At 45.7% G+C, this 57,671-nt stretch carries 50 protein-coding genes and 1 riboswitch (2 of these 51 running past the window's edge); of the genes, 32 read left to right on the forward strand and 18 right to left on the reverse strand.

The window, feature by feature from the left end; genetic code table 11:
- The 13 genes from iolC to NSS82_RS02160 all read left to right on the forward strand — a co-directional run.
- Positions 1-973, forward strand: partial view of a 5-dehydro-2-deoxygluconokinase gene (iolC, locus tag NSS82_RS02100; RefSeq protein ID WP_038568343.1) — the 3' portion only. 38 nt of this gene lie to the left of the window's left edge; only the last 973 of its 1,011 coding nucleotides appear in the window; its start codon lies off the left edge, out of view; its stop codon occupies positions 971-973.
- Positions 974-1,083: 110 nt separating this feature from the next.
- Complete coding sequence (locus tag NSS82_RS02105) at positions 1,084-2,544, forward strand: CoA-acylating methylmalonate-semialdehyde dehydrogenase (RefSeq protein ID WP_076274104.1); 1,461 nt, start codon at positions 1,084-1,086, stop codon at positions 2,542-2,544.
- A 26-nt stretch (positions 2,545-2,570) separates the two neighbouring features.
- Positions 2,571-4,544, forward strand: a complete 1,974-nt coding sequence (iolD, locus tag NSS82_RS02110; RefSeq protein WP_076274103.1) for a 3D-(3,5/4)-trihydroxycyclohexane-1,2-dione acylhydrolase (decyclizing) — start codon at positions 2,571-2,573, stop codon at positions 4,542-4,544.
- 39 nt (positions 4,545-4,583) lie between these two features.
- Complete coding sequence (gene iolE / locus NSS82_RS02115; protein WP_076101267.1) at positions 4,584-5,480, forward strand: myo-inosose-2 dehydratase; 897 nt, start codon at positions 4,584-4,586, stop codon at positions 5,478-5,480.
- Between the two features lie 281 nt (positions 5,481-5,761).
- Entirely contained in the window at positions 5,762-8,011 is a 2,250-nt protein-coding gene (locus NSS82_RS02120; protein ID WP_076274102.1) for a helix-turn-helix domain-containing protein, read from the forward strand.
- A gap of 379 nt (positions 8,012-8,390) precedes the next feature.
- Positions 8,391-10,001 carry an extracellular solute-binding protein gene (locus NSS82_RS02125; RefSeq protein ID WP_076274142.1) on the forward strand — a complete coding sequence of 537 codons (1,611 nt, stop codon included), beginning with the start codon at positions 8,391-8,393 and terminating at the stop codon, positions 9,999-10,001.
- 74 nt (positions 10,002-10,075) lie between these two features.
- Positions 10,076-10,978, forward strand: a complete 903-nt coding sequence (locus NSS82_RS02130) for an ABC transporter permease (protein ID WP_038568353.1) — start codon at positions 10,076-10,078, stop codon at positions 10,976-10,978.
- Between the two features lie 25 nt (positions 10,979-11,003).
- Positions 11,004-11,876 (forward strand): carbohydrate ABC transporter permease, encoded by an 873-nt coding sequence (locus tag NSS82_RS02135; protein ID WP_038568356.1) that lies wholly within the window; start codon positions 11,004-11,006, stop codon positions 11,874-11,876.
- A 34-nt stretch (positions 11,877-11,910) separates the two neighbouring features.
- Positions 11,911-12,861, forward strand: a complete 951-nt coding sequence (locus NSS82_RS02140; protein ID WP_076274101.1) for a sugar phosphate isomerase/epimerase family protein — start codon at positions 11,911-11,913, stop codon at positions 12,859-12,861.
- Positions 12,861-13,547: a hypothetical protein gene (locus NSS82_RS02145; RefSeq protein ID WP_038568362.1), complete on the forward strand. Its 687-nt coding sequence runs from the start codon at positions 12,861-12,863 to the stop codon at positions 13,545-13,547. The genes NSS82_RS02140 and NSS82_RS02145 overlap by 1 nt, the downstream gene beginning before the upstream one ends.
- Before the next feature lie 28 nt (positions 13,548-13,575).
- Complete coding sequence (locus tag NSS82_RS02150; RefSeq protein ID WP_076274100.1) at positions 13,576-15,324, forward strand: hypothetical protein; 1,749 nt, start codon at positions 13,576-13,578, stop codon at positions 15,322-15,324.
- A gap of 326 nt (positions 15,325-15,650) precedes the next feature.
- On the forward strand, positions 15,651-16,259 hold the full coding sequence (locus NSS82_RS02155; protein ID WP_076274099.1) for an RNA polymerase sigma factor: 609 nt from the start codon (positions 15,651-15,653) through the stop codon (positions 16,257-16,259).
- Positions 16,220-17,182: a hypothetical protein gene (locus tag NSS82_RS02160; RefSeq protein WP_076274098.1), complete on the forward strand. Its 963-nt coding sequence runs from the start codon at positions 16,220-16,222 to the stop codon at positions 17,180-17,182. The genes NSS82_RS02155 and NSS82_RS02160 overlap by 40 nt, the downstream gene beginning before the upstream one ends.
- 464 nt (positions 17,183-17,646) lie before the next feature.
- Here NSS82_RS02160 and odhB read toward each other — a convergent pair whose 3' ends face one another.
- Both odhB and NSS82_RS02170 read right to left on the reverse strand, forming a co-directional pair.
- Positions 17,647-18,933 (reverse strand): 2-oxoglutarate dehydrogenase complex dihydrolipoyllysine-residue succinyltransferase, encoded by a 1,287-nt coding sequence (gene odhB, locus NSS82_RS02165; RefSeq protein ID WP_076274097.1) that lies wholly within the window; start codon positions 18,931-18,933, stop codon positions 17,647-17,649.
- Positions 18,934-18,985: 52 nt separating this feature from the next.
- The gene (locus NSS82_RS02170; protein ID WP_036682783.1) at positions 18,986-21,853 is read right to left on the reverse strand and encodes a 2-oxoglutarate dehydrogenase E1 component; all 2,868 of its coding nucleotides are present in this window, start codon (positions 21,851-21,853) and stop codon (positions 18,986-18,988) included.
- Positions 21,854-22,323: 470 nt separating this feature from the next.
- Positions 22,324-22,408, forward strand: a riboswitch (cyclic di-GMP riboswitch).
- 27 nt (positions 22,409-22,435) lie between these two features.
- Between NSS82_RS02170 and NSS82_RS02175 the strand changes: the two genes are divergently transcribed.
- On the forward strand, positions 22,436-22,591 hold the full coding sequence (locus tag NSS82_RS02175) for an anti-repressor SinI family protein (RefSeq protein WP_232061118.1): 156 nt from the start codon (positions 22,436-22,438) through the stop codon (positions 22,589-22,591).
- 107 nt (positions 22,592-22,698) lie between these two features.
- On the opposite strand, the gene NSS82_RS02180 is transcribed toward NSS82_RS02175, so the two are convergent.
- The 8 genes from NSS82_RS02180 to NSS82_RS02215 form a co-directional block, all read right to left on the reverse strand.
- Positions 22,699-23,028: a helix-turn-helix domain-containing protein gene (locus tag NSS82_RS02180; RefSeq protein WP_036682795.1), complete on the reverse strand. Its 330-nt coding sequence runs from the start codon at positions 23,026-23,028 to the stop codon at positions 22,699-22,701.
- A 169-nt stretch (positions 23,029-23,197) separates the two neighbouring features.
- Positions 23,198-23,806 (reverse strand): TasA family protein, encoded by a 609-nt coding sequence (locus tag NSS82_RS02185; RefSeq protein ID WP_036682781.1) that lies wholly within the window; start codon positions 23,804-23,806, stop codon positions 23,198-23,200.
- A 90-nt stretch (positions 23,807-23,896) separates the two neighbouring features.
- Entirely contained in the window at positions 23,897-24,487 is a 591-nt protein-coding gene (gene sipW / locus NSS82_RS02190) for a signal peptidase I SipW (protein ID WP_036682779.1), read from the reverse strand.
- Between the two features lies 1 nt (position 24,488).
- Positions 24,489-25,664, reverse strand: a complete 1,176-nt coding sequence (locus NSS82_RS02195; protein ID WP_036682777.1) for a hypothetical protein — start codon at positions 25,662-25,664, stop codon at positions 24,489-24,491.
- A 379-nt stretch (positions 25,665-26,043) separates the two neighbouring features.
- The gene (locus NSS82_RS02200; protein ID WP_036682775.1) at positions 26,044-27,021 is read right to left on the reverse strand and encodes an aldo/keto reductase; all 978 of its coding nucleotides are present in this window, start codon (positions 27,019-27,021) and stop codon (positions 26,044-26,046) included.
- 52 nt (positions 27,022-27,073) lie between these two features.
- Entirely contained in the window at positions 27,074-27,289 is a 216-nt protein-coding gene (locus tag NSS82_RS02205) for a hypothetical protein (protein ID WP_052096730.1), read from the reverse strand.
- 89 nt (positions 27,290-27,378) lie between these two features.
- Complete coding sequence (locus tag NSS82_RS02210; RefSeq protein WP_076219725.1) at positions 27,379-27,945, reverse strand: PadR family transcriptional regulator; 567 nt, start codon at positions 27,943-27,945, stop codon at positions 27,379-27,381.
- Positions 27,946-27,950: 5 nt separating this feature from the next.
- A complete protein-coding gene (locus NSS82_RS02215; protein WP_036682771.1) occupies positions 27,951-29,471 on the reverse strand; it encodes an MDR family MFS transporter in 1,521 nt (506 codons plus the stop codon).
- Between the two features lie 266 nt (positions 29,472-29,737).
- Between NSS82_RS02215 and NSS82_RS02220 the strand changes: the two genes are divergently transcribed.
- From NSS82_RS02220 to NSS82_RS02260, 9 genes are all read left to right on the forward strand, one after another.
- Positions 29,738-30,085: a metal-sensitive transcriptional regulator gene (locus tag NSS82_RS02220; protein WP_051491259.1), complete on the forward strand. Its 348-nt coding sequence runs from the start codon at positions 29,738-29,740 to the stop codon at positions 30,083-30,085.
- Positions 30,086-30,138: 53 nt separating this feature from the next.
- A complete protein-coding gene (copZ, locus tag NSS82_RS02225) occupies positions 30,139-30,339 on the forward strand; it encodes a copper chaperone CopZ (protein WP_036682768.1) in 201 nt (66 codons plus the stop codon).
- 113 nt (positions 30,340-30,452) lie between these two features.
- On the forward strand, positions 30,453-32,915 hold the full coding sequence (locus NSS82_RS02230; protein WP_036682766.1) for a heavy metal translocating P-type ATPase: 2,463 nt from the start codon (positions 30,453-30,455) through the stop codon (positions 32,913-32,915).
- Between the two features lie 31 nt (positions 32,916-32,946).
- The gene (gene nfsA, locus NSS82_RS02235; protein ID WP_076101226.1) at positions 32,947-33,699 is read left to right on the forward strand and encodes an oxygen-insensitive NADPH nitroreductase; all 753 of its coding nucleotides are present in this window, start codon (positions 32,947-32,949) and stop codon (positions 33,697-33,699) included.
- A 195-nt stretch (positions 33,700-33,894) separates the two neighbouring features.
- Entirely contained in the window at positions 33,895-34,803 is a 909-nt protein-coding gene (locus NSS82_RS02240; protein WP_036682763.1) for an ABC transporter ATP-binding protein, read from the forward strand.
- Positions 34,804-34,805: 2 nt separating this feature from the next.
- Positions 34,806-35,540: an ABC transporter permease gene (locus NSS82_RS02245; RefSeq protein ID WP_036682760.1), complete on the forward strand. Its 735-nt coding sequence runs from the start codon at positions 34,806-34,808 to the stop codon at positions 35,538-35,540.
- A gap of 4 nt (positions 35,541-35,544) precedes the next feature.
- The gene (locus NSS82_RS02250) at positions 35,545-36,699 is read left to right on the forward strand and encodes a sensor histidine kinase (protein ID WP_038568385.1); all 1,155 of its coding nucleotides are present in this window, start codon (positions 35,545-35,547) and stop codon (positions 36,697-36,699) included.
- Positions 36,696-37,298, forward strand: a complete 603-nt coding sequence (locus NSS82_RS02255) for a response regulator transcription factor (RefSeq protein ID WP_036682756.1) — start codon at positions 36,696-36,698, stop codon at positions 37,296-37,298. Before NSS82_RS02250 ends, NSS82_RS02255 begins: the two co-directional genes overlap by 4 nt.
- 18 nt (positions 37,299-37,316) lie before the next feature.
- Complete coding sequence (locus NSS82_RS02260) at positions 37,317-37,493, forward strand: histidine phosphatase family protein (protein ID WP_143758693.1); 177 nt, start codon at positions 37,317-37,319, stop codon at positions 37,491-37,493.
- A 532-nt stretch (positions 37,494-38,025) separates the two neighbouring features.
- On the opposite strand, the gene infC is transcribed toward NSS82_RS02260, so the two are convergent.
- Positions 38,026-38,544: a translation initiation factor IF-3 gene (infC, locus tag NSS82_RS02265; RefSeq protein ID WP_076124627.1), complete on the reverse strand. Its 519-nt coding sequence runs from the start codon at positions 38,542-38,544 to the stop codon at positions 38,026-38,028.
- 61 nt (positions 38,545-38,605) lie between these two features.
- Positions 38,606-39,511: a LysR family transcriptional regulator gene (locus NSS82_RS02270; protein WP_036682751.1), complete on the reverse strand. Its 906-nt coding sequence runs from the start codon at positions 39,509-39,511 to the stop codon at positions 38,606-38,608.
- Positions 39,512-39,621: 110 nt separating this feature from the next.
- Here NSS82_RS02270 and NSS82_RS02275 point away from each other — a divergent pair, with 110 nt between their 5' ends.
- The 5 genes from NSS82_RS02275 (at position 39,622) to NSS82_RS02295 (ending at position 45,754) form a co-directional block, all read left to right on the forward strand.
- Positions 39,622-40,026: a tautomerase family protein gene (locus tag NSS82_RS02275; protein ID WP_038568393.1), complete on the forward strand. Its 405-nt coding sequence runs from the start codon at positions 39,622-39,624 to the stop codon at positions 40,024-40,026.
- 1 nt (position 40,027) lies between these two features.
- Complete coding sequence (locus NSS82_RS02280; protein ID WP_036682746.1) at positions 40,028-40,357, forward strand: carboxymuconolactone decarboxylase family protein; 330 nt, start codon at positions 40,028-40,030, stop codon at positions 40,355-40,357.
- Between the two features lie 85 nt (positions 40,358-40,442).
- Entirely contained in the window at positions 40,443-42,017 is a 1,575-nt protein-coding gene (locus NSS82_RS02285; protein ID WP_076274096.1) for a sigma-70 family RNA polymerase sigma factor, read from the forward strand.
- A 266-nt stretch (positions 42,018-42,283) separates the two neighbouring features.
- Positions 42,284-44,674, forward strand: coding sequence for an ABC transporter permease (locus NSS82_RS02290; RefSeq protein WP_341109696.1), 2,391 nt, complete (start codon positions 42,284-42,286; stop codon positions 44,672-44,674).
- Between the two features lie 102 nt (positions 44,675-44,776).
- Positions 44,777-45,754: a phosphotransferase gene (locus NSS82_RS02295; protein WP_076274094.1), complete on the forward strand. Its 978-nt coding sequence runs from the start codon at positions 44,777-44,779 to the stop codon at positions 45,752-45,754.
- A 47-nt stretch (positions 45,755-45,801) separates the two neighbouring features.
- Here the strand turns inward: NSS82_RS02295 and NSS82_RS02300 are convergent, their stop codons facing one another.
- The gene (locus NSS82_RS02300) at positions 45,802-46,695 is read right to left on the reverse strand and encodes a helix-turn-helix transcriptional regulator (RefSeq protein WP_076274093.1); all 894 of its coding nucleotides are present in this window, start codon (positions 46,693-46,695) and stop codon (positions 45,802-45,804) included.
- A gap of 145 nt (positions 46,696-46,840) precedes the next feature.
- Here NSS82_RS02300 and NSS82_RS02305 point away from each other — a divergent pair, with 145 nt between their 5' ends.
- From NSS82_RS02305 to NSS82_RS02315, 3 genes are all read left to right on the forward strand, one after another.
- Positions 46,841-49,093, forward strand: coding sequence for a glycoside hydrolase family 127 protein (locus NSS82_RS02305; RefSeq protein WP_076274092.1), 2,253 nt, complete (start codon positions 46,841-46,843; stop codon positions 49,091-49,093).
- Between the two features lie 306 nt (positions 49,094-49,399).
- Positions 49,400-51,115, forward strand: coding sequence for an ABC transporter ATP-binding protein (locus NSS82_RS02310; RefSeq protein WP_076107423.1), 1,716 nt, complete (start codon positions 49,400-49,402; stop codon positions 51,113-51,115).
- Between the two features lie 36 nt (positions 51,116-51,151).
- Positions 51,152-51,634 carry an NUDIX hydrolase gene (locus NSS82_RS02315; protein ID WP_076101239.1) on the forward strand — a complete coding sequence of 161 codons (483 nt, stop codon included), beginning with the start codon at positions 51,152-51,154 and terminating at the stop codon, positions 51,632-51,634.
- A gap of 65 nt (positions 51,635-51,699) precedes the next feature.
- On the opposite strand, the gene NSS82_RS02320 is transcribed toward NSS82_RS02315, so the two are convergent.
- On the reverse strand, positions 51,700-52,596 hold the full coding sequence (locus NSS82_RS02320) for a LysR family transcriptional regulator (protein ID WP_076107425.1): 897 nt from the start codon (positions 52,594-52,596) through the stop codon (positions 51,700-51,702).
- Positions 52,597-52,824: 228 nt separating this feature from the next.
- Between NSS82_RS02320 and NSS82_RS02325 the strand changes: the two genes are divergently transcribed.
- On the forward strand, positions 52,825-53,496 hold the full coding sequence (locus NSS82_RS02325) for an O-methyltransferase (RefSeq protein ID WP_076107427.1): 672 nt from the start codon (positions 52,825-52,827) through the stop codon (positions 53,494-53,496).
- Between the two features lie 164 nt (positions 53,497-53,660).
- On the opposite strand, the gene NSS82_RS02330 is transcribed toward NSS82_RS02325, so the two are convergent.
- From NSS82_RS02330 to NSS82_RS02345, 4 genes are all read right to left on the reverse strand, one after another.
- Positions 53,661-55,607 carry an FtsX-like permease family protein gene (locus tag NSS82_RS02330; RefSeq protein ID WP_038568418.1) on the reverse strand — a complete coding sequence of 649 codons (1,947 nt, stop codon included), beginning with the start codon at positions 55,605-55,607 and terminating at the stop codon, positions 53,661-53,663.
- Complete coding sequence (locus tag NSS82_RS02335) at positions 55,597-56,358, reverse strand: ABC transporter ATP-binding protein (RefSeq protein WP_038568421.1); 762 nt, start codon at positions 56,356-56,358, stop codon at positions 55,597-55,599. Before NSS82_RS02335 ends, NSS82_RS02330 begins: the two co-directional genes overlap by 11 nt.
- 106 nt (positions 56,359-56,464) lie before the next feature.
- The gene (locus tag NSS82_RS02340) at positions 56,465-57,469 is read right to left on the reverse strand and encodes a sensor histidine kinase (protein WP_038568424.1); all 1,005 of its coding nucleotides are present in this window, start codon (positions 57,467-57,469) and stop codon (positions 56,465-56,467) included.
- Positions 57,466-57,671, reverse strand: partial view of a response regulator transcription factor gene (locus NSS82_RS02345; RefSeq protein WP_076101243.1) — the 3' end only. Its footprint extends 484 nt past the window's final position; 206 of the gene's 690 nt are visible here — the last part of the coding sequence; its start codon lies off the right edge, out of view; the stop codon is at positions 57,466-57,468. Before NSS82_RS02345 ends, NSS82_RS02340 begins: the two co-directional genes overlap by 4 nt.

The following is a 57,671-nucleotide window of genomic DNA, read 5'->3' on the forward strand; positions in this document are numbered from 1 at the left end:
TTTAATCGCTGTCGGTCGGCTCTGTATTGACTTGAACGCTAATGAAACCGGAAGACCAATGGAAGAGACACTGACCTTTACCAAATATGTTGGCGGCTCTCCTGCCAATATCATAATTGGAGCAGCACGGCTAGGGATGCGCACTGGCTTTATCGGTAAGATATCCGATGATCAGATGGGCCGTTTTATCCGAACTTATCTGCAAAGGAATGGCATTGACGATAGCCAGGTGAGTGTTGACCAGACTGGTGCAGTGACTGGGCTTGCTTTTACTGAAATAAAGAGCCCTCAGGAGTGCAGCATTCTGATGTACCGGGATCATGTGGCTGATTTGCTGCTGAGTACGGAGGAGATCTCGGAAGAGTATATTCGGAAGTCCAAGGCACTGCTGATCTCAGGTACTGCACTGGCACAAAGTCCGTCCCGTGAGGCTGTGTTTGTCGCTTTGGAGTTCGCCCGCAAGCACAATGTCACTGTATTTTTTGATCTCGATTACCGCCCCTATACGTGGAAGTCAGCCGCAGAAACAGCGGTTTATTATAATCTGGCAGCTGAGAAATGCGATTGTATCATCGGTACCCGTGAGGAATTTAATATGATGGAGAGCCTGTACAATGTAACAGATGCAGATGACGAAGCAACAGTTAACCGCTGGTTCTCGCACCAAGCAAAGCTGGTCGTTATCAAGCATGGCGGGAGTGGTTCAATCTCCTACACGGCGGATGGGCAGAAGCATCGGAGTGGTATTTTTCCCGCTAAAGTATTGAAGACATTTGGAGCCGGAGATTCTTACGCCTCAGCCTTTATTCACAGTCTAATGCGGGGGGAAAGCGTGGGTGAGGCCATGCGCCGCGGCAGCGCGTCGGCATCCATTGTCATCTCCCGCCACAGCTGTTCGGATGCCATGCCAACCTTGGATGAATTGGAAGCGTTTTTATTGTCTAACGAGGAAATCACTTCAGGTGCAGAGTAAGTAGGCGGAGGTTGGAGAGGACACAACTCAAACAACCCCAGATCGAATAGCTATGCAAGATTAGATTACATTCGCGGGATCGCATTAATAGAGATGAAGGAGTGAGTAGAATGGCACAGCAAACCGTGCAAGTGCTGAACAACTATATTGACGGGCAGTGGGTAGAGGCGGCTGCGGAGCAGACAGAAACGGTATACAATCCAGCGTCTGGTGAGGAGATGGCAAGTGTTCCGCTGTCCAGCAGAGTCGATGTTGATCGGGCAGTGGCGGCGGCAAAGGCGGCTTTTGCAGGCTGGTCCAAGACACCGGTGCCGCGCAGAGCGCGGATCTTGTTCAAATATCAGCAGCTGCTGGTGGACCATTGGGATGAACTGGCGAAGACGATCACGCTGGAGAATGGAAAAAGCTTCAAAGAGGCCTACGGAGAGGTGCAGCGCGGCATTGAGTGTGTGGAATTTGCGGCAGGTGCGCCGACGCTGATGATGGGCCGGCAGCTGCCCGACATCGCGACAGGCATCGAGTCTGGGATGTATCGCTATCCCATCGGTGTAGTCGGCGGGATCACACCGTTTAATTTTCCGATGATGGTGCCTTGCTGGATGTTCCCGTTGGCCATCGCCTGTGGAAATACCTTTGTGCTGAAGCCCTCCGAACGCACACCGCTGCTGGCAGCGCGTTTGGTCGAATTGCTAGAGGAAGCCGGGCTTCCGAAAGGCGTGCTCAATCTGGTTAACGGTGCGCATGAGGTGGTAAACGGCCTGCTGGAGCATCCTGATGTGAAGGCGATTTCCTTCGTTGGCTCACAGCCAGTGGCCGAATATGTCTACAAGAAGGGTACGGCGTGTTTGAAGCGGGTTCAGGCGTTGGCAGGGGCGAAAAATCACTCTATCGTGTTGGCAGACGCGAATCTTGAGGCTTCGGCAACACAGATTGTCAACGCAGCCTTCGGCTCGGCGGGAGAGCGCTGTATGGCTTGCTCCGTGGTAACGGTGCAGGAAGAGGTTGCTGATGAGCTGATCTCCATCCTCCTGAGGGAATGTGAGCAGATGAACATCGGCAATGGTTTGGACGACGACACGTTTCTTGGGCCGGTTATCCGCCAAAGTCACAAAGACAAAACGGTCGCTTATATTGAACAAGGCGTGGCTGAGGGTGCTAAGTTGCTAAGGGACGGCCGGGCGGATGCCGCGGTGCAGGGACAGGGTTATTTTATCGGGCCAACCTTGTTTGATGGAGTGACCCGGGAAATGAAAATCTGGCAGGAGGAAATCTTCGCGCCTGTCCTGGCAGTGATCCGTGTCAAGGATGTAGAAGAGGCGATTGAAATTGCCAATACCTCTCGTTTTGCCAACGGGGCATGTATTTTTACGAATGACGGCGGGAAAGTGCGCTATTTCCGGGAAAATATCGAGTCAGGCATGTTGGGTGTCAATGTGGGAGTGCCAGCACCGATGGCCTTTTTCCCTTTCTCCGGCTGGAAGGATTCCTTCTATGGCGATTTGCATGCGAATGGAAGCGACGGGGTTGAATTTTATACACGCAAAAAAGTCGTCACTGCCCGCTGGCAGTAACAAAAACGGCGAAAGGGAGGCTTCATGTGGATACGATTAGATTAACGACGGCGCAGGCGCTGGTGAAATTTCTGAACCAGCAATATGTGGACTTTGGCAATGGACCGGAGCGTTTTGTACACGGTATATTCACCGTTTTCGGCCACGGCAATGTACTTGGTTTGGGGCAGGCACTTCAGGAGGCGCCGGGTGAGTTGACGGTCTATCAGGGGAGAAATGAGCAAGGAATGGTTCATACGGCGACTGCCTTCGCGAAGCAGAGCCGCAGACGGCGAATCATGGCCTGCACCGCTTCGGTAGGGCCGGGTTCAGCCAATATGCTGACAGCCGCTGCCACTGCGACGGCGAATCAGATTCCCGTGCTGCTGCTCCCCGGCGATACCTTTGCCACCCGTCAACCGGACCCGGTACTTCAGCAAATGGAGCACACCTACAATCTGTCGATAACGGTCAACGATGCCTTCAAAGCGGTGAGCAAATATTGGGACCGGATTTATCGGCCAGAGCAACTGATGACAGCATTGCTGAACGCGATGCGTGTGCTGACTGATCAGGCAGACACCGGGGCAGTCACGATTGCGCTGCCGCAGGATGTGCAAGGGGAGGCCTGGGACTATCCACTTGAGTTCTTCCGCAAGCGCATCCATCGGATCGTTTCCCGTACTCCGCATCCGGATGAGCTTGCTGCGGCTGCTGATCTTATTGCCAGCAAACAGCGACCTCTGCTGGTCTGTGGGGGTGGAGTCCGGTATGCAGATGCAGGGATGGAATTACGTGCATTTGCAGAGAAATTCGCCATCCCATTCGGTGAGACGCAAGCCGGAAAAAGTGCCGTGGCAAGCGACTGTGCCTACAATCTCGGTGGCATAGGAGTTACCGGGAATGGCTGTGCTAATACGTTGGCCGCAGAAGCGGATCTGGTGATCGGTGTGGGTACCCGGTTTACGGACTTCACGACAGGTTCGAAGAGTTTGTTCGCCCATCCCGAGGTGGAGTTCCTGACAATTAACGCTTCCCTCTACCATGCCTCCAAGCTGGATGCGCTGGCTGTGGTCTGCGATGCTGCCGAAGGTCTTAGAGCGCTGTCTGCCACGTTGGAGGAGCGCGGTTACCGCACCGCTTATACAGATGAAATTGTAGTGGCAAAAAGGGCATGGGAAGTGGAAAGAAAGCGTCTATCTGACGTGGAGTATACGGTGAATCAGAAGGCAGATCGTTCAGATCGTCCAGATCGTTCTTCAGTTTCCTTCGTGCCGGAAGTTGCCGGACATCTTGACGAGAAGCTATCTGAATATGCGGCGAAGTTGAACACTTCGCTGGCGCAAACACAGGTACTCGGGATTCTCAATGAATATCTTCCGAAAGACGCCATTGTGATAGGAGCCGCAGGCAGCTTACCGGGTGACATGCAGCGGATGTGGAATTCCACTGTGCCGGATACTTACCATATGGAATATGGCTTTTCGTGTATGGGGTATGAAATCTCCGGTGCACTCGGTGCGAAATTGGCGGAGCCGGACCGGGAGGTATATGCATTGGTGGGCGATGGCAGCTATCAAATGCTGCATTCAGAACTAGTGACGAGCCTTCAGGAGAATAAGAAGATCAACGTCATTCTGCTAGATAACATGGGGTTTGGCTGCATTAACAACCTGCAGATGGAGCAAGGACTGGATAGCATGGCGACTGAATTCCGCTACCGGGGCCCGGAAGGTCAGCTGAGCGGCGAACTGATAGGCATAGATTATGCAGCAAGTGCCGCGGGATATGGAGTGAAGACCTTCCGTGCGTCAACGGCTGAGCAGCTGCGTGACGCTTTGAGGGAGGCTCAGCTGCAGGATCGTTCCACCCTAATCGACATTAAGGTGCTGCCCAAGACAATGACACATGGTTACGGAGCCTGGTGGAATGTTGGTGTTCCAGAAGTGTCCGGCAGTGAGGCCGTTCGGGCTGCCCACGAGCAGAAGCTTGAACAGCTTGGAAAGGCCCGCAGTTATTAGTATTAGTAATACTGTGAAACGGAAGGGGTAGAATCGATGATGTTCAAAGAACATGCGGTCAAGCTGGCGATTGCTCCTATCGCTTGGACTAATGATGATATGCCTGAACTGGGAAAAGACAATACCTTTGAACAGTGCATTAGCGAAATGGCGCTTGCCGGGTTTCAGGGAAGCGAGGTGGGCAACAAGTATCCACGCTCTCCGGAACGGCTGCGCCGGGCACTGGAGCTTCGTGGACTTGAGATTGCCAGCGCTTGGTTCAGCGCGTATCTGACTGTGCGGCCATATGAGGAGACAGCGGAGGCTTTTTGCGCGCATCGTGATTTTTTATATGAGATGGGTGCGAAGGTGATTGTCGTCTCAGAGCAAGGGCGGAGTATTCAGGGACAAATGGATACGCCGCTATTTGCTAATAAACCTGTATTCACAGAAGCGGAGTGGGCCGCACTTGCCGATGGACTGGGTGGGCTTGGCCGACTGGCTGCTGAAAAAGGTATGGCGCTTGTATACCATCATCATATGGGGACAGGGGTGCAGACTGGGGGCGAAATTGCTAGGCTAATGGAGCTCACGGAACCGGAAGAGGTGTCCCTGCTGTTCGATACCGGTCATCTAGCTTTTGCCGGTGAGAATCCCTTAGAAGTGCTGCACATCCATTTACCTCGAATTAAACATGTTCATTTGAAGGATATACGTCCGGAGGTTGTTCAGCGTGTGCTGCGGGATCAGCTCAGTTTTCTCCAGGCTGTAAAAGTGGGCGCATTCACCGTACCTGGCGATGGATGTATATCCTTTGCGGAGATTTTCACCGAATTGGCAAGTTACTCTTATACGGGATGGTTTGTAGTGGAAGCGGAGCAGGATCCGGCACTTGCCGATCCACTGGAATATGCGATCAAGGCGCGCCGTTATATCAGAGATCTGAGTGGTTTATAGGCCAAGGAGGGCTACCACTTGGTGCTTGGCAGCTGCTCGGACAGATTTATATGCGGGGGTTCACGGCTATGGCTGTGCGCACCTCGCCTTTTTAATGAGCAGGTGTAAAATACGAATGGCTTCGTTGGTCGGGTTCATGTTGTATGTGTTATAATGGCAGCAAATTAGGCGGAAGAGTTTCCATTTCCATGATGGTGCAGCCAAATATCTATGAACTACTCGTGCATTAACGGCTGAACCGTGGCCGGGTATCCTAACGGTTGTACAGAGGGGGTTATCTATTGTTCCGTTCCTGGTATCGCCGATTGCTGCTGTCCTACTTTCCTATTTTTTTGCTTACTGTGACGATACTGATTTTTGCCTCTTTTGTATTTATTAATGATATTTCACGAATGGAAACCAAAAAAGCGGACCGTATCACCGCCAGCTATCTTATGGATAATGTGGACCGAACGATCAAGGAAGCTGAATTGTCAGTGCTGGAGGCTGCTGAACGCAGCGATGCTTATAAACGTTATTTTAACAATCAAGGCCAGATGGATATGGCGACCGTCTACGCTGTTGCCCAGAATCTACGCAACTTGACGCGTGAATCGCCCTATATTCAGTCCATCTATCTTTATGACAAGAGAAATGAAAGCGTTTTAACAGAAACTGGATTAAAGGACCTTTCAGGATTTGTAGACGAGGATTGGATTGGCCGCATCACCTCCGGCTCTTTATCGGAAGGCTGGCAGCCTGTTAGGGAATACAAAGATGAATTTCAGCGTACGTCTATACGTGTGCTTACCATAAATAAAGGTATGCCGCTGCCCTTCGGTTCGGAGGGAGTTCTCGTAATCAATCTGAAAATGAGCGGAATGGAACAGATCGTCGACGGTATGGTCAACGAACAGTTGTCCTTTCTGACCATCTTTGGCGCAGATGGACAGGTGGTCTATCAGGCCCATTCGGACAGTGAAGGTGCCAAGAATGGGAAGCAGTTGAACACTTTATATATGGAAAGGCTTGGCTGGACGTTTTCCAGCGGAATCAAAACGGGCAGTCTATTCAGCTGGGTGTCAGTGATTTCTTACCTTTGGGTAGCTATTGCCTTAGGTACGGTTGTGTGCGCGATTTTTTACCTGATCTATGTTACGCGGCGGAACTATAAGCCAATTCAGGTGATTATGAACCGGATTGAAGGCCATCAAATTCGCAAGCTGGACCAATCCAGCGACAGACCGGACGAAATGATGCTCATTGACGGGGTGCTGGAAGATCTAATCAACCATATGACGGATTATGATAAGAAAAGCAGAGAGAATTTGCTGTTACAGCGCAGCAAGCTTTTCAACGATCTCTTGCAAAGCGAGAGGTTGGACAATGTCGTCCAGCGGATGGAAGAGCTGTCGCCGCTCTCCGGAGCTCATTCCACATCCCGCTTTATGGTTGTGCTAAGCGAAATCAACCGCTACGACAAGGTTTTTCAAGATCGGTATACAAGGGGCGATCAGAACACGCTTAAATTTGCCCTGATGAATGTCTTTCAAGAATTGGCGCGGAGTGCGGAATTGCAGGCTTGGGCGGAGTGGATTGGGACTGACCGGGCGGCAATTCTCTTCCTGACCACAGGAAGTGATGAAGAGATGGCAGAGAAAATCCGTGTATTCGCTGAGGACTGCCGCACCTGGGTGGAGCAGAATTTGCGCCTCTCCCTAAGCTTCGCTATCGGGCCAGTGGCGGCTGGGCCAGGGGAGATTCGCGATTCCTATGCGGCAGCGGAGAATGTGATGCAGCACAAGCTTTTAATGTACGAAGACATCGCTTTAACGGAATTTGGAGAAACGCGCCAGCCGCTTCTTGAGACATTCAAGTATCTACAAATGATTGCTGAGTTTGTTAAGCAGTTCCGGATGTCGAGCGGCCAATGGCGGGAACTGCTGGAAGGTGTTTTTGATGGTTTTAAACAGGATTATTTACAAGATGATGATATTCGCTCTCTAATTCAGGCCATGCTACAGATGCTGAGCCGGGAAGTGGCTGTCATGTCTGAGCAGCTGCAGGATGAGTTGTCAGCAGAAAATGCGGAGAAGCAGCTGAGGCGGCTGGAAGAGGCAGAATCCATAGATGAAATGAAGGGGATTTTGTTTGAGTATTTGACTGATTTATTCCGCACTTATGTTTCTGTCAGTGAGACTAAAAGCTACCGGGCGATGGTAACCGAGATGAAGAACTATATAGAAGAGAATTTTACAAATCCCGATCTCTCCTTAAAGCATTTGAGCGACCGGTTTCAGGTATCCGGCAAATATGCCAGCTATCTATTTAAAACAGAATTTAAAATGAAATTTGTTGATTTTCTAACAGAGCTACGCATGAAGGAAGCCGAAAAGCTTTTAGTGGAAACGGAATGTTCGCTGCAGGATATTGCACTCCAGGTGGGGTATGCGAATGCAATTACATTCGGCAGGGTATTCAAACGAGTATTAGGAATCACGCCGGGTGACTACCGTTCTTTAAAACGCGGGCGCGGGACCTCCAGACTATAGGCTGCCGACTTTATTAATCCAATAGCAAGTGAACAATAGTTTTTTATAACCGCATCTGTGCACGCCAACCTCTATGATGGGGGCGCGAACACCGATGCGGTCTTTATTTTCACACTTTTGAAAGCGGTTTATTCTACGAAAATGGTTTGTATGGATAAACCGGAAGTCCGATTTTGCTGGGATATGAGCATCCGAAAGAGGTTTATTGTCATACTGCCGAAATTCATGAAATACTGTGGGCATCCAGAACAACAAGCGACCCAGTAGCACGGCAGTAAAAAGCATCACGAGCTATGGATTCCGCTGGGGATGGATAGAGTTAAGGCTAGGGGATCATAAATACACCATTAAAGCCTGCAAGGGCGAAGGGGATGGAAAAATGACAGTGAACGTACATCAAGGAGTTCTGAAGAAAGCAATCGGGATCGGATTAACCGCAATAATGGGCGTTTCTCTGCTAGCAGGCTGTTCCAATGATTCTAAAAACAACACAACATCCGAGGGTGCCGCAGCCGGCGAAAGTGCCAAGCGCGTTACATTAAAGGTGGAAGTATTTGATCGCGGCAACAGCCCAGCCCCTCATACCATTACCAATAACTACTTAACTAAACTAGTGCAGGAAAAGTTCGGAGATCCGAATAACATTGATGTGGAATTTGTACCTATCCAACGTTCTGAGGAAGTTACCAAGCTGAATGTTTTGATGGCGAGCAATACGGATGTGCCCGATATCGTATTTACGTATGATTCCAGTGTGTTTTATCGGTATGCCCAGCAAGGTGGCTTGACTGATGTCGGAGAAATTCTCGATGAATATGGCCCGAATCTGAAAAAGTTTATTGGCGAGGATACGCTGGCGTTCGGCCAGCTTGAAGGCCAGCAGTATGCGATCCCTGGTAAACGGGCGATCACAGGCCGTTATAGCTCCTACATCCGTCAGGATTGGTTAGATAAATTAGGATTGCCTGTGCCAACGACGACCGATGAGCTGTACACCACTTTGAAAGCGTTTAAAGAAAAGGATCCGGGCAATCTCGGCAGCAAAAACATCCCGATGGGCATGGCACTGGCACCAGCCCAATTCGAGACGTTGATTTTCTCTTTCATGAAGCCGATCAGCGGCGATCTGACCTACAGCCAACGTTATGAGCTGCCGCTGCATGAGGGCTTTAAGGATGCCCTGCAATTTCTTAATAAGCTCTACAATGAAGGGATGATCAGTAAGGACTTCAGTCTGGACGAGGATAAAACACAGTTGGCCAAGGATATCCAGAACGGCAATGTAGGCTACTGGTCGGAGGATGTGGATGTCTTGTTCTATGCCGATGGTACCCTAGATAATCTCTACAAAAATGTAGAGGGAAGCAAGGTGCTGCCGGTAGACGTCTTAACCAACGCCAACGTTGATAACAAGCACATTAAATCCCGGTATGCCTCCAACGGCATGTACATCATGATTCCGAAGAGTAGTAAACGCGCCGTGGAAGCCGTTAAGTATCTCGATTGGATGGCTTCGGATAATAATCTGATTGATATCCAAAATGGCGTTGAAGGTGAAAACTACGACCTGGTAGACGGTATTCCAGTGGCTAAAACAGATGTTTCCCAGGAGTTCGCCGATCGTCTGTTTAACGCGGGTGACATGGCCATTATCTCCAACGGCAAAAACATTGGTGATCAGGCCACTAATGAAAAAGCATGGGCGCTGGGCTTCCCGGAACGTAACCGGGAGATGCTGACTCAATCAATCGCTATCGCCAACGCTGACACGGTGGGTCCGCTCGTCTTCGGCAAGCCGATAGAAGCGGAATCCCAATATGGCACAACGCTTAAAGATAAGCTCAACGTAATTATTGTAAAGACAGCAATGGCCAAACCAGAGCAGTTTGAAGCAGTTTACGAGCAGGAAATGAAAGATTACATGACTTTGGGCGGAACCAAACTGAAAGAGGAACTGGAGAAGTCGTTTAAGGAACTTTCGGCTCAATAAACAAATATATAGTGAAAACCGGGGGGAGATGGTGCTGCGCTCCACCCGGTTTTTCTCCTTAGGAGGAAAACGACTTGAGCAAAGCGACATACTTTAGACGGTATTGGCAATTGTACGCGCTGCTTTCGCTGCCTATTATTTATTTTCTGATCTTCCGCTATGGTCCGATGTATGGTGTGCAGATTGCTTTTAAGGATTTCAATTTGTTTCAAGGGATTGGAGGCAGCGAGTGGATCGGCTTTGATGCGTTCCGCGAGGTTTTTGGAATGAGAGAGTTCTATACCACCTTGCGCAATACCTTTATGCTGAATTTTCTGGATTTGCTGGTCTCTTTTCCGGCTCCGATTATCCTGGCGATTATGCTGTTCGAAATTCGTTCGGTGTGGTTCAAGAAAATATCGCAGACGATTTTGTATATCCCCCACTTTATTTCCTGGGTGATCATCGGGGGGATTGTGTATCAATTATTCGGCAACCAGTCCGGTATGGTGAACGGTGTGCTGGAGAGCTTAGGCCTTACTCCCATTCCGTTTCTGACTGAAAAAAATCCGTGGCTGATCACTTACTTATTCACAGGCGTCTGGCAAAGTGCTGGTTGGGGGACTATCCTTTATCTGGCGGCGTTAACCGGTGTCAACCGAGAGCTGTTCGAAGCTGCTGAAGTGGATGGAGCGACAAGGCTGAAGAAAATCCGCTACATTACGCTTCCCAGCATAAAACCAACTATCGTGACGCTGCTTATCCTCAATCTGGGAAAGATGGTCAGCATCGGTTTTGACCGTCCTTACATTATCGGTAACACTGCTGTGCGTGAGTATTCTGATGTGCTTAGTACCTTTGTGTACCGGGTGGGTCTAGAATCCGGACAATATACGTTGGCTACCGTAGTCGGATTGTTCCAGGCTGTGGTGGGACTGGTGTTTATTTTTGGCTCCAACTATATTTCGAAAAAAGTGACCGGAGACGGTATTTTATGATAAAGAAAGAAGGAGGCGGAGTGCTATGAGTGAACGTACCTCAAACCGGATATTCGATATCGTCAATATAACGTTTGTTGCCTTGTTCGTGTTGTTCTGCTTGGCTCCATTTTTGCATGTGATTGCCGTGTCGCTTAGTTCCAACCGGGCAATTACTTCTGGAGAAGTAACGATTTTCCCCATTGAATTGAACTGGAATGCATACATTAATGTTTTTTCCAATAATGCGATGATCCGCTCTCTTGTCTTTACGGTTATTCTGACGTTTGCCACAACGGTGCTGTGTATGCTTTTCACTGTCGCAGCAGCTTATCCGCTGACCAAAAGAAAATTGAAGGGCCGCAAATTTTTTATGTATCTGATCGTTATCACCATGTTTTTCAGCGGCGGTATTATTCCTGAATATTTGTTGATCCGTGATTTACATTTGATTAATTCGGTCTGGTCGCTTATTCTGCCAGGTCTGGTCAGCCCCTTTAACCTGATTATCCTGATCTCCTTTTTCAATAACATTCCTGCCAGCCTGGAGGAATCCGCCGAGATCGATGGCAGTTCCCATCTTCGTACACTGATGAGTATTATATTGCCGCTATCCATGCCGGTTATGGCCACGTTGGCTCTTTTCTACGCAGTGGGAAGGTGGAACGGCTTTCAGGATTCTTTGATGTATATCAATAATCCGGATTTGTATCCGCTCCAGCTTAAGCTGTTCCAGATGGTGCAGAACAACATGGTATCCGAACTGACACAAATGGAAGGTGCCAACCGGACCCCGCTGACACCAGAGAGCCTAAAAGCGGCCACCGTTATCTTTGCAACAGTACCGATCCTTGCCGTATATCCATGGCTGCAGAAATATTTTGTCAGCGGTGTAATGCTTGGTGCCGTAAAAGGTTGAACCGTAAGCTGTAACAAGGGAGGAAAACATAATTATGGAGGACAAAGGCATATTTTCGTTCTCAACTTGCTGGAACATTAAGCGCCACACTGCCGGTGACGCCATGCTGCGGGAAATCCGCGATCTCGGCTTTCAGCGGGTGGAGCTGAACTATAATGTGACTAAGGAAATGCTGGAAACGATCGAGCCGATGCTTGAGCGGGGGGAGATGGGGATCTCCAGTGTCCACAACACCTTCCCGCATGTGCATGACTCCGATTATGGCACAGATTCCGTGCTGCTAGGTTTTGAGGATGAGGAGAAGCGGCAGCGGGCGATTGAGCTGCTGATTGGCTCGGCTAAGTACGCTCAGCGTTACGGAGGAGAAGCCGTTGTTGTGCATCCCGGTGAGGTACCCTTTCCAAATGATATCAGTAAAGAGCTGGAGCAGATTTATAACGGAGAGGGTAGAGATTCTAACGCTTATCGCAGCAAATGGGCGGAACTGATGGAGCGGCGGGAAGCTTACAGCGCCGGCTATGTGCAGAAAATTATTGAAAGCCTAGATGAAGTATGTAACCGGGCAGTTTCTGAGGGGCTAAACGTCCGCTTTGGTATCGAAACACGTTCCAAACCGCAGCAGATTCCGACGCTTGCGGAAGCCAAAACGATTATTAAGGCGCTAAAGGGAGCGCCTGTGGGCATATGGTATGACATCGGGCATGCCATTATGATGGACCGTTTGGGTTTGTACGACAGTGTGGGGGAAATGGAAGGTCTGATGGATGATATTGTAGGTGTTCACATTCATGAGACCATCGGTCTGTCTGACCACTGGTGCCCTTATGTAAACAGCGGGAATATGGAATTCTATGATGCGTATCTGCCGATGATTGAACGGGCGCAGGTCAAAGTGTATGAGCTGAAGGCAGCTTGCCAGCCGGAAGAAATTGATGAAAGTCATCGGCTGCTTATGGCCAAATTGGCGCGTAGAGGGCAGGTCTGATGTTGAACGATGAAGACCGTAGGTTAGCTATGAAGTATGCTCCGCGCTTATTTTTCGATCAGAACGAGCCGTTTTTTCCGGTACGTCTCGGTATAACGGTGATGCGGCAGGAGGAGGAGTCTCCTTCCTTCCGGCGCCGTCTAGCTGTGAAGCATCCGGATGTGCAGTTCGTTGTGGAATACGCGATTTATTACGATTATGATATTCAGCATTTATATGATCTGGAGCATGTGTGGGTTTACATCGGTAGAAACGGGGAAGTGGTGGATGCCGAAGCGAGCTTTCACGGGAAATTTCTTAAAGCACTGCTGCGCGGGGGCAGCAATCTAAGCGGAACACGGGTGGACCTCTATGTCCAACCCGGCAAGCATGCCCTCGCCCCGTTCCCTGAAGTCTTTGAGCTGTTACCAGGATTCGCATCCAGTACACAGGATGGGGCAGGTGCGGAGGGTCTGATTTATGGTGACTTTTTCCGCGATATACTGGCATCGGATGAAGAAACTGACCGTCTTGTCCACCGTTATCTGCAAACCTGCCGGTTCACGCCTTCCCTGTCCTATTCGATCTGGGAATATGCGGACCGGGAGGAATTGTTCGTTTCTTGGATTCAACTGTTCACGGAAATTCCTGAACGTATCCGACAAGAGCTGGTGCGGCTTCAGCTCCTGTTACCACCCAGACATTGAGCAGATTGTTAACATGGAGGGAAGTATAATGTACAAGCAACTGGTAGCCAGTAATGATAGAGCGTCAGTGGAGGGATTATCCCGGCAGGTACTTGATCCGACGAGCCGCTATTACGGAGGGACAATAGATCCGGGTACTGGCGTTGCCTGGGTTAATCATACGACCGGCACACCAACCGATATGTGTTATTGGGGAGCGGCTCTGGTTAACCCGGGTTCCGCATTCTACCGTGATGAGCTGCTTCTGGCCCGCCTGCTGCTGGCGACGGAGTTCGTGCTGCGTGCACAACATGAGGATGGCTCGATCTCTCCGGGCTGGACGAACTATCATTCTCCCCCGGACACAGCCTTTGTCATCGTCGGCTACGCTCAGCTATACCAACTGTTGGCGTCGCAGGATTGGGCACCACTGCAACAGGTGCTTGATAATATGCTTCTGTTTCTTAAGCGAACTATTCCCGTCATGCTTACAGGGGGCTGTCACACGCCGAATCACCGTTGGGTATTGTGTGCAGCACTGGGATTTCTGCATGAACTGTTCGGACTGGAGGAGGCTGTCCAGCGGGCGGATCAGTGGTTGGCGGAAGGGATGGATATTACACCTGATGGAGAATGGACGGAACGCAGCAACGGTATTTATAGTGCGGTCAGCGACATCATGCTGATTCATGCCGCTCGTCTGCTGGATCGGCCCCAGTTGCTGGAGCCAGTTCGTCTGAATTTACACATGATGGTCTATTTGGTGCATCCTAAGGGCGAAGTTGTGACCGATTATTCTGGGCGCCAGGATCTGGGGAGCTTTCACGACCTGTCTCCATATTATTTACCGTACGCTATTCTGGCCCGTTTCGATAAGGAGCCATTGTTTGCGGGGATGGCCGAATGGGCAGGCAGTGCACTGGAAAATCCGGGGGTCTGCTCTGTCAACGTACTTGTACGGATGCTGCTGGAGCCGGAGCTTCAGCAACCTTTTGAAGATTCGGCAGCTCTGCCTGTAAAATATGAGAAAATACTGAACGGCGATTTTCCGCGACACGGCTATCTGCAGGGTATGGAGAAGTCCGGCCATCAAGGGCGAATTTACCACAGCCGGCTGCATACTGATTTCGGAGCACCGGTTGCGCGCTACAGGGACGGGAACACTAGCGTGACCTTAATTACGGAGACGCCGTCTTTTTTTGCACTCCGTCACGGTGCCGTCAGGCTGCTTGCAGTGCAGCTGGCTTCTTACTTTTCTCCGGGATATGTACCGATGCAGAAAATGGTCAAATTGCCGGAAGGATACCACCTGTCAGGAGAACAAAAGAAGGGGTATTACGGTCCTGTCGAAGGCGAACTGCTTCCGCAAACATCTGCGGAGCCGGTAAGCCCTTGGTATCTGCTCCCGCACCAGAGCCGCGCACTTACGCATGAACAGACATTCCGTGTGGAGACGGAGGTTCAGCGTACGGACAGAGGGTGGACCCTCCGGTTGCATGCTGAGGAGCCTAGAGAGGTTATGACACAGTTGTCTTTCGTTTTTGGACGGGAAGGATGTTTCACTTCGGGCGAATTGCAGGCTGTCGGAGAGGACCATTATCTCTGGAACGGCGGTAACCTCCGCTATAGTTGTGAAGAGGACTGGATTGAACTGACAGGGGGCGAGCTTGGCCATCTGGCGGCTACGGTGCGTGAGGCGAAGCTGCAGGATAACAGCAAGGTGGTGTTGGTCAATTTTATGACCCCGTTCGATAAGACGATTACGATCACTCTATCTCCTTCCATGATAAGAGAGTAGCCTTTGTACAATTTACAATCTAGTAGGCTTTGAAGTTACACCTCAGTCTTAGAATAATGAAGCCTTATTAAAAAACCTTCCATTAGAAGCAAACCTGGAGTTATCAGGTCTAATGGGAGGTTTTGTTATGCATCTGCTAAGCATAGACTCACCAGATTTTAACCGTGCATAATGGTATAAGTAAGAAATCCGGGCACACCAGCCGTCAGAAATTCAAATATTCTCCGAAGCTGTGATTATCACCTTTTATAAAATTTCCTTTAGTTTGGTTTACATAGGCACTTTTTTCGGCAGTCAAGTGTTATAGAGATATAAAGGTTAAGGAGGTGCTTACATCGCCACAGGATTCGCTAGACTCGACAGAGTTGGAAGAGCTAATCGTTAGGATTCAGGAGAGGGATTCCGAGCAGTATGCTTTAATTGTCAGAGCATTCCAAAAGCCGATCTATCGCTATTGCTATCGTTTGTTAGAAAACAAGCAGGATGCGGAGGACGCGGTTCAGGATATTTTGGTAAAGGGTTATCAATCTATCCAGCAATACAAATCGCAAATGCATTTCTCGGCTTGGCTCTATCGTATCGCATATCATCATTGCTTAAATCTGCTGCGCAGGCATCGTCTGCACAAGCAAGTCATGCGTATTTTTCGTCCGGAAGTACTGTCTGCAAGCCCTGAACAGGAGCTGGATGCTCGGTTGTATAGTCCTTCATTGTCTGCAGCTTTAGCGCGATTGTCGCTTGAGGAGAGAAACATGCTTATTCTGCGGGTGTTTGAGGAACAAACTTATGCAGAGATAAGTGAGATTCTAGGGGTCAGTCCCAATGCGCTAACTAAAAGAATGAATCGGATCAAGCTAAAGGTTCAGGAAGCTATGAAGTCGGAGGAGGAGATCACATGGAAAGAAACAAAATCAGCAATGAATACCAAGATATAATTTATGCCTCGGCTGGCAATGAACTTTTGGATGAGGTAGATGTAGAAGATAAGGTCATGGGGCGTATTACTGGCATAACAGGTCGAAAGCGATCGTTCTCGCTGAGGGTGATGAATAAAACAACGGCAGTGGCTAGCATGTTAACGCTGTTTCTGCTGATCTCTGTGACTGCGTATGCTGCATCTGAATATATCCAAATCCGCAATAGTGAAGGAGTAGTGAAGGTTCAACATATTGCGCCGACAGAATCTGCAGAGAGGGCTTCTTATGATAAATATGCGCAGCAAGCAGAACAGTTCGCTAAACCGGGTGAATTGATCGGCTATCTTGTGAAAAATAAAGCAGGTGCAGCAGGCTTGGCGACAGAATTGCAGTTTAAGTATAAAGAGCAGCGGATAGATGCGTATTCTGACTTTATAAAAGAAATCAAAAGAACAGGGGCGCCAATGCTTCCCGAAACGGCAGCGGGGTACGCTTTTAAATATGGTGTAATCCATCCTAATTCTCCGACTACGGATACAGCTAAGCTAGGTTCTCTGTATAAGGAAACATTAAATGATCTTACCGCTCAGGCATATAAGGATAAGGGGACGCGCAATTTGTTTATGAAGGCTATACCGTGGTCCGAGCCAGGGGGGCTAAGTGTAACTTATTCGAAGAACAATGCTTTTATAGGGATCTCAGCAACGCTCATGCATGGCGGCAAGGTTTTCGTGGAACAAACATCTGAGAATCAAGCTAATAAGCTCACAGTCGCAGGCACAGATGTTATCTATAACAAGGTAGTAAGGGAAGAAGTCAGCTATGATTATCTGAATTGGTATAACGAGAAGCAGGATGCGTATTATACACTCACCAGCTATGGAGATAAGATTTTGACCAAGGAGCAATTTTTACAGCTGGCTGAGGAGCTATTGAAGTAGAGTTTTGAAGTTTGAGGTTTGAAGTTTGAGGTTTGAAGTTTGAGGTTTGAGGTTTGAGGTTTGAGGTTTGAAGTTTGAGGTTTGAGGTTTGAAGTTAGTAGTTAGTAGTTAGTAGTTAGTAGTTAGTAGTTAGTAGTTAGTAGTTTGTAGGTGCATGCGCTAAGTTAGTTGTATTATGTGCAATTAAAGATCACTAATATTCTGTATATAGGTCCTTTAGTTGTATTTGATGCAGCTATTACTGGTTAGATTAGTGGAAATAGACGTTTTTACGGATTTTAGTTGTAGAGAATGCAATTAGAGAAGAGGATATGAGCGGATCAGAAAGATATAAGTGTATAAAATACAGTTAAATCGTATGCAGGGAAGGCAGCAAGTCGATCCAGATATAAAAGAAGGTATCCCCCAAGCGAGAGCTGCAGGGATACCTTCTTTATATTCTTAAGTCGAAAAGTCGAAGAGCGTTAGCCTTCTAACAACAGTGCTTCTGGATCTTCCAGCAATTCCTTCACTTTGACGAGGAAGCTTACCGCTTCAGAGCCGTCAACGATCCGGTGATCATAGGAAAGGGCGATGTACATCATTGGACGGTTTACGGTTCTTTCTTCGTCCAGCGCGATCGGACGCAGTTGGATCTTATGCATCCCTAGAATACCCACCTGTGGTGTATTCAGAATCGGTGTGGATAACAAGGAGCCGAATACGCCACCGTTGGTGATGGTGAATGTTCCGCCTTGCAGCTCGGAGAGGCTGAGCGTATTGGCGCGTGCTTTGGAAGCGAGCTCGCCAATTTGGCGCTCGATTTCCGGGAAGCTGAGCCGATCCGCATCACGGACTACTGGAACTACAAGTCCTTCTTTCGCTGCAACAGCAATACCGATGTCGTAGAATTTCTTAACGACCAGATCTTCACCGTCGATCTCGGCGTTCAGCAGTGGATAGGTTTTAAGCGCACCGATCACGGCTTTGGTGAAGAAGGACATGAAGCCTAGTCCAACTTCATGTTTCTCTTTAAATGCATCCTTGCGACGCTTGCGGATGTCGAGGATCGCTGTCATGTCCACCTCGTTGAAGGTGGTAAGCATGGCCGCGGTCTGCTGCGCTTCGACCAAGCGGCTGGCAATCGTGAGCCGTCTGCGCGACATGCGCTTGCGCTCCACGTTTTTGCCCTCGTCCAGCGTGGCTTTGCTCGCTGCCGGCTTCGCTGGCTCCGGCTTGCCTTGCGGCGCCGGAGCTACCGGTGCAGCGGCCTGCGGCGCTGCTGCACCATGACCGGACACATCGGCCTGACCAATCCGGCCGATAGGATCACGGGCGCTAACCTCGCCGAGGTCGATGCCGCGCTCCCGTGCCAGCTTGCGTGCGCCCGGCGATGCCAATGCAGCGTGGCTGTCGCCACCTGCTGCAGGCACTTCGGGCGCGGCTACAGGCGCGGCGGCTGCTACTGCGTTGCCGCCTGCCGGAGCCGCTTTAGGCGCTTCGGCTTCGCTTTCAGCGGCCTGCGGCGTACTGCCGCTTGCGGCTCCAATGATGCCGATGGCTTCGCCAACGGCTACGTTCTCGCCCGCTTGACGCAGGATGGTGGAGATGACACCCTCCACCTCTGCACTAATTTCTAGATTGACTTTATCCGTTTCCAGCTCAGCGAGCACATCGCCTTGACCTACCGTGTCGCCTTCTTTAACCAGCCATTTGTAGATGGTTCCTTCGGATATGGATTCTCCCAGATCGGGTACTAAGATTTCTGACACAGGCCGTTTCCTCCCCAAACATAATGGTTTACGCTATTGTGATACCGTCCTCTTAAGAGGACGGTACAGCCGCTTGTACGTTCGAATTTGATTTTAGGGCTTCTGTTACAATTCTACGTTGTTCGAAGCTATGCACATCTGCATAACCACTGGCCGGGCTGGAACGTTCCGGACGGCCGATATATCTTACGCCGGCATTCTTTGGTGCGATGGCGCGTAACCGAGGCTCACTATAGCTCCAGCCGCCCATATTTTTCGGCTCTTCTTGCACCCAGACAATTTCCTGAAGGGAGCTGAAGGAGTTTAAATGTTCGCTTAACTCTTGTTCCGGGAACGGATAAAGCTGCTCTAGGCGAAGAACATGCAGCCATGACCAATCCTTATCCTGTGCTGCTTCCAGTTCTGTTTGGATGTCGATAGCCACTTTACCGCTGCAGACTACGAGCCGTTTAACTTCACTTGGTTTCTGGCCAAGCAAAGATTCAGCTAATACAGGCTTGAATTGTCCTGAAGCCAGCTCGGTTCCGGCAGAAGTGCTGCGCGTATTCCGAATGAGACTTTTCGGCGTCATAATGACTAGCGGTCTAGCATCTTCCTGCCCGCATAACGCTGCTTGGCGCCGCAGCAGATGGAAATATTGCGAAGCGGTAGTCAGATTAGCGACTGTCCAGTTCTCCTCAGCGGATAGCTGCAAGAACCGTTCCAGCCTACCGCTGGAGTGCTCAGGTCCCTGTCCTTCGTAGCCATGCGGCAGCATGATGACGAGATTGCTGCGCTGTGTCCATTTGGCGCGTCCAGCCGCAATGAACTGGTCAAAAATAACCTGACCCGCATTGGCGAAATCACCATACTGTGCTTCCCAGATTACGAAGGTTTCCGGTGCGAACACATTATAACCATATTCAAAGCCTAATACTGATGCCTCTGACAATGGACTGTTGTATACGCCAAAGGAGGCACGGGAATCGCTTAGCTGATGTAGCGGAGAGAATAAATCTCCTGTTTTACTGTCGTGCAGCACCAGATGGCGATGTGCGAAGGTTCCGCGTTGGGCATCTTGACCGCTCAGTCGGATGGGCGTCCCATTTTTCAAAATGGTAGCGAAGGCTAACGTTTCAGCCAGTGCCCAGTCGACCTTTTCACCCTCATTCAGTGCATCTTTACGACGTTGTAAAATGCGCTCCAGCTTCGGATAAACCTGGAATCCAGCTGGAACCGTCAACAGTTCACGATTGATCTCCTGCAGGCTGGAGATGGATACCGCTGTAGTGTTTGCCGCTGCGCGGTCCGTTTGTAGAGGAATGAAGGCTTTGGGTTCTTTTTTCTTATGATTGCCTTCCTTCATATTATCGTACGCACGCTGCAATACGCTTTCTGCTTCAGCATTCATCTTTTGTACGTCTTCGGCGGTAAGAACCTTTTCGTTTTTCAGTCTCTCTGCATAAACCTTGTAGACGGTCGGATGATTGCGAACCTTGCCGTAGACAATAGGTTGTGTGGTTTCAGGATCATCCATTTCGTTGTGACCATGACGGCGGTAGCCGATGAGATCAATTACGAAATCTTTTTTGAATTGATGGCGGTATGCGCTAGCTAAACGTACGGCTGCTACGCAGGCCTCTGGGTCATCAGCGTTGACATGGACTATCGGGATTTCATACCCTTTGGCGATGTCACTCGCATAATGCGTAGAACGGGAATCTTCACTTTCAGTCGTAAAACCAATTCGGTTATTAACAATGATATGGATCGTCCCACCATTTTGATAACCTTGAAGTTTGCCGATATTAAGCGTTTCTGCAACAATTCCTTCACCTGGAAAAGCAGCATCACCATGCATCAGCACCGCCATAGCTTTACTGGTATCAATCTTCGGCAGTCCTGCAGTGCTCCGGTCTTCTTGTGCGGCACGAGTGAAACCTTCCACGACAGGATTGACGAATTCCAAGTGACTTGGGTTATTCGCTAGTGTTATTCTTGTGCGTACGGTTTCTCCTTCACGGACAGCACGGTCTGCACCGAGATGGTATTTCACATCACCTGTCCAGCCATAGTTAATGCCTGTGGAGCCTTCGGAAGGGAAAAGCTCCTTGTTCGGAGAATGATGAAACTCTGAAAATATGATATCATAAGGTTTGCCCAAAATATGTGCAAGAACGTTGAGGCGACCGCGATGCGCCATGCCCATCAAAATATGCTCTGCACCGTCATGTGCAGCAGCGCGTACGATTTCGTCTAACATCGGCACAAGAGCATCATTGCCTTCAAGACTGAAACGCTTCTGACCTACAAAAGTCTTGTGGAGGAAGGTTTCAAATTGCTCTACCTGAATCAGGCGGTTCAGGAGCTCTTTGCGTTCTGTATTATTCAGGGGTGCTGGTGAGCTGGTGGATTCTGCCTGTCTATTTAGCCATTGCAGTTCTTTTTCTTCATGCACATGCCCGAATTCATAGGCGATAGTCTTGGTGTATGCCTGACGCATACGTTGCACGGCATCCCACCCGGTATGCACATCATTCGGCGCATTTTCCCATATAAGCGTGGCAGGCAGTGCAATCAGGTCTTCGCGGGTCAGCCCATAGGTTTCAGGCTCAAGATATTTTGCCATGGGATTCTGATCGCGTACCAGCGGATCAATTTCAGCGGCCATATGGCCATATATACGAATATTGGCGATTAGCTTGGAAGCTCTTACTGCTTTTCTAAGCCATTCGGTGTCTCCCGAGATGCGCGGCTGAGGAGCCGGTTCGCTATCCGGAGTTAGGGGAGGGGGTCCCGAATTTGTAAAAAGCTCGCGATAATTATTTTCTACGGTGGAGGGATCTTTCACAAACTGTTCATATCTTTCTTGAATGTAGCCTAAATTGGGTCCGTAATACTTACTCCAAATGGATTCGTTATAGGGCTCTTTGGCTGCCATGAATACATCCTCCTTAACGGATGAACTCCATAAGTGACATTTTGTGTCAACGCTTACTGGAGCTGTGATGATTGCGGTTTCATTTCTCATCTTATTGTGCTACTTTCAGCCACTGTAATCAATTCATTCTTTCGTCCAATACGTTCGCAAAATGGTATAGGTTAGCTTGTTCTAACGAAAAGAAGGGTGTTTCTTCTCATTACCCATTCTAAAGGCCTATTAAAATGATTCTATTATCCTTATTTTTAACTATTAGGTCAGTAAATATTTATTTTGCTAGTACAATTTATTTTATGTAACGGACGAGTATCGTGATAATCGGACAAGATCTTTGAAAAAAAATCTTTTATTTTTCGTTTTTAAAATAGAAAGTAACCAGGAATCGACACACTTTTCCGCTTTCTTTTTGTATAATGTTATTGCAGATAGTAATATTATAGTTTTTTAAGCAGATCCTTTCGTGAAAAGGGTCCAGTAAAAGGTAAACTTGCCGAAAGGCAGGGGCACAAAGTCGCGGGTCTAAGGTAGAGATACTATGACAGCCGGATTGCCTGGGGACGTAAAATCTTAGGGGGAGATTTTTTGGAAAAGTCCAACCAGGGTAGCAACAGAGAACAGCAGTTTATTGATCTGGATCAAGAGTGGGTACATTTATTATTAGCAGCTAAGAAGGCTGGCATTAAGGCAGATGAAATCCGCCAGTTCTTTCATGAGAAAACTGTGCAGATCGTGCAGTAATACATTAGAGGGGTTACATATCGAAAAAGGGCACAGCGGTTCTTCGCTGTGTCCTTTTTCGATATGATTTAGTAGAAGAGAGGATCGTACCAGATTAGTAGGAAGTATTAATCCTTTTGATCGAGCTTCCATTTCTGATAGTCCAGAAATTCTTTGAATTCGCGTTTGCTAATGCCTGAGTCCATAGCTTCCTGCACCAATCGGAACCATTCCGAATCTAAATGTGATTCCTCTGCATCATTTGGTTCTCCATAGAGTAGGGCATGAATGGATACCTGAAGCGCGTCAGCGATCTTTTCGATAAACTGGATGGATGGATTGGATTGGATGTTTCTCTCCACGTTGCTAAGATACGACTTAGCCACATCTGCTCTGTCCGCAAGCTCAGATAGGGAGAAACCCTTGTCTAGGCGGAGCTGCTGGATACGTTGGCCCATATTCTGTGGCACTATGCTGACGCCCCTCCGTAATTTTTGTTATTAGTATAGCAAATATCAATAAATCGGACAAAGTTTATTGTAAAGAGAAGAGCAGCAATCTGCTTATCCGTGGCCGGATTCAGGATCTGCTGCTCTTCGAGTATTTTATTAAATTACTTTATTGATCTTAGTAGTCTTTTTTCGCACCTTGTTTAGCTACGAAATCCCAAGTCAGTGTTAAGCTATCGCCTTGGAAAATATTTTGATCTTGGTTATTTTCCACAAATTCGAATTGGACGGAGAAGCTGTCATTGGTACCGGCTTTAATACCGGATGCTTCGGTAAAGAGTTGATCCCAACCTGTATTTTTTACGAGATCCGGATGCTGACTTTTTAAAGCAGCAAGTGTAGTCTCATAAACTACATTTTCAGGAGAGACGATAGGTACTCCTTTATCATTATTTCTAAGGAATTTAACTTTAATGAACTCGGCTAAATCCAGGTAGTTATCTCCTTTAGCATCCGTGATTTGAGTCGATGTATTCAGAATGATAGATCCGATATCGAGCGAACCATCGTTTTTCAATTTGAAGGATTTAGTTACAGTATCACCTGGTTTCAGGTTAGGAATATTAACGATGACAGAAGGGTCGGAGTTCAGATCGAGTGTACCCGCTGCGAATGTAGCTGTGCTTTGCGCAGTGTCGCTAAAGTATGCGAAGGTTCCTCCGCCGATTAATGATAAACCCAGTGCTGCAGATGCTACGCCAAGACCCAATGTTTTCTTGATACCCATAATAAAATTCCTCCTCAAATTTGTGTTTGAATTTTTTATAAAATTTATATATTGTATCTTCCGGTTCGTAAGCGGAAGTGGACAATCAACTTAGGGCTGTGTTTCTGTTGGGGGCGGTGAGGCTGGCAGTAGGGCAGCATTTTTCTTTTCTAATGCAGCTACAGCCTTCCAAGAGGTATACAGAGCATAGAGCAGAAGCATCAAGCCAGGCACGATCATGAGGACTACACTTCCAGCTTTGGAAACCGCGAAATTCATAGCGTAACCGACATAGGGTACAGTGACCCCGGTATACTGAGCTACAACATTCGCAGAACTGGTAGGGTTCATGTCGGGTGCGTCGTTGTTATCGCCTTTAGTGCGATAAACAGCTTCACCAGTAGCGTTATTGACGGTCGCTTCTACAATCCGGTGAGTAATGAGCAGATTATCTTCGTTCCTAAAGGTGATGACATCGCCTGGTTTGAAACGATTCATATCCCCTCCGGGTTTTAATGCGACAATTGAGCCTGTCTGAATTCCTGGTTCCATCGATCCTGAGAGTACGGTTTTGATCTCATATCCGAAGAAAGCAGGTTCACCACCGGAGGCCTTGGATAACACTACGGCTGCCACCAGCAGAATAAAGATCACAAGCATTAAGCTCGATAAGGTATTATTGATAATTTTTTTAATTCGCATCTTATTCTCCACCTTTCTCAGGTTGAGGGTCCGAAGGAGCTTGGGTTGCTACCGGCGGGGTAGTCGTACTGTCTTCCGCCTTTGCCGTCTCTTGTGGAGCCTCTTGCTGAGGAACATCTTTTGGAATTGTGAGCTCTTCGCCAATTTCCGGCTTAACCGGGTCAGTGGCTGGGGCTTCAGGTTGTTCTTTATTTGGGGCTTCCGGAGCAGCTTCACCTGACGTTGGAGGGGTTGCCTCAGCTTTCGCTTTATCCTCGGCTTCTTGTTGCTTTTTCTCCTCAGCCAAACGTTCTTCTTCCTTCTTCGCTTCTTCTTCTTTCTTTGCTTGCTCTTCTTCTAGCCGAGCTTTTTCAAGCTCTTCTAGTTTTTGCTCGCGAGTCTGACTGATCATTTGGAGTTTATCTTGAAGGGTAGTGATACCTGAGGTTGCCGATTCTTTAAGGTTAGTCAATTCGGTATTTAGAGCTTCATAAGTGGAGGTGAGGTCGCTAGAGATCACGCCATCTGGTTGAGTGAAGGTAATCAGGAATGGCAGTGGCTGTGGGAACTCTCCTTCGCGTAATTCAAGTTGTCCATAAACATCACTGGTAACTACCGAAGCGAATGGAAGACCGACATCGTGTATGGAGGTTAGGTAACTAATAACTCCATTTAAGGAAGCATTCAAGGATTCCGAGATCACACCGCTTTGATTCAGGCTGCTTTGTAAATCTCTGAAAAATTGCTCATCCTTGATTTCTAGACAGTTTGAATCTAGAGAAGTCATATATCCTCCTATCTGGAAGAGTAAGGCTGCTGCTGCACTTAGCTCATTGTGGATTTGATTCCAAATTTGGCTGTTAGCCGCCAGTTGCTCGTTAACGCTATCTATTTGGGATTGAAGCGCCGCTATTTGCGAAGAAATCTCTTGTGCAGCGACATCAAGCTCTTCCAGCGACATCCCTTCTATTCCCGAAACGTCCGAGTAGTTAGCTGATGAGGAAAAGGGTTGTAGTGATTCTTTTAAAGTGAGCGCTCGATTAACATGCTCTTTGAACTCTGTAAGCAGTGCCTTGATCGAATTCGGAAATACTTCGCAAAAGCTAATCGTGCTAGTGGTTTGCGCAGCAGCTCCAAAGCCTCCATAGGTACCACCAACTTGCTGCGAGGTATATAGAAATAAGACGGAGACAGCCATTCCTGATTGCAGTATACGTAAACCAATTTTCCTGTTTCTTCTAGGTCTTCTCCTTGCTGATCTGGGTCTCAGAGGAATACCTCCCCTCAATGTCTGTTTCTTTGGTTCGTTATTATCGTTCTTTATTAAGAACAACTTCTGTAATGAATCATACATGGAATAAAACAAAAAGAAAACTGCCAATAACGCGCATTTGTACTCTATAAAGAACAAAAATGATAATTTATCTCTGAATAACTCTATTTATCGCTCGATTACTAAATATATTCGCAATAAAGAACGATCTATTAGGGTGATTCGCAAAAAAATACCCGGCTCGCAGTAAAAACGCGAGCCGGGTATAAGTGGAGTAATGAAGTTGAGAATATAAATGTATATGTTACGGAAGTTTTGAACCACGTGAACTAACATACAGGTCGTACCATTCCTTACGGCTAAGCTCCAGCTTGTCCGCATCGGCACAGGCAGTAATACGCTTCGGATTCACAGTTCCAATAACAGGCTGAATGGCAGCTGGATGTGTCATTAGCCAAGCCAATACAATGGCTTCGGGTGTTGTTCCTTTTTCATCTGCAAGCTGTTGGACCATAGCTGCTGTTTGGACGATATTCTCCGGTTGATCCTCTAATGAACGCCCGCTAAATAGACCTTGGGCGAGTGGCCCCCAGGCTTGAAGCTGAATGTTCTCCATTCGACAATGTTCAAGGGTTCCCTCAGGAAAGATGATATCCTTCCAGGGTTCACGATTTACACTGATTCCAGCATCCACCCAGCTGATCTTAGCCAAGCTCATATGCAGCTGGTTTACGATAAAAGGTTCATCGCAATAAGTCTGCAGCAGCTTGATCTGAGCGGCGCTCATATTGGAAACCCCGAAATGGCGAACCTTACCAGCGGCCTTCAGTTGATGTAATGCGGAGGCTACTTCCTCAGGATCCATTAAGGGATCGGGTCTATGCAATAGAAGAATATCAATGTATTCGGTCCCAAGTCGTGACAATATTCCATCCACGCTGTTCAGAATATGTTGGCCAGAGAAATCAAACGTATTAGTGCTGTCCCCAGGCTCCATTAGCTTAATTCCACATTTAGATTGAATTATAATTTCTTCACGTAGTCCTGGACGATCCTTAAAAATCTGACCGAATACCTTCTCCGCCTTGCCACGAGTGTAAATATCTGCATGATCAAACATGTTGATGCCGATGGAAAGTGCGGCATCGACCGCTTCATGCCCTTGTTTAACATTCTCCGCAGTAATCGGCTCATGGTCCCAGTCACCGCCTAGTCCCATGCAGCCTAAAGCAATGCGGCTTGCGGGAATCCCGCGCTTGTTTAAAGGTAACGCTTTCAACAATGTGATTCCTCCTTGGAAAATATGATTGCGTACTTGTAGTTATTGTACACTCTCAGAAGCCCGTATGGTATTTTTTGTCGCTGGAAGAGCGGTGTTTGGTCTCCTCTTTATTCTTTTCCTCTTGCTTTTCCAGTGTCAAATCTTCCATCGGAATCGGGTCTACATTCTGCTCACTTTCATGAAGATCGAATAGACTTTCTTTCTCTGTTGGATATTGTTCCGGGTGATCCCGTTTGCCACTATTCAGCTGATGTTTTTCTTGGGTCATTTTTACCGCCTCGTCTTCCTTTGAGATTTAATGGATATTGTGCTCGTTAATAAACGTATTTTGACTCCCTTAAACAGAAAAAGAGGCCATTAGGCCTCTAAATTCAACGGTGTCCCTATGTCTTTTAGCTTGCGTGCTACAACATCATCGTATAGGCGCTGCAGCCATTTCAGCTCAGTCAGGGTGTGCTCATATGTACCGTACATTAGATGCAGGGCAGAACGAGGCACGATGGAGATATGCTCCTCGTATACCTGATAAGCCAGATTAACCTGATGTTCTGTTTCCCGGAGGCGTTCCTCGAGCAGCTTCTCAACCTTGCTCTGATCGATATGACGGGACATAGCCAGGGCCATATACATCGGATGATAGAAGGGTTCGTTTTTCTTAATTTGTTGCAGGATAAGCTGTTCGAATAAAGCTTTACCTTGCTCCGTTATGGCATAGATTGTTTTGTCCGGCCGATCACTGCTGCGGATGATCTCTAAAGCTTCTATATAACCATCTTGTGCAAGCTTATCCACAGCATAATAGAGTGATCCCATCTGCAGCTTGGTGATCCGGTCCATGGAACGTTCCTTCATCACTAATGTGATTTCATAGGGATGCATGTTCCGCTCCAGCAGTAAACCTAAAATGGCTAATTTCATGGACATAATGGTTACCTTTTGCCCTCTGACGCCTGAACAGCTTTAGCAGGAATGGTAAGACGGTCTTTTGGCATGAGCAGTACAAAGACTAGACCGAGCACTGCAGGAATCAAGGCCCACATAAAGGTTTGTGCAATAGAGGTGGATAACGCACTTGATATTTTCTCTAATATTTCAGCAGGGATCTTCGCTCTTGCTTCAGGTGTTAACGCAGCGCGTGGATCTCCGAAGGCTGCTGACTGTTCACTACCGCCAAAAGCATCGCTTAGACTGTTAGTAAAGCTATTCCGCTGAATAATCCCGAAGATCGTAATTCCCAGCGTCATTCCAAGGGAGCGCATGAAGGTACTGGTTGATGTTGCCGACCCCCGTTGGCGCATATCGAAATTATGAATAGCTGCCATGCTCAGCACGGAGAAGGAAAAGCCTACGCCGAACCCAGTCAGAGCCATAAATACATTAAGCATGAGGCGGGAGGTATCTGGTGATAAAGTGCTTAGGCTGTAGACCCCTGCGACAAAGCAGACTGCGGATAGGATCATAATGTTGCGGAAGCTGGTTTTTGTTGTAAGCAGTCCCCCGGTCTGACTGCCAACGACCGTACCGATCATCATCGGCATAAGGATCAGCCCTGAGTTCGTAGCTGAGCCGCCAAATACACCCTGCACAAAGATAGGGATATAAATAGTAGCTACGATAAAAGCAGAACCATAAAATAAGCTGGTCACGCTGCTTGTTGCAAACAACCGTTTGCGGAACATAGCGAACGAGATCACAGGTTCAGCAGCTACTCTCTCAATAAGGATAAACGCCAGCAAGAGAACAGCAAAACCTACGAATAAGCCAAGGATGGCACTGGAATCCCAAGCATATTGATTACCACCAAGTTCCAGAGCGAACATTAGGCAGATAATCGCGCCAACCAGAGTGAAGGCTCCGCCCCAGTCAATGCGCTGTTTAGCGTGGGAGATCGACTCCTTATAAGAAGTTGCAATCAGGAACAGTGCAATAATTCCTAGCGGCAGGTTAATGTAGAATACCCACTGCCAACCAACATAGTCGGTAATATAGGCACCGAGTAAAGGTCCAAGTACACTGGAAATTCCGAAGACGGCTCCAAAGAGACCGGTCAATTTCCCTCTTTTTTCAGGCGGGTAAATGTCGAAAACGATGGTGAAGGCGATTGGCATTAGTGCACCGCCGCCGATCCCTTGAATGGCACGGTAAATGCTGAGCTGTGTGATACTGGTGGCAGTACCGCACAGAGCCGAGCCAATCAGGAATACAATCAATCCGAAAATGAAGAAACGTTTACGTCCATACATATCAGAGAGCTTGCCGAAGATAGGGGTTCCGGCCATTACCATTACCATGTAAGCGGAGGTGACCCATACGATTTTATCCAGACCGCCAAGATCTGAGACTATCGTTCCCATAGCTGAAGCTACAATGGTATTGTCCATTGCGGACATAAGAATACCAAGCAGCAGGCCAACCACTACGAGTTTAAGATTACTTTCTTTAGTATGCATGCTTCGCAGCTCCTTTTTCTTAATAGTGATAGTGATAGTTCTGTTCGAAAAATGTTCATAATTAGAAGCAAAATTTATTATATTCAAATTTGAATAGGGAGGCAATAGTTTTTTTTAAAAAATAGAGATGTATAGCCAACCGTAGAAGAATACGGCGGTAATATAGGGACAAACTACCAGTGGAGATCATCTGTGGATGAATTAGGAATGCCTCTTGACATACCCTACGGGGGTATATTATATTATAACCAAGGAGGCTGATTCTTATGTCTACTGCCAAGAAAGAGCAAGCAGCAGAATCCTGCGACATAAATTGTCATTCTTCATCATCAGGAGAACGAAAAAGTCATCATTCGGCAGAATTCAAGAATAACTTGAATACGCGCCTCAACCGGATTGAAGGCCAGATCCGCGGGGTAAAGGGTATGATTGAGCGGGATACCTATTGTGATGATGTGCTCAACCAGCTCGCAGCGGTACAGGCGGCGTTAAATGGTGTCGGTAAGTTGCTGCTAGAAGGGCATATGAAAAGTTGCATTGTTGAGCGAATCGAAGCTGGCGAACATGAGGTTATCGACGAGCTCCTAATTACGGTTAACAAATTAATGAAATAATAAGCTAATGCTTCTAGAGCATAGCTTCACAACATTTATTGGAGGTTATATTAATGTCAAACGCTACATTAAACGTTGAAGGAATGTCTTGTGGTCACTGTGTTAACTCCGTAGAGAAAGCCGTAGGCAATCTTGGAGCAACAGCTAAAGTTGATCTTGCTGCTAAGAAAGTTTCCGTCGAGTATGATGAGAACAAAGTAAGCCTTGGCGCGATTAAAGAAGCGATTGAAGATCAAGGGTATGACGTAGTTTAGTTTGAAGCACAGTAATAAGGCTTGGAGTGATATGGGGAAGCAACCCGAAGCTCCAATGCCTTTTCTTTTAGAAATTATCATACCCTATAGGGGTATGTGGAGGCGTGGAAATCATGGATAAAACCAAAACAACAGCTTCACCAAACGAACAGCAGGCAACTGTACAGATTACAGGGATGACTTGTTCCGCTTGTGCAACCCGGATTGAGAAAGGTTTGTCCCGGATGGACGGCGTATCTCGTGCGAATGTGAATCTAGCCTTGGAACAGGCTACTGTTGGATTTGATCCGACAGTATCAGGGTTGCCACAAATTGAAGATAAAATCCGTTCTCTTGGTTATGACACTATTAAAGAATCTGCGGATTTTGATATATCGGGGATGACCTGTGCTGCTTGTTCCTCACGGATTGAAAAAGTGTTGAGCCGTACACCGGGCATAGCAGCAGTTAATGTGAATTTGGCGCTGGAAACAGCACATGTAGAATATACACCCGGTAATATCAGTCCAAGGGAGATCATGGAGAAGGTAAGCAGTATCGGCTATAAAGCTTCTCTTAAAGAAGACCGCAAAGATCATGTGGATCGTCGTGGAAAAGAAATTCAGCATAAAAAGTGGAAATGGATCATTTCTGCAATTCTTTCGTTCCCATTGTTATGGGCGATGGCGGGTCATTTCTCCTTCACCGGCTGGATTCCAACACCGGATATATTTATGAATCCTTGGTTCCAGCTTGTTCTGGCTACCCCTGTGCAATTTATCATCGGTTGGCAGTTCTACGTCGGTGCCTATAAAGCCCTTCGTAACCGGAGTGCCAATATGGATGTGTTGGTCGTATTAGGGACGTCGGCAGCTTATTTCTACAGTCTTTATCTGACCATTGATTCCTTAAGCATGAAGGGAATGAATCATACTGTAGAAATGTATTATGAGACGAGTGCTGTACTCATTACCCTTATCCTCGTCGGTAAATGGTTTGAGGCGCTGGCGAAAGGCCGTTCCTCTGACGCAATCAAAAGCTTAATGGGGCTTCAGGCAAAAACCGCCCTCGTAATTCGGGATGGGCAAGAAATGAATATCCCGACAGATGAAGTCATTCCTGGCGATATTGTATTGGTGAAGCCCGGTACTAAGGTGCCTGTGGATGGCGAAGTTGTCGAGGGATCTTCTTCTGTGGATGAGTCGATGTTGACCGGAGAAAGTATTCCTGTGGAGAAAAAACCAGGGGATACCGTGATCGGTGCCACTATGAATAAGAATGGTATCTTGAGAATCAAAGCAAATAAAGTGGGTCGCGACACTGCGCTGGCTCAAATTATCCGAGTAGTGGAGGAAGCTCAAGGCTCCAAAGCTCCGATTCAACGGATTGCCGATGTAATCTCAGGGATTTTTGTGCCGATTGTTGTGGGTATTGCTGTGATAACGTTTCTGATCTGGTATTTCTGGGCAGCCCCTGGCCAGTTCGCTGATGCCCTCGAAAAAGCCATTGCAGTGCTCGTAATCGCTTGTCCATGTGCGCTAGGTCTGGCAACGCCAACCTCCATTATGGCAGGATCGGGCCGGGCAGCAGAGCTTGGAATCCTCTTCAAGGGTGGGGAGCATTTAGAGGGAGCGCAAGGGATCCAGACCGTTGTGCTAGATAAAACAGGTACAGTGACGAATGGTAAACCCGTGCTTACTGATGTTGTGACAACAACTGGAATTGCAGCTTATGGAAAAGAAAACGCGGAAAACCGTTTGTTAGCTTTAACTGCAGCCGCCGAAAAGCTATCAGAGCATCCACTTGCGGAGGCTATTGTTGCTGGCGCCGCTGATAGAGGTTTGGCTTTGCCTACTGCTGAGCAGTTTGATAATGTGCCCGGACGTGGAATTATGGCGGTTATCTCTGATCAGCAGGTTATGGTAGGCACACGGCGGATGATGGAAGATCATCAGCTCGATATCACAGAATGGACTCCAATTATGAAGAAGCTGGAGGAGTCGGGAAAGACAGCTATGCTAGTAGCGGTAGAGGGAGAAATCGCTGGAATTGTGGCCGTTGCTGATACGATTAAACCGACCTCAAAAGCGGCTGTAGCCGCGCTTCATGATATGGGTATTGAAGTCGTTATGATCACTGGTGACAATAAAATTACAGCTGAGGCTATTGCGAAGCAGGCAGGGATCGAAAAAGTGTTAGCAGAGGTTCTACCAGAGGGCAAAGCTGAAGAGGTTCGCAAGCTCCAGCAAAATGGGACTAAGGTTGCCATGGTTGGGGATGGGATCAACGATGCTCCGGCACTGGCTACTGCCGATACGGGTATGGCGATTGGGACAGGAACGGATGTAGCTATGGAAGCAGCAGATATTACGCTGATGCGCGGGGATTTGAAGAGTATTCCTGATGCGATTATGATGAGCCGCAAAACGATGAGAAATATTAAACAAAATTTGTTCTGGGCGCTTGCTTACAATACAATAGGAATACCGATTGCTGCACTTGGGTTTCTAGCCCCATGGCTGGCAGGAGCTGCGATGGCATTTAGCTCCGTGTCTGTTGTCTTGAATGCACTTCGGCTACAGCGGGTAAAGCTGTAATATCACCATCACTATTTAGGGAGTGGCCACAGTGCAAGTAAATAACGATACAATTTCTCTGTTAATGAAACATGCCTCTGTCCGCAAGTTTCAGGATAAGCCAGTAAGTGAAGATCAGCTTAGCGCTATTATTGGAGCAGCTCAGATGGCTTCAACCTCAAGCAATGTTCAGGCCTATAGTGTTATTGCAGTTACTGACCCGGCACTAAAGACGGAGCTTGCGGGATTAGCGGGCAATCAGGCTTATATAGAACAATGCCCAGTGTTTTTGGTCTGGTGCGCTGATCTGTATCGGCTGCGCGAGGTGACGAAACCTCATTTGCAGGGAGAGACTTCTTATGAAGATTCTGCTGAGAACCTGATTGTAGCTACCGTTGATGTTGCGCTTGCTGCACAGAATGCTGCAGTGGCTGCGGAATCACTAGGACTTGGAATTGTATATATCGGTGGAATCCGTAACCGGATCGCTGAGGTATCGGAATTGCTGGGACTGCCTGAATTGGTCTACCCGATATTTGGGATGTGTGTGGGTTATCCTGACGGAGCTTCGGGCCTGCGTCCGCGGCTTCCACTAGAGGCTGTTCTGCATCGTAATCGCTACAATGCGGAAACCACTGTGGAGCAGGTCAAAACTTACGATAAAGTCTCTTCAGACTATATGCGTGAGCGGACCCACGGTGCCAAAGACACCCCTTGGTCGGCCATTATGGCGGAGCGATTGGCACAGCCAGCACGGCTGCATATGAAGGAGTTCCTGCTGGAAAAAGGATTCCTTCGAAGATAACTAAACTTTCTTCACCTAAAGAGGCTGCCTTATTAGTAGTTCATTCTACTGATAGGGCAGCCTCTCTTTTTTATTCGGAGCCAGGAAGGTGACAGTTGTCATCTTAAAGAAATGACAGTCCATACTAATGTCATGTCTTCTTTTTCCATATGATTGAAATAGATCAAACGCATTCGGAAGCGGAGGGATTACGTTATGGATAATATTATAGAAATGCACGGAGTCAGCAAAATATATAAGGATAAAAAGGCTGTAGATAATATCAGCTTTAACATTGCTAAAGGTTCGATTACAGCTATTCTGGGACCGAACGGAGCGGGTAAAACAACGGCATTAGGCATGCTGCTGGGGCTAATAGAGCCTACCGAGGGTACAGTGGAGTTATTCGGGCATCATCCGAAGGATAAAGTGGTACGAGAAAAGACAGGAGCGATGCTGCAGGAGGTAAGTGTAATGGATCGGCTAAAGGTGCGGGAGATCATTGACCTGATCCGCAGTTATTATCCAAAGCCTATGGATATGGAGTTTCTAATTAAGGCTACTGGACTTGCGCCAGCCGATTTGAATAGATACGCCGAGAAGCTCTCGGGCGGTCAAAAGCGTAGTTTGGGTTTTGCGCTAGCCCTCGCGGGTAATCCGGAGCTGATCTTTTTCGATGAACCTACAGTCGGACTTGATATTACTTCCCGGCGGCGGTTCTGGGAAACGGTTCGTGGACTTGCGGAGCAAGGAAAAACGATTGTGTTCACGACCCATTATTTGCAGGAAGCAGAAGATATCGCGGATCGTATTCTGTTATTCAGTAAAGGCCACTTAGTTGCGGACGGAAGTCCAGATGAGATTAAATCGCGGATTGTGAAGCGTTCCGTGTCCTTCCTGCCTGTGGGTGATCGCTCGCAATTGCGCAGCAACCTGCTAGACCTAGCTGCTATAGAGGATTGTTATGAAAAAGATGGCCGCATTCATGTGACCACAGAGGATACAGATGAGGCGCTTAAAGCGATTTTTGTGGCTGGACTTCCCGTGAAGGATGTTCGAATTGATCAGGGACGTTTGGATGAGGCTTTTGAACAATTGACCATGAACCAAGAGGAGGCTGTCTAACCATGAGACTAATTACTGTACAGTGTAAAGCAGAAATGCTGCGGATCATCCGTAATCCCTATTATGTGTTCTGGTCTTTGCTCATGCCCATCATGTTCTATTTCATCTTCACCCGGGTGGTCAATACAGGTAGCGATGACCTAACGTGGCGTGCTCATTATTTAATGTCTATGGCGACCTTCAGTGTAATGGGCTCAGCCATTATGACGCTTGGCATCCGGTTGGTGCAAGAGCGAACACAGGGCTGGACCACCTTTATTCGGATTACACCGCTGCCGGGTTCGATCTATTTTTTCGGAAAAATGTTCGGACAGACGATGATGCATCTGTTTTCGGTCATTTGTATTTTTATCGCAGGCTATTTAATCAATGGCGTCTCTTTATCCGCGGGTCAATGGGTGCTTAGCGGGCTGTGGATCCTGATCGGTTCTCTACCATTTTTAGCGATTGGTACGCTTGTAGGTGCTATGAAACGGGTGGATACAGCCAGTGGAGTCAGCAACGTGATTTATATGGCTCTTGCTGTAGCAGGGGGCATGTGGATGCCGATTGAGATTCTGCCACGATTAATGCAGCGGATTGGTCATTGGTTGCCTTCCTATAACTATGGGAATGGAGCCTGGGAGATCGTTCGTGGATCAGCTCCGACGTGGAGTAATGTCTTGATTTTGCTCGGATATTTGGTAGTTTTTATGTTACTATCGGTCTATATTCGAAAAAAACAGGAAGCGGTGTGAATGAATGGCTGAGCGTGCGAAGTTCCGGTTATTTCCACAAAAACAGGGGTTTTTCCCTTTTGTATGGGCTGTTTATCTGGTTTTGCCCATCCTGAATTTGCGCGGGGAGACTGGAATGAAGCTCATTCTGGGCGGGATTATGATAGCGGTATTTGCCCTCAGCTATCGCCAGCTGTATTGGGTGCGGGGTGGAGTGTTTAATGTTTGGTTAATTATTCAAATGTTGATCATCGTGGTGCTTAGTGTGTTCTATACCCCCTATAATCTGTACATGGGCTTTTTCACCGCAAATTTTATCGCATATTATACGGAGAATAAAGGTTTCAAAATTGCATTTACTTCTTTTGTGATCATGATCCTTTCGGTGCTGGTCTTAGTGGGTCGTGGGATGGAGTGGGGAAGTGTGATATTTTTAGCTCCGTTTATTGTTATTATGTTGATTAGTCCGTTCGGAGTGAGGTCCATGAATCGGAATCAGAAGCTGGAGAAAGAGCTGGATCAAGCGAATGAGGTAATTAAAGAGCTGGTGAAGCGTGAGGAACGAATGCGAATCGCCCGTGACCTGCATGATACCCTTGGCCATACCTTGTCCTTGATTACGTTAAAGAGCCAACTCGTAGAGAAGCTGGTGACGAAAAATACGGAGCGAGCCCAAGAGGAAGCGCGGGAAATCCAGCGCACTTCACGGGCTGCGCTCCGTCAAGTGCGTGAGCTAGTGTCGGAAATGCGTGCGGTCTCAGTAGCAGAGGAACTGGCTGAAGCTGGAGAGATGCTGCGGACGGCAGAGATCGCCTTAGAAGTGGAAGGGGATATCTCTCTGGAGGGGGTATCCGACCTGACGCAAAATATCCTCAGCCTCTGTATCAAAGAAGCGGTGACTAATATCGTGAAGCATAGCAGAGCGGATAAATGCTTCATAGGAGTGGCAAAGCTGGCTGGAGAAGTGCGAATTACCGTTAAAGATAACGGCATTGGCCTACAGCACGGGGAGAAAGGGAACGGCGGGCTTAGCGATGGAAATGGCATGAAGGGGATGGCGGAGCGCCTATCCCTGATTGATGGCTCCCTGTCGCTAAGCTCAGCTGAGGGTCAGGGAGCTAAGCTGATCGTTGCCATCCCGCTAATCGTAAAAGATGCACAAGGGGGTGAGACTGCATGATAAGCATTGTTATAGCGGAGGATCAACGTCTGCTTCGGGGAGCGATGGCTTCTTTGCTGGATCTTGAAGACGATATCGAAGTAGTCGGAGAAGCTTGTGATGGGGCGGAGGCGTTAGCTTTAATCGACAAGCTTCAGCCGGATGTCTGTCTCATGGACATTGAAATGCCGTTCAAGAGCGGGCTGGAGGTTGCAGAAATATTGCGGAGTAAGGGTTGTCCGACCCGTATTATTATTTTGACTACCTTTGCCCGTCCGGGATATTTTGAGCGTGGAGTAAAGGCTGGTATTCAAGGGTATTTGTTGAAGGACGAGCCTGTAGATAAGCTAGCTGAATCTATTCGTCGTGTCATGGCTGGACATCGGGAGGTATCTCCGGAGTTAGTCTTTGGCAGTTTGCGGGAGGAGAATCCATTAACAGCACGGGAGCGAGAGATTTTAAAACTGGCTGGAGAAGGGCAAACCGCGAGCGAGATAGCCTTTTCGCTGCATCTGTCTTACGGCACTGTCCGCAATTACATCTCTGAAATACTCAACAAGCTGGAAGTGAAAAGCCGGATTGAGGCGGTACGGCTGGCGGAAGAAAAAGGCTGGATTTGAGGGGAGAAGGGTATTGTTATGCAAATATTTCTGATTCGTCATGGTGATCCGGACTATTCCATAGATAATCTAACGGAATTCGGGCATCAGGAAGCAGCAGCGGCATTGGGAAAACGCATGGCATCTATCGGTCTGGTTGAATTATATGCTTCACCATTGGGGTATGAACTATCGCCCAAGGGGATTAATGGGTAATCATGTTTAAGGTGACTGATTAAGAGCGAGCTAGGATATTGTCTATGAAGTGAAAGGCCATCCCGCAGAGGATGGCCTTTTTTTTAAATACAACAAGAACGTATAAGTTCGGCACGATACATTACCTTCTATTTCTCGCATAAGCGCTTACCGTTCTTTAGGGACATCGAGGGCATTTTTGCTTGCATATAAGAATCGTGCCCCTTGCCCAGTTCCTGATTTCCACTTGCTATTGTACTAACGGACTTAGATGCAGCTATTTGTACATTTTAAGCCTTTTGGAGGAAGTTGCGGACTCGAGAGATCTTATTTTCCATAAATGGAGGGAATATCGTGCTATTTTAGTGATATAAAGTCTCTGAAGTCCGTTAGCATCCCAGAACAGCGAAATAGTTACGAATAAGGGCTGTGGTGTCCGAACGCAATTCTGAATTCTGCTCGCAATAAAGCTACATTGGCAGATAGCAGCAGCTTTTCATGAAATGGTCGACTCATTTTAGTTTTGAGCCTACTCTATCTGAAATTCCACTCTTCACCGTGGATTTAATTTCACCTGTGAACCTTTGCCGCCTGTCTGTATGCCCGTTTCCTTCGTTCCAACTTCCTTCAAGTCAGTCACTAGTCGCTCCAATACGGCCTTGGAGGCAGCAGCTTCCTTCGCACCGGATGCTTTGACAACTAATTGCACCGGCTTGCCGGAGCGGAGATGCTTCTCAGCCTGACGGAGCTTAGTATCGTAGTCGTGCTCTTCAATATGAGCAGTGAAGCGGAGTTCTTTGACCTTCTCCTTGCTGCCGCCCTTTGCAGCTGAACCCCCACTGGCCTTGCGTGCTGAGGCTGCCTCCTTCTGCGCGGCCGCTTTTGCTTTGCCTTTTGCAGTTAGGCTGCAGGGCGGTGGGCTGCTCATTAGCGAGGTGCATACCAGATCAGCACCTGCTGATCTGGCCATGGCCAGCGCCTCTTCCCGGGAGACGATACCCAGCTTCTCACCCCTAAGTCCTGTAAGGACTACTTCGGATGCTCTGATTTGTTCATTGATTAATACTGCCACTTCTATGAATCCTCCCCTGATAACGATGATAAAGCTATCATATATGGAACTAGCTTGAGGTTCAAATGTGGAGCGTAGGATTAGCGTTACTAATCCTCTCAATTTCTTCTTTTATGATTTTTAGGATTAGTTTTTTAGATGATGTTGCTAGATATTCTCGGTTGCGCCGCTGCAATATACCTACTTGTATGAACGGTTCGCTTAGTGCAACATCTATTTTTACGATATCTGTCATTAAAGCTGTCGAATCAAGCACTACCCCTACCCCAGGGTTCTTTCTTACAAAATGAGGAATAGCAGAAATTTGGCTTATGGTGGATAAAGTGGGCTTTGATTCGAATCTCGAAAATTGCTTAGCTAACCGAAGGTAATATAAGCAAGTGCGCCCTCCAGCTATAATTGGATATTCAAGAATTTCTCGAAATGAAATATCGTCTCGTCCGCTTAAAGGATGATTTTCATCTACTATAAAAGCGATTTTCTCGTGATAGAGCGGTTCGAAATAAATGAAAGACAGGTCGGACGGCTCACCGCAGATGGCGAAATCCAGCTCACTTTGGAGGACAAGCTGTGAGAGGGAATCAGTGTTACCCTGAATGAAGTTACATGCCATCTTTGGTTTTTGCTCCTGAAACTTTCGCAAGGCGTTCGGTAGGACGGATTCCATCATGGATTCAATGCCTCCGATATGAAGTGTGCCAATTTCGTCATGCTGTAAAGCTTTGGTGAGTTCTGATACATAGTTCCAGTGTTGAATAAGGTTATCGATTTCCGCTGCAAAAACTTGCCCAGCACTTGTCAGTTCTACTTCCCAGCCTCTGTGAAAGAGTTGTATGCCCAGTTCTTTTTCAAGTCGTTGAATTTGGTTGGTAATGGTAGACTGCGCATAATTCAACTTCTCGGCAGCGCGTGAGAAAGTGCCTTCTTGAAGAATGGTCTTAAAAGCCATCAGTTCTTTTAGATCCATCGATTGTCACCTCTATCGGTATAATTGATTAAGATTATTATCTTATTCAATTATATAAATCAAAATACTGAGAGTACAATAAAAGAATTCCAAAGAAGGAGTGAATTAAAATGCCTTTCATTAGAGTCAGTTATCTGGAGCAACAATACGACATTCATCAGCTAGAAGGAATATGCAGAGCGATTATGAGCGCGTTAATTCAGCATTTCCATGTACCGGAGGATGATATGTTTCAGGTTTTTCATGCGCATAAAGCGGGGGAATATTTTTATAGTAAAGATTATTTAAATATTGAACGAAGCGACGGACTGATATATATCCAAGTTACGCTAAAATCCGGAAGATCAACGGAACAGAAGAAAAGCTTTTACGCGAGGCTAGCCGAGGAATTATCGATGACGCTAAACATCAGAAAAGAAGATATATTCATTGTGCTCGTCGATACGGAATTCGAAGATTGGTCGTTTGGTAACGGTGTTGCTCAAATGCTACAACCTCCGGTTAGGGAGGCGTAATATGGCGCATCAGAAAATCGCCACAAATGTACGGGAATCGTTAGGCGAGTTCGCTCCGGCATTCGTCGAATACTCGGAAAATGTGTTATTTGGGGACTTATGGAGACGTGAGCAATTATCACTTCGGGATCGTAGCATGATTACGATTTCTGCCTTGGTGATGGGGGGCATGACGGAACAACTCCCCTATCATCTGCGCTTGGCTTTAGAGAACGGCTTACAACTTGAAGAAATCGTGGAGGCCATCACCCACCTTTCTTTTTATGTAGGTTGGCCGCGAGCCTCTTCTGCTCTAGAGGTTGCAAAGGATGTAATAGGAAAAAATAAATAACGTCTGACTTTTTAATCCCATCCGTAACCTTTAGGAACTTCATTGGCACTTGTATATAATACGGAAGAAGGGGGTGGGGGAGAAAATGCTTCAGTATATCGAGGAGGCTAAACAAGGAGACCGACAAGCTTTTGAACAGATTGTTAGGCACTTTACACCGATGGCAATTGCAGTTGCGTCCGAAAAGCTGCGTGACTATCAGTTAGCGGAAGATGCTGTGCAGGAAGCTTTCACAGAAGCCTTTTTGCATTTGAATAAATTACGAGCAGTAGAGGCATTCCCGGGCTGGTTTAAAGCTATTGTGGTGCGGCAATGTTATCGTATCTTGCGAAGCAAGCAGCGTCCTGCATTACCCTACGATGAAGCTGCGCAAGCGACAGAATCTTCATTTTCTATAGCAGATATTATTGAAAAAAAGGAAACCCAGCGGCTGGTTCACGAGTCTATAGCTGCATTAACGTCCAATATGCGGATTGCCGTTCAATTATATTATTTTCAAGGCTACTCACTACAAGAGATTGCTGACTTTCTGGGGACTTCGGTTTCGGTATTGAAGAAGCGACTTTTTGATGCCCGCCGCAAACTGAAAGGTGCATTGCCTGTGGCAGATGTTCTTTCCGTATTCAACCATTTGTACGAAGGGGGAAAAGATGTGCTTCACATTGTAAATGGAGATGTAGTGGGAGTGAAGCTGCGGCAAGGAATCGTGAAAGGTGATGTACTAGTGTGGAGAGAGGTATATTCGCATGGGCCGGTATTTTTGGATCCTGCCGATGGAGATAACCGTGCAGTTCGAGCGCAATATTTGGAACAAACGATGGGAATTCCGCAGAGGGAATTTATTGAAAATAGTGAGAGGCAAGAGAAGATTTTAGCTGATTTTCATAAATATGAAGAAGTGGTGTTATGGTTCGAGCATGATCTTTTCGATCAGACGATGCTCAGTTATTTACTCCATTGGTTCTCGAAGCAGAAAATGTTAACCACCAAGCTAAGCTTACTATGCATTGGAGAGTATCCTGGAATAAAGTTATTTCGAGGACTTGGACAACTTTCTATAGAGCAGATGGAAACATTATCAGGCACATGGAAGCTAATCGGAGCCAAAGAACTAGAAGTAGGTCAAGCACTCTGGGAAGCCTATGTATCACCGAATCCAGAATTGCTGCAACAACGATTAACTACCGATACATCGGCTTTACCCTTTGCACATGACGCCTTCCGGGCGCATTTATCACGCTTTCCTTCTACTACAAACGGACTTGGTATCGTAGAACAACTCACGCTGGAGATGATCTATGAGGGAATAAAATCACCCTATGAGCTGTTCAAAAATGTGGGTGATAAGCTTCATATCTTGGGAATGGGCGACTTGCAATATTGGCATATTCTAAGAAAGCTGGTGCAAGGCCCGTACCCTTTGCTACAAACCCATGGATGCAATGAGTTCCCTGTTTATAACGATTCAGTAATGCAATTTAAAGACTGTGAGCTTGTATTAACAGAGCTAGGTAAGAGTGTAATAACTGGAAACGAAGACTGGGTGCAGAAGAATGGCAGCGATGAGTGGTTTGGAGGTGTACATCTGCAAGGATTGACTCCGCGCTGGCGGTGGAATCCGTTGGTCGGTGCGCTTCAGGATAGAAGTGCCGAGGCGTAATTTATTAATCTAAATGTTTGCTACACAAGGCATATTAAGCATAAAAAGACTTCCACTAACTTGGAGATACTCAAGCGCTCCAGAGGGGGAAGTCTTTTTTTGTTGTATCCATATATTATATGAATAGTAAATATAGTGTATATCATCTATTTAAAGGGTGATTGATCTTTGTTGGAGAATATTATCTATAGAATAAATAGTGAAAGTATTCACTTGTTGATGTAAAGGGAGGAATATTCGTTACACGATAGGAGGATGATGTATCAATGTCCATACAGAATAAAACAGTAATGATAAGAATTGCAAAAGCGAATTTAAAAGCGGAAAAAACCAAAAATTATTTTGTAGGCAGTGTAATAGCTTTAGCTGCATTTTTATTAACTGTTGTAATGACCTTTGGTTATAATTCTTTTACTAACCTACAAAATGAGTCGAATTTCCAAGCTTTATTCTATAACCTCAATAACAATGAGATCTCACGATTGAAAGAAATAGAGGAAATTAATAAAATCGGACTCTATAAGGAAATAGGCAGAGAGAAAAAAGAAGAACGTTTATTGTCCATTCTCTACACGGATCCAGCCATGATGGATTTATCAAATGCCAATATCGTTCTGGGGAAATTTCCTACAAAAGAAAATGAAATTGCAATAGAAAAAGACTTTCAGTTATCCGATGATCGAAGCCTGGGGCTTGGCGATTCTATTTCTTTGCAATTTAGAAACAATGCCAGCAAAGAATTTCAAACCAGCCAATTTGTGATTACTGGAATTCTGCAAACAACCGCATCAGGTAACGAGAATCGAATCGGTTACAATGCTCTGGTATCAAGCGCGTTCGTTGAGGCGGATCCGTTTCTTTCCAAAGAAGATTACTCCGCGGCAATTAGCATCAACAATAGCAGCAGTTATTCCAACGAGGAACTGAAGTCAAAAATCAAAGAAATAGGGCAGCGAATGGGTATCCCTGAGAGAAATATTCAGATCAATAATGTGAATGTGGATAGTAATAATCTGTCAGGAAGCACTGTGATAACCATCCTGTCTATCATGCTGATTATCGTACTGGCTTGTTGGCTTGTCATCTACAATATCTTTTATATTTCAATTACTAAGCGAATTAAACAATACGGACAACTTAGAGCAATCGGTGCAACAAAAAAGCAGATAAAACAGCTTGTTCTATATGAAGGGAAAAATCTTTCAAGAAAATATATCCCTATTGGAGTTATCTTTGGATGTTTAATGAGCTGGATTTTAAGTGGCTTTCTCTGGAATGCAGCTCCAAGTTTTTCACTTGCTTTTTTAGCAGGTTTGCTCACCAAAGTAACAGTTAGAGCTTCATTAAACGCACCATCTAAATTCGCATCAAGAATCTCCCCTATAACAGCGATTAGACATGTAGATGCCGATGTTAATACAAAAAAGGAGAAAAGAAACTCTAAAAGACTAACACCATTTTCTTTAGCTGCATTGAACTTATCAAGAAGCAGGAAAAAGACGGTGTTAACTTTGCTGTCTCTTTTTTTAAGCGGAACGCTATTTGTTTCCTTGGGGACATTGTTAAACTCGGTCGACCCAATCTCAAAAGCAGAGAAATATTTTCCAAATCATGGTCAGTTTGATATTCAAATTAATAATGATTTGTATTCTGAAACAACCTCATTAAGTGATCTTCAGACGGAAGGGCAACTATCTACTTCTTTAAAAAATAAAATCCTAGCTATAAATGAAGTTGAGGACGTAATCGAACATCAGTATATTGAAGCTGCTATCGAAGGAATAAAAACGGATGACGGGGCCGCGATAGTCAGTATTGAGAATATCCCTACGTTAAACAACGAAAGATGGAGTAGTCATTTGGCTGAGGGGAAGATCCCGGATGTTGATTCATCGGATGCATCCTACATTCTCTTGAACAGCGCCAGTAGTGACTTAGATTATTACGGGGCTCATTACGCTGTCGGTGATCATATTTCATTCATAATTGCTAATGATCAGGAGAAGGCCAAACATGATTTTGAGATCATTGGAGATATTCCGGATAAGAATTCAGGAACTTCATTTTATTTTCCACCCAAAGTAATGCAAACTACAGCCCCTTTTAATAGCAATAAGAGCTACGAAGTTATTACTATGGATAAAGCGAATGAAGAGTTAATAAAGAGTGAGTTAGAGGGTATGATTCTCAATGAGGATACACTCAAATTATTGTCTTTTTCCGAAGTTGTGGAATCCAATAGAATTGCTTTTAGAACTATCACTATTTCAGTGTATAGTTTTATGGTTTTTATAGCAGTATTCAGTATGATCAATCTCTTGAACACCATAATCACCACTATTTCTGCAAGAAAAGGGGAGCTAGGCCTTATGCAAGCCATAGGAATGGGCCGAAAACAATTAATGGCTATGTTAACCTATGAAACAGGATTTTTAGTTGTCGGAAGCTTTACGATGGCTCTTGTTACGGGCAATCTAATGGGATACATGATAAGTAAGAGTGCGGGGAATATGGGGGGGCTTTCCTACATTCAATACCAATTCCCTTGGAGTGCTATTTTCCTGTATTTCTTGGTTATTTTACTTGTCCAGACTGGTATGGTTCAGTTTGTTAGACGAACAATATCGAAGCAGAGCATTATAGAGCAATTAAATTAACGATGCGGAAAGTTTAGCTATATTTAATAAATCCCTCGCCTTTATACGGGCCAAACGTGAAAATAAATAGTGAGTAGCAATTAACGTTGAAGGGTGATTTATATGCTGAAACTACCGGTGTATCATTCCGTTATTTCTTCCAATGCCTTAGTACACGTAATTAATGATCTTTATGAAATCGGGGATGTTTTGGAGTGTGGTTTTTATGAGAACGGACTTAATGATACCTATTTACTAAAGACCTCTATTGATAAATACATTCTTAGGATCTATAAAGCTCATTGGCGAAATAAACATGAGATTGATTTTGAAGTGGAGTTATTGAATCACTTAAATAAGAAGAATATCCCTGTATCGGCTCCGGTAATCAGCAGGGATGGTGGTTACCTAATTGAGCTGGAGGCTCCTGAAGGAACACGTTACGCAGTTCTGTTTACTTTTGCAAAAGGCAATTATTCCGATGAAAAAACTAGCTGTGAATTATACGGTGAACAAGTGGCTAAGATGCATCTGGCTATGGATGATTTCGAATGTGGGCAGCAAAGATTTACGCTTAATCTGGATCATCTGCTTAAAGAACCGCTTCAATCGATTCGCAAGCCTTTATCCCACAGGCAAGAGGATATCGATTATCTAGAATCTTTGTCGGAAGTATTGGCAAATAGCATAGCAGAAATCTCATCAGAGCTGGATTGGGGGGCATGTCATGGTGATCTTCATGGAGCGAACGTACATTTCTACGAGGATACCCTGACTCATTTCGACTTTGATTGCGGAGGTTTTGGCTGGAGGGCCTATGATGTTTCCGTGTTTTTGTGGTCAAGGGTTAGAGGGAAAGAACGAGAGCATTTTGACAATGAACAATGGACTGTTTTCCTGGAGTCATACCAAAAGCATAAAGTATTATCTGAGAACGATCTAAAGGCAATCCCTATATTTGTTGCTATCCGGGAGATATGGTTGATGGGTCTGCACACAGGGAACGCACAGGTTTGGAGTTGTGGGTGGCAAAACGATCATTACTTCAATACTAATCTGCAATTCCTACGTAATTGGTGTGAAGTTCATTCTATCCAATAGACAATACCCAAACAAGAAGCCACTCCATATTTAGGGGTGGCTTTACTTCAGTCATTATTCATAAACGTCTTATGATAAGCGTTACGATATTGGGTGGGCGTCATGTTTTCGTATTTTCGGAAGAGGCGCATGAAATATTTATCGTCGGTGAACCCCGTCTCTGTCGCGATGTCCCTCACGCTTAATGCGGTTCTGGTTAGTAGCTCCTTCGCTTTAGTCACACGTGCTGAATGGATATATTCCAATGGTCCCATGGAGGTATGCTGTTTAAATAGCCGAGCTAAATAGTCCTTGTTGTAATTGAATTTATCCGCGATGATGGCCACGGTAAGCGGTTCGCTTGCATGTATCCTTGTCCACTCAGCTATTTTGACGAAGGTGACATCTTGCTGTGCGCGGATCAGCTTACTGGCGAACGGCTGAAGTGCATGCTCAGACAGCTCAATTAAAAGCGAGGTCAGCAAATAATTAACGCTGGAATAGGTTAAATACCCCGAATTGGCCACATGAAGGATTTGATTCGCCAGAATATGAATCCGGTCACTATGTTCGATTTTTATGATTTGGGGCAGATATAGATCATGTACGGACCATAAGCGCTGTGTGCGCGAAAAGATTTCTTCTGCCTCAGGCTTCATTTCCTCCTCACTCAGCAATAGCCCCTCGTTTGTCAGTTCGAAATGAAACCAATAAAACTTAACCCCGGGTCGTGACTCTCTATAGCCGACATGTGTGCGATTAGGCATGAGCAGAAGAGCTTCGTCAGGGCCTACTTCAAATTGTTTGTTTTCCTCACTCAAATATACTGTTTCGTTCACGCCAATGATTAGTTCGTAGTTCCCCATAACACGCTCCACATGCTTCCATGGTGTTTCTGAGATAAATTCACCTGCCGCTGTAAAATGAACAGGTACATCTGCATTTATTTTTAAATAGCTCATGCGGTCCTCCTAGTAATCAATAAGTCGGGTTTGTCCACTATTTGTACGACTGATCTACCGACAAATCAACGTTCCGGTGTTATCTTATGGATACAAATATACACTTGTCATCTAACCCTGACAAGATTGCGAGGGAGCGATTTCATTGAAGACGCAAGCTTTTGATCTACAGAACGTACGAATTGATTCAGGTCCACTTCTCCATGCGATGGAGTTAAATACTGATTATTTACTCAAGCTTGAGGCAGATCGGCTTCTGTCGCGTTTTCGCGAATATGCTGGCTTAGAGCCTAAGGCTGCTCACTACGAGGGCTGGGAATCTCAGGGCATTAGCGGCCATACGTTAGGCCATTATATTTCTGGATGTGCGTTAATGTATGCCTCTACGGGAAATGAAGAGCTGCTACAACGCGTGAATTATGTAGTAGATGAATTAGAGCAATGTCAGGATGCGCATGGCAATGGCTTTATTTCCGGCATTCCTCGTGGCAAGGAGTTATTTGAGGAAGTGAAGGCAGGCGACATTCGCTCACAGGGCTTTGACCTCAACGGAGGTTGGGTGCCACTTTACACGATGCATAAGCTGTTTGCAGGTCTTCGCGATGCTTATCGACTGGCCGGCAATCAGAAGGCGCTCGTTATTGAAACGAAGCTGGGCCTGTGGCTTGAGGATATTTTTGCAGGGCTGAGTAAAGATCAGATCCAAGAGGTGCTGCGTTGTGAGTTTGGCGGCATGAATGAAGCGCTGACGGATTTGGCAGAGGATTCCGGGGAAGAGCGTTTCCTCGCGTTAGCGGAAAGCTTTTATCATGGGGAAGTGCTTAATGATCTTGCTATAGAAAAAGATACCCTAGCTGGAAGACATGCTAATACACAGATTCCAAAAATCATCGGAGCTGCTAGACAATATGAGGTAACAGGGCAGGAGCATTATGCAGGTATTTCCCGCTTCTTCTGGGATCGGGTCGTGAATCATCATTCTTATGTGATCGGCGGCAACAGCTATAATGAGCATTTTGGTGAACCGGATAAGTTAAATGACCGATTGGGCGAAGGCTCCTGTGAGACATGCAACACGTACAACATGCTGAAGCTGACCAAGCATATGTTCCAATGGGATGCGTATGCAGCGTATGCGGATTACTACGAACGTGCGATGTATAACCACATCTTAGCCTCTCAGGAGCCGGTAGATGGCCGGGTATGTTACTTTGTATCTCTCGAGATGGGTGGACATAAATCATTTAATTCGCAGTTCGAAAGCTTTACGTGTTGTGTAGGCTCGGGAATGGAAAGCCATTCTATGTATGGCTCGGCGATATACTTCCATAGTGCAGATGAGCTTTATGTCAATCAGTACGTACCTTCTACAGTGGCTTGGAAAGAGCAAGGCATTAGCTTGCAGCAAGAGACCAAGTTCCCGGCAGAGGGACAAGGTGTACTGCGGATCAGTGCAGCACAGCCAACGAAATTCACATTAAAGCTAAGACATCCTTACTGGGCTGAGCAAGGGATGAGTGTTAGCGTAAATGGTGAAGATGTTCAAGTAAATGTAGGCAAATCTAACTACTTTACTTTGGATAGAGAGTGGCAGGATGGAGACGTTGTCGAATATGATATTCCGATGTCGGTGAGAATCGAGACGATGCCGGATAATCCGAACCGAATTGCATTCCTTTACGGTCCACTTGTGCTCGCAGGTGATTTTGGGCCTATAAATGCAGAGGCCAATAGCGATCGCGCCCTTGCTTCCGTATTAATCGGAGATCGGGACACACTGACGGACAACCTCATCCAATCTAATGTGAGCAAAAATGTGTTCCGGATGAAAGGTTTAGGGTATACAGGGGATCATGAGCTTCGTCCGTTCTACCCTATGCATGATCATCGTTATTCCGTATATTGGGATTTGTTCACACCGGAAGAGTGGAAGCTGGCAGAGGCTGAATATCGCGAAGCTGTGGAGAATAACTTGCTGCTTGAGCAGTTAACTGTCGATTCGGTACAACCTGCTGAAATGCAGCCTGAACGCGATCATAATTTCACAGGTGAATTTGTAGGCCTAGGCAAAATCCACAATCGTAAGTATCGGGACAGCTGGATCAATGGCTGGTTCTCCTTCACGATGGAAGTTTTGCCGGATGAGCAAGTGGATCTGGTGGTCACGTATCTGAAGTCGAACGATACTTCTCTGGCATTCGATATTTTGGCGGATGGGGAGCAACTTGGTGTAGGCACTCTTGAGTCTGAGGAGATGAATAAGCTGGAGACGATTCGCTATGAACTCCCGCAACCGATCACGAGCGGCAAATCAGCGGTTACGATCAAGTTTGCTTCTCATGAAGGACATAAGGTTGGTCAAGTGGCCGGACTTCGTATCGTTAAACGTAATTCTTGAATTAAAAGGCTTACAGAATTATAATAGGGTCAATTCTTTTAATTGAGGTGAAATGGATGTCTTTCCGTACCGTTACAAGGAACTAGTTATCGGGCTGGGTGAAACGCGTACCAGCTATCAAGGGGGGAGTCTACCCTTTTGATTACAACTAACTAGAGCTTTGAACGGTGCCATAGGCAGCTATTTTTGTAGAGCCAGGCACTTAACCTATTTAACTTAGAGAACCGTTTATTTGTGGATGGTTTTTTACAGTGGGATAGGGGTGCCTGGCTTTTTTGAATTCAATTAAAAGAGGGGATAAACGATATGTTAAAAAAGAGTCTAGCTCACCTAAAATGGTGGGTAGGTGGTTATATTTTATTGGGTTTTGCCATTCAGCTGTTAAGTAGTTTAGGTGTTGTTGTCTTTCAAAAAATATTAGATAAGGCCACGGTAATCAACAGTTTTGATGAAATAGCAACATTAATTATGGTGTATGGGGCCCTGCTGGCTGGGGTGGCGATCCTGAATTATATAGACGAATACCCGAGTGTGTTTTTATCGAACAGCATCACGGAGAGGTTAAAGATCATTGCACTGTCCAAAATATCAAAAATGGATTATCAAGCGTATCAGGATATGGGAACAGGGCAAATGATTAAGGTGATCGAGAACGGGGCAGCGGCTGGAAACAGTATTATTTTTTCTTTTTTTCTCAAAACACTACATGAGCTATTACCTACTCTTCTATTCAGTCTAGTCTTTATCAGCTTCTACGATCTAAGGATCATGTTAGTGATTGCAGCTGGCTACGTGGTCGTCTTTCTGATAACAAATCTGCTGTTGAAATTTCTGTATGCCATGAAGGCAACCATTCTCCAAGAGCAAGAAAAGATGTCCAGATTCTCTATCCGCGGGTTTATGGAATTGGTCGTCTTTAGAACCAACAAGAGATATGAGAAAGAGATCGAGAAATTAAGCCAGACCGCACGCACTATCATTCATAAAAATGCTCAGCTAAAAATGATCCATGAAGCTTTTTTTGCTATATTCGAGTTATTTGTCACGATCATTAAAGTTGTTGTCCTGATTTATGGTGTGAAAAGCATTGTCGCAGGCAAGACCTCACTTGGTATTGTGGTCGCATTGTTTATGTTCATCGATAAAATTTATACCCCAATTGCCATCTTCAATGTTTTATTTGTAGATTACAGACTGAATAAAGTGACTTACAGAAGATTCGAGGAATTTATTGCTGCCCCAGAAGATAAGAACTTGGAATCCGGAGAAGCCATCACTGAGCTCCAAGGTAATATTGACTTTAGGGAGGTGTCCTTTACTTATGGGAATGTGCAGATTCTGAATAACCTGTCATTTTCGCTTGCGCGAGGAACTTCCGTTGCTATTGTCGGATTAAGTGGAGGCGGGAAATCTACGCTGATTAAATTGATTGTGGGGTTATTAAAAAAGGGCGAAGGTGAACTCTTACTGGACGGTAAGGATATCGATGAGATTCGTTTGAATAGCTACTATGATCATATTTCCTATCTATCCCAAGACACGCCGATTTTCGATGCTACGATAAGAGATAATATTGTATTCGATGAGGATACTCTGTCCGATGAAGAGCTATATGAGATTTTGGAAAAAGTTCATTTGCAGGAAAAAGTAAGCCATTTGCCGGATCGCTTAGATACTTTGGTGGGCGAAAAAGGTCTAAAATTATCAGGAGGCGAAAGACAGCGATTAGCCTTTGCCAGAATCATTGCCCAAAAAAGAAATATTCTAATTCTGGATGAGCCGGTGTCAGCGCTTGATAATATCACTGAGCAGAGTCTTATGGAGACGATTTTGAATGAATTTAAGGACAAAACTATCATCATTGTGGCCCACAGGCTTAATTTTATAAAAGACGTTGATAAGATACTGGTAGTGGATCAAGGGTCAATTGTTGGGGAAGGGAAGTTTGATGATTTAATAGAACAGTGCGAAGCTTTTAAAGCGTTATGGAATAGAAAAATATCGTTTACAGATTATCGATAAATTGCTAGACTCTTCTAAAAAAAAGAGGTGCTATCGATGGCTTGGCCAACACATATTGTAGCGGTGGGTGGAATTGCAATAAATGAAGAGGGAGATATTCTTTTAGTAAAAACACATCATGGTGGGTGGGTATTTCCTGGAGGACAAGTGGAAGTTGGAGAAAACCTAATGGATGCACTAATTCGCGAGATTAAAGAGGAAAGTGGAATAGATGTCGTTGTTTCTCAATTGATTGGCGTGTATTCGAATACAGGTATGCATAAATGGTATGACGGTGAGACGGATGTTCCTACCAAGGTCATGTTAGACTTTATCTGCAAGCCCGTGGGAGGAGAATTAAGTACTTCGGAGGAAACATCTGAAGTGATGTGGGTAGCCAAGGAGAAGGTGCTGGATCTGATTTCTGCAGCGGCTATTCGTACCCGCTATCAAGCTTATTTGGATTTCGATGGAAATACTAGGTACATGGATTATGTAACTGGAGGTGCGTTTGAAGTTAAATTGGATCGGACGGTGTAAAAAAGAAACTTTGAGGCTTTCCCGAAAGGGAAGGCCTCTTTTGTTGGGAATGAGCGATCATTCCGCTATATCGTATAAGGATTGTGACGAATCATCTCAATTAAATTCACTGCGGCTGCTGATAAGAGCTCATTTTTACGTGTACAGATCGCAATGGTATTCTTCAGATGGATTCCTTCTACATATACTCGGCACAATTCTCCACGCTCTACATATTTGCGTACGACTAATGAAGAAACGAAGTTTGCGCCATATCCGGCGATAACGGCTTTGATGGCTTCATGTAGTCCATTAAATTGCAAAGAGATGATAGGAGCGGGTGTGTTGTATGTGCGGCATAAAGATAATAATCGCTCCCGCGTTGAACTTCCTTCTTCACGCATAACAAAGGGTTCCTTCATCATTTCGGATAGAGAAACTTGCTGATTGGCATAACGATGATCGGGTGCGACTACAAACCATAACTCGTCCTGAAATAACTCTTCTGTCTGGATTGTATCTGGATAAGCCTCGGCGATTCCTCCATAAATAGCTATATCCACGTCTACATTTAACAGCTGCTTGAGGGCATCACTTGAGTTGGTAGTGGTGATCATCATCTCCACTTGTTCATATTGTTGCTTAAACTTTGCAATCCAGGTAGGAATGAGAAAGTGAGCAGGCAAATACGTTGCGGCTAGACGGATACTTCCGTTAGTGCCGTTAACATAATCTTGAGCGAATTGTTCAATTTGTTGTTCTACGGCGAACAGTCGCTTGGCGAGTAGAGTAAGCTCTTCCCCAGCATCCGTTAAAGCGATTCCTCTGCCTTGAGGTTTAAATAGGGTAAAGGACAGTTCTTTTTCGAACTTCTTAATCTGCGCAGTGATGGCAGGCTGACTTATATTTAAAATTTCTGAAGCGCGTGTCACACTGCCTGTCGATGCGATTACATGGAATAAGCGTAAGGCATGTAGGTTCATGGTTAAACTCCCATTCTTCGATTTATATATTAAATATATAAATTAGACTTAAAGATATATTATATTTATGATTATAACTGATTTACAATACAGATATAAAGATGAACTTGGAAAGATGAGATTAGGGAAAGGAGTAATGGAGAGGAGGTTTGGAACTGTAGGAGCGTAGCGATCGCCTTTGTCTCCGGATTTCAACCATGAACAAATACTAAAGGAGAAGTGATAAATATGAATCAAACGACTACTTGGGATAAAGTCGATCAGTATATTACAGAGCGCCTGATTCCACAGGACTCTGTGTTGGAAGAAGTGTTGGTCACCAATCAACAGGCAGGGCTGCCGCCCTTTGATGTTTCGCCTAGTCAGGGGAAATTCCTGAATCTACTGGTGCAAATGAAAGGTGCACGCCGGATTTTGGAGATTGGCACCTTGGGCGGGTACAGTACGATTTGGATGGCAAGAGCCCTGCCGTCTGACGGACAGATAGTTACTTTGGAGCTGGATCCCATTCATGCGCAGGTAGCTAAAGCTAATCTTTCGCTTGCCGAGGTGGATCATCTGGTAGAGCTTCGTGTAGGGGATGCATTAGAGCAACTGTCTCAGATGAAACAAGAGGGCGTTGAACCCTTCGACTTTATTTTTATAGATGCCGATAAACCGAATAATCCTAACTATTTAAAGTGGGCGCTGCAATTCTCCCAGCCCGGAACGGTGATCCTTGGAGATAATGTGATTCGTGAAGGTGAGGTCATTAATGAGAATAGCGAAGACCCTCGTGTAGTAGGCGTACGGGAATTTTATGATCTGTTGGCTGAAGAGTCTAGAATTTCGGCTACTGCCATTCAGACGGTGGGAAGCAAAGGTTATGATGGATTTGTATTGGGGATTGTGAATAGCTGAGGGATTCCACAGGTCCTCTGAGCGTTACGGACCCCAGTGACGCTATTGCTTAGAAAGAGGTTCATCTGTGTTCGATAGATGCCGGTGCCTCCTACCTGTAAATGATATCAAATCAAACAAAGGTGTCCCTAAGCCATGATGGCTTTAGGAACACCTTCGTTATTTTAAAGCGCCTCTTTAATCACCTTTTTGTAATAGAAGACGGACAATATTGCAAAGATCGAATACAAAGCAGTGTATAACAGCATCACCAGAATCATCGGTGTCCAAAGCTCTGTGCCGAATAAGAACCAGCCGGATTTAACGGCGAAGTAGCTGTGAAGCAGACCTATGACTAATGGAATACCGAAATTGAACAATTGCTTCATCTGTATACCTCTGAGCAGATCGCCTTGCGTGAACCCAAGCTTTCTCAGAATGGTGTAGTTAGGTTTTTCATTTTCACTTTCATCCATTTGTTTAAAGTATAGAATACATCCGGAGGTAATCAAGAAGGTTAACCCCAGAAAAGCAACGATAAACATAATGAGTCCCATATTTTGTTTTTGACCTTTTATCGACTCTAATTGAGAGTCTTGTTTGTTATTCTCATCAAATTTTAAGGTCTTAAAAAGTTCATTTGCCTGTTCAACGCTGGCCCGGACTTTCATATCAATCCCGATATTAAGGGAGGATCCTCTTTGAAGGGCAGGATCTAAATCCTTTTTTAAGCGCTTAAAGATCGATTCGTCTACAACCGCAACCGGTAAGCCACCACCTGTGTAATACCCTGAAATGGGACTTTCGATATCTAATCTTTTATAATCCTGCGGAAAAACCTCATGTAACCCTTTGAGTTCAATCGCACCTTTATCTTTCATAGTAACAAAATTATCCAATGTACTGCTTGATTTCGTGAAATAAGCTTTATCTGGAGTTAGATCAACGTCTTCAAGTGCATTTTCACTTATGACCGCCAGGGTCATAATATTTGAAAACATATTGTCTCCGTCCGGTTTTTTAACAAGAATCTCTTCAACATCTACATCGACCTGAAGGACTTGGGTCCTTCTTTCTGTAAATACTAAATCATTTGCCGTTAGGATCTTTGTAAATTGTTCAGCCTCTTGGGCATTCGTGAATACAAAATCCGTTGGGACATATTGCTTGGAAGTTTTCTCAGCAGAGTAAAAGGAAATGTAGCTAAGGGATAATAAACCCAGGGCTAGTGCCGATACCGTTGTAATGATGGTTAATAATACGGCATTGGATTTCATGCGAAACATAATGGAGGAAAGAGATAGAACCTCTCTAATGTTCAGATAGCCGTTTTTCCGCTTACGAATGATATGAAAAATAAAACTTACCGAGCCTTTATAAAATAGATAGGTCCCAATAATGACGGATCCCAAAATAGTAATCATGGATATAGCCAATTGATTCATTGAGGTTACGTCTTCGGTAAGTAATTTAGAGGAGAGCACATAGCCCAGTAGGATTAGGCCAATTCCGACAATCCCTATGATCATTTCAAAGAAGGATAACTTTTTCACTGTACCTTCTGTTGTTGAGGTCACCCGGAACAAGGATAAAATACTTTGTCTTTTAATAAATCCATAATTCATCAGCATGATCAAAAGATAAATCACACAGAATACGATCAACGTCTGAATCAAAGCTTCGATAGAGAAATGAAGGGAGGCTATAGCATCGACCCCCATTATCTTAAATAAGATCATGAGGATTAATTTTGAGATAGAAAAGCCAACCAATATCCCCAGGACCAAGGAACCGAAATACAGAATAAAGTTCTCTGCCGAAAGAATGCGGAAGATTTTATTTTTGGTCATTCCAATTAACTGAAATAAGCCAATTTCTTTACCGCGTCGTTTGATGAAGATCGTATTAGCATATAACAGGAAAATAGAGACAATTACGACTAGTAAAATCGAGGCAGCCATGATTGCTGCGCCCCCTTTGATAGAGCTTTCCAGCTCATCCATCGAGGGATCATATTGCAAGGTGACAAAGGCGAAATATAAGGCCACACTAAAAACTAGCGCAAACACGTATAGGTAGTAATTTCGAATGTTTTTTCGCAGATTTCGAATCATTAATACATTAATGCTCATTCTGCACACCGCCTAATACACCCTGTGTTTTTATAATGTCGTTGAAGAAAACTTGTCTTGATTGTTCTCCTTTATTTAGCTGCGTATAGATTTTTCCATCTTTTATAAAAATAACTCTACTGCAATAACTGGCAGCCACTGGATCATGTGTAACCATAACGATAGTTGCTTTTCGTTTTTGATTGAGTTCACTTAGCTTATTTAATAAATCAGAAGCGGATTTAGAATCCAGCGCCCCGGTAGGCTCATCAGCAAAAATAATACTTGGATCATGAATGAAGGCACGAGCTGCTGAGGTACGTTGTTTTTGACCGCCAGAGATTTCATTGGGGTACTTATTTTTTAATTCCAAAATCCCCAATTCCTTTGCGAGACTTTCGAATTTCTGATTGGCGGCTTTCTTGGGTGTATTGGTAATGGATAGTGGCAGCAGGATATTCTCCTTTACCGTCAGTGTGTCCAAGAGATTATATTCTTGAAAAATAAAACCTAAATGATTTTTGCGAAATTCCGCGAGCTGCTTCTCTTTCATATTGGAGATTTCATTGCCCTCAATGGTAATAGATCCGTTGCTGATTTTGTCGATCGACGAGAGTACGTTGAGTAGGGTTGTTTTACCTGAACCGGAAGGCCCCATGATGCCAACGAATTCGCCTTCTTCTATACGAATATCGAGTCCGCTTAACACGGATTGTTTGTTTAATTTATTGCCATAGCTTTTATGAATTTTAGTAGCTTCTAGAATTGCCATAATGATTCACTCCTTCGTTTCTTCTTGTATAGCCTTATTATAAAAAAGTTTATTGTTCTTATCCTGCGATTGCCCGAACAAAATATAAAAGCATGTGACATTGTTGTCACATGCTTGAGATTTTAACGAATTCATTTTTGAGTGGGAAGGTTAGAGTAAATGTTGATCCCGCTCCAAGCTTGGATTGAACTCCGATGCTGATGAGTAAGGATTGAGCTGCTTTCTGAGCTAAATATAAGCCCATGCCTGTGGCTGCATTGTCGCGATGTACAGTAGTGGAAGTAAACCCTCTATCGAAGATGCGCGGCAGGTCCTTCGGATCTATCCCGCGCCCGGAATCCTTCACCTCAAGAACGATATGTTCAGCTTGCTGGTAGCTATTCACTGTAATATCAGAAGCTTCACTATATTTTACGGCGTTGGTTAGTAGTTGTCTGAGGATAAAAGCCAGCCATTTAGCATCACTAAGCACTTCAGCAGCTTCTAAGTGCAACTCAAAGCCGATTCCCTTCTGAATACACCAAGACTGTAACGTCTTAATCTCACTAAAAATAAGCGTTTCTATATCGATTTGCTCCATATACAGATCGTTTTCAATAAAGGGTATCCGTCTTTGGTGGAGCTGCTGATCCAGCAGCAGATGAATACGCAGCCACTCATAGGTCAAGTGCCTCTTCATAACATCATCTTCTATACGTTCAATCATTAGATGCATTGCGGTCAGTGGAGTCTTTACTTCATGAATCCAGGATAACAGCTCATCCTTCTCTTGCTCCAAGTTCATTAGATTGTCTGAAGCAGTCCTCTTTAACAGTTTCACTTGGTTGGTGATGCTCTCTTCGATGATTTTCTCAAAAGGACTTTCGGCAAGAGCGATACTTGTCAGATCGAGATCATCGTCCCGCTCATTTAAGCTTTTATAAAATCTGGTTTCCTTAGGATAGCGAATGACTAGAAAAATTACGAAAAAAATCATTGATAAAGAGACCAGATAGAGCACTGAAGACAGGGGGATGGTCGGGTCCATAAAGGTGATAAAGAGCATAAATAGATGTACAAAGAGAAAGAGCAGAATCCAACCGAGTCTTTCGAGCAGGTACTTTTTTATCATAGACAATCCTCTTCAATGGCTACGTACCCTTGTCCAACCTTCGTCTCAATAAACACCCCTAATTCAAGCTCGTCCAGCTTTTTGCGCAGCCGATTTACGTTGACGGTGAGGGTGTTATCACTAATAAAGCGCTTATCGTCCCATAAGCTATTAATTAATTCCTCGCGGGTGACAATTTTATTCTTTTTCTCAATGAGTAATT

It is taken from the genome of Paenibacillus sp. FSL H7-0735, assembly GCF_038008505.1.
In the GTDB taxonomy this organism is placed as follows: domain Bacteria; phylum Bacillota; class Bacilli; order Paenibacillales; family Paenibacillaceae; genus Paenibacillus_AQ; species Paenibacillus_AQ odorifer.

What these genes read in the sequence shown, in the direction of transcription:
- copZ (WP_036682768.1), top strand. Translation starts at nt 30,139, where the DNA reads ATGTCAAACGCTACATTAAACGTTGAAGGAATGTCTTGTGGTCACTGT.
- NSS82_RS02285 (WP_076274096.1), top strand. Translation starts at nt 40,443, where the DNA reads ATGCTTCAGTATATCGAGGAGGCTAAACAAGGAGACCGACAAGCTTTT.
- NSS82_RS02210 (WP_076219725.1), bottom strand. Translation starts at nt 27,945, where the DNA reads ATGTCCATGAAATTAGCCATTTTAGGTTTACTGCTGGAGCGGAACATG.
- NSS82_RS02135 (WP_038568356.1), top strand. Translation starts at nt 11,004, where the DNA reads ATGAGTGAACGTACCTCAAACCGGATATTCGATATCGTCAATATAACG.
- NSS82_RS02215 (WP_036682771.1), bottom strand. Translation starts at nt 29,471, where the DNA reads ATGCATACTAAAGAAAGTAATCTTAAACTCGTAGTGGTTGGCCTGCTG.
- NSS82_RS02270 (WP_036682751.1), bottom strand. Translation starts at nt 39,511, where the DNA reads ATGGATCTAAAAGAACTGATGGCTTTTAAGACCATTCTTCAAGAAGGC.
- iolE (WP_076101267.1), top strand. Translation starts at nt 4,584, where the DNA reads ATGTTCAAAGAACATGCGGTCAAGCTGGCGATTGCTCCTATCGCTTGG.
- NSS82_RS02105 (WP_076274104.1), top strand. Translation starts at nt 1,084, where the DNA reads ATGGCACAGCAAACCGTGCAAGTGCTGAACAACTATATTGACGGGCAG.
- NSS82_RS02290 (WP_341109696.1), top strand. Translation starts at nt 42,284, where the DNA reads ATGTCCATACAGAATAAAACAGTAATGATAAGAATTGCAAAAGCGAAT.
- NSS82_RS02180 (WP_036682795.1), bottom strand. Translation starts at nt 23,028, where the DNA reads ATGGGCCAACGTATCCAGCAGCTCCGCCTAGACAAGGGTTTCTCCCTA.
- NSS82_RS02205 (WP_052096730.1), bottom strand. Translation starts at nt 27,289, where the DNA reads ATGACCCAAGAAAAACATCAGCTGAATAGTGGCAAACGGGATCACCCG.
- NSS82_RS02160 (WP_076274098.1), top strand. Translation starts at nt 16,220, where the DNA reads ATGGAAAGAAACAAAATCAGCAATGAATACCAAGATATAATTTATGCC.
- NSS82_RS02260 (WP_143758693.1), top strand. Translation starts at nt 37,317, where the DNA reads ATGCAAATATTTCTGATTCGTCATGGTGATCCGGACTATTCCATAGAT.
- NSS82_RS02320 (WP_076107425.1), bottom strand. Translation starts at nt 52,596, where the DNA reads ATGAACCTACATGCCTTACGCTTATTCCATGTAATCGCATCGACAGGC.
- sipW (WP_036682779.1), bottom strand. Translation starts at nt 24,487, where the DNA reads ATGCGAATTAAAAAAATTATCAATAATACCTTATCGAGCTTAATGCTT.
- NSS82_RS02250 (WP_038568385.1), top strand. Translation starts at nt 35,545, where the DNA reads ATGGCTGAGCGTGCGAAGTTCCGGTTATTTCCACAAAAACAGGGGTTT.
- NSS82_RS02335 (WP_038568421.1), bottom strand. Translation starts at nt 56,358, where the DNA reads ATGGCAATTCTAGAAGCTACTAAAATTCATAAAAGCTATGGCAATAAA.
- NSS82_RS02220 (WP_051491259.1), top strand. Translation starts at nt 29,738, where the DNA reads ATGTCTACTGCCAAGAAAGAGCAAGCAGCAGAATCCTGCGACATAAAT.
- NSS82_RS02140 (WP_076274101.1), top strand. Translation starts at nt 11,911, where the DNA reads ATGGAGGACAAAGGCATATTTTCGTTCTCAACTTGCTGGAACATTAAG.
- NSS82_RS02240 (WP_036682763.1), top strand. Translation starts at nt 33,895, where the DNA reads ATGGATAATATTATAGAAATGCACGGAGTCAGCAAAATATATAAGGAT.
- NSS82_RS02145 (WP_038568362.1), top strand. Translation starts at nt 12,861, where the DNA reads ATGTTGAACGATGAAGACCGTAGGTTAGCTATGAAGTATGCTCCGCGC.
- NSS82_RS02170 (WP_036682783.1), bottom strand. Translation starts at nt 21,853, where the DNA reads ATGGCAGCCAAAGAGCCCTATAACGAATCCATTTGGAGTAAGTATTAC.
- NSS82_RS02245 (WP_036682760.1), top strand. Translation starts at nt 34,806, where the DNA reads ATGAGACTAATTACTGTACAGTGTAAAGCAGAAATGCTGCGGATCATC.
- NSS82_RS02150 (WP_076274100.1), top strand. Translation starts at nt 13,576, where the DNA reads ATGTACAAGCAACTGGTAGCCAGTAATGATAGAGCGTCAGTGGAGGGA.
- NSS82_RS02330 (WP_038568418.1), bottom strand. Translation starts at nt 55,607, where the DNA reads ATGAGCATTAATGTATTAATGATTCGAAATCTGCGAAAAAACATTCGA.
- NSS82_RS02255 (WP_036682756.1), top strand. Translation starts at nt 36,696, where the DNA reads ATGATAAGCATTGTTATAGCGGAGGATCAACGTCTGCTTCGGGGAGCG.
- NSS82_RS02310 (WP_076107423.1), top strand. Translation starts at nt 49,400, where the DNA reads ATGTTAAAAAAGAGTCTAGCTCACCTAAAATGGTGGGTAGGTGGTTAT.
- NSS82_RS02325 (WP_076107427.1), top strand. Translation starts at nt 52,825, where the DNA reads ATGAATCAAACGACTACTTGGGATAAAGTCGATCAGTATATTACAGAG.
- NSS82_RS02195 (WP_036682777.1), bottom strand. Translation starts at nt 25,664, where the DNA reads ATGGCTGTCTCCGTCTTATTTCTATATACCTCGCAGCAAGTTGGTGGT.
- NSS82_RS02300 (WP_076274093.1), bottom strand. Translation starts at nt 46,695, where the DNA reads ATGAGCTATTTAAAAATAAATGCAGATGTACCTGTTCATTTTACAGCG.
- NSS82_RS02340 (WP_038568424.1), bottom strand. Translation starts at nt 57,469, where the DNA reads ATGATAAAAAAGTACCTGCTCGAAAGACTCGGTTGGATTCTGCTCTTT.
- NSS82_RS02185 (WP_036682781.1), bottom strand. Translation starts at nt 23,806, where the DNA reads ATGGGTATCAAGAAAACATTGGGTCTTGGCGTAGCATCTGCAGCACTG.
- NSS82_RS02295 (WP_076274094.1), top strand. Translation starts at nt 44,777, where the DNA reads ATGCTGAAACTACCGGTGTATCATTCCGTTATTTCTTCCAATGCCTTA.
- NSS82_RS02275 (WP_038568393.1), top strand. Translation starts at nt 39,622, where the DNA reads ATGCCTTTCATTAGAGTCAGTTATCTGGAGCAACAATACGACATTCAT.
- NSS82_RS02315 (WP_076101239.1), top strand. Translation starts at nt 51,152, where the DNA reads ATGGCTTGGCCAACACATATTGTAGCGGTGGGTGGAATTGCAATAAAT.
- NSS82_RS02230 (WP_036682766.1), top strand. Translation starts at nt 30,453, where the DNA reads ATGGATAAAACCAAAACAACAGCTTCACCAAACGAACAGCAGGCAACT.
- NSS82_RS02280 (WP_036682746.1), top strand. Translation starts at nt 40,028, where the DNA reads ATGGCGCATCAGAAAATCGCCACAAATGTACGGGAATCGTTAGGCGAG.
- NSS82_RS02125 (WP_076274142.1), top strand. Translation starts at nt 8,391, where the DNA reads ATGACAGTGAACGTACATCAAGGAGTTCTGAAGAAAGCAATCGGGATC.